The sequence below is a fragment of the Deferrivibrio sp. genome (assembly GCF_055117995.1).
Window position 1 is genome coordinate 1 of record NZ_JBSQOT010000001.1, and the last position, 57,671, is coordinate 57,671.

The 57,671-nt window shown below is 34.2% G+C and carries 49 protein-coding genes, 1 tRNA gene, 1 other RNA gene and 1 pseudogene (1 of these 52 running past the window's edge); 20 read left to right on the plus strand and 32 right to left on the minus strand.

From position 1 onward, the window contains the following. The 3 genes from dctP to ACTCAF_RS00015 form a co-directional block, all read left to right on the plus strand. The coding region (dctP, locus tag ACTCAF_RS00005; protein WP_463061245.1) for a TRAP transporter substrate-binding protein DctP at positions 1-429 on the plus strand (429 nt) is incomplete at its 5' end. 66 nt (positions 430-495) lie between these two features. Further along, positions 496-1,020, plus strand: a complete 525-nt coding sequence (locus ACTCAF_RS00010; protein WP_463061246.1) for a TRAP transporter small permease — start codon at positions 496-498, stop codon at positions 1,018-1,020. Beyond that, complete coding sequence (locus ACTCAF_RS00015; protein WP_463061247.1) at positions 1,020-2,303, plus strand: TRAP transporter large permease; 1,284 nt, start codon at positions 1,020-1,022, stop codon at positions 2,301-2,303. Before ACTCAF_RS00010 ends, ACTCAF_RS00015 begins: the two co-directional genes overlap by 1 nt. Before the next feature lie 26 nt (positions 2,304-2,329). On the opposite strand, the gene ACTCAF_RS00020 is transcribed toward ACTCAF_RS00015, so the two are convergent. Continuing rightward, positions 2,330-3,202, minus strand: a complete 873-nt coding sequence (locus ACTCAF_RS00020) for a hypothetical protein (protein WP_463061248.1) — start codon at positions 3,200-3,202, stop codon at positions 2,330-2,332. A gap of 52 nt (positions 3,203-3,254) precedes the next feature. Here ACTCAF_RS00020 and ACTCAF_RS00025 point away from each other — a divergent pair, with 52 nt between their 5' ends. Then, on the plus strand, positions 3,255-3,434 hold the full coding sequence (locus ACTCAF_RS00025) for a hypothetical protein (RefSeq protein WP_463061249.1): 180 nt from the start codon (positions 3,255-3,257) through the stop codon (positions 3,432-3,434). A gap of 371 nt (positions 3,435-3,805) precedes the next feature. On the opposite strand, the gene ACTCAF_RS00030 is transcribed toward ACTCAF_RS00025, so the two are convergent. The 19 genes from ACTCAF_RS00030 to ACTCAF_RS00120 all read right to left on the minus strand — a co-directional run bounded on the left by ACTCAF_RS00030 (position 3,806) and on the right by ACTCAF_RS00120 (position 24,040). Continuing rightward, positions 3,806-4,780 carry a DctP family TRAP transporter solute-binding subunit gene (locus tag ACTCAF_RS00030; RefSeq protein ID WP_463061250.1) on the minus strand — a complete coding sequence of 325 codons (975 nt, stop codon included), beginning with the start codon at positions 4,778-4,780 and terminating at the stop codon, positions 3,806-3,808. Then, the gene (locus ACTCAF_RS00035) at positions 4,777-6,135 is read right to left on the minus strand and encodes a sigma-54-dependent transcriptional regulator (RefSeq protein ID WP_463061251.1); all 1,359 of its coding nucleotides are present in this window, start codon (positions 6,133-6,135) and stop codon (positions 4,777-4,779) included. The genes ACTCAF_RS00030 and ACTCAF_RS00035 overlap by 4 nt, the downstream gene beginning before the upstream one ends. Beyond that, positions 6,122-8,311: a PAS domain-containing sensor histidine kinase gene (locus tag ACTCAF_RS00040; RefSeq protein ID WP_463061252.1), complete on the minus strand. Its 2,190-nt coding sequence runs from the start codon at positions 8,309-8,311 to the stop codon at positions 6,122-6,124. The genes ACTCAF_RS00035 and ACTCAF_RS00040 overlap by 14 nt, the downstream gene beginning before the upstream one ends. Beyond that, positions 8,304-8,792 carry a tRNA (cytidine(34)-2'-O)-methyltransferase gene (locus ACTCAF_RS00045; protein ID WP_463061253.1) on the minus strand — a complete coding sequence of 163 codons (489 nt, stop codon included), beginning with the start codon at positions 8,790-8,792 and terminating at the stop codon, positions 8,304-8,306. Before ACTCAF_RS00045 ends, ACTCAF_RS00040 begins: the two co-directional genes overlap by 8 nt. Continuing rightward, a complete protein-coding gene (gene rsfS, locus ACTCAF_RS00050; protein WP_463061254.1) occupies positions 8,793-9,149 on the minus strand; it encodes a ribosome silencing factor in 357 nt (118 codons plus the stop codon). It lies immediately after the preceding gene. Positions 9,150-9,155: 6 nt separating this feature from the next. Beyond that, positions 9,156-9,794, minus strand: coding sequence for a nicotinate-nucleotide adenylyltransferase (nadD, locus tag ACTCAF_RS00055; protein ID WP_463061255.1), 639 nt, complete (start codon positions 9,792-9,794; stop codon positions 9,156-9,158). Positions 9,795-9,806: 12 nt separating this feature from the next. After that, positions 9,807-11,042, minus strand: coding sequence for a glutamate-5-semialdehyde dehydrogenase (locus ACTCAF_RS00060; protein WP_463061256.1), 1,236 nt, complete (start codon positions 11,040-11,042; stop codon positions 9,807-9,809). Positions 11,043-11,053: 11 nt separating this feature from the next. Beyond that, positions 11,054-12,184, minus strand: a complete 1,131-nt coding sequence (gene proB / locus ACTCAF_RS00065; RefSeq protein ID WP_463061257.1) for a glutamate 5-kinase — start codon at positions 12,182-12,184, stop codon at positions 11,054-11,056. Between the two features lie 14 nt (positions 12,185-12,198). Then, a tRNA-Gln gene (locus ACTCAF_RS00070) sits at positions 12,199-12,274 on the minus strand. 62 nt (positions 12,275-12,336) lie between these two features. Further along, complete coding sequence (locus ACTCAF_RS00075; RefSeq protein ID WP_463061258.1) at positions 12,337-13,029, minus strand: CBS domain-containing protein; 693 nt, start codon at positions 13,027-13,029, stop codon at positions 12,337-12,339. 3 nt (positions 13,030-13,032) lie between these two features. Then, positions 13,033-14,181, minus strand: coding sequence for a phenylacetate--CoA ligase family protein (locus tag ACTCAF_RS00080; RefSeq protein ID WP_463061259.1), 1,149 nt, complete (start codon positions 14,179-14,181; stop codon positions 13,033-13,035). Further along, positions 14,178-14,963 carry an ABC transporter ATP-binding protein gene (locus ACTCAF_RS00085; RefSeq protein ID WP_463061260.1) on the minus strand — a complete coding sequence of 262 codons (786 nt, stop codon included), beginning with the start codon at positions 14,961-14,963 and terminating at the stop codon, positions 14,178-14,180. Before ACTCAF_RS00085 ends, ACTCAF_RS00080 begins: the two co-directional genes overlap by 4 nt. Beyond that, positions 14,963-16,069: an ABC transporter substrate-binding protein gene (locus ACTCAF_RS00090; protein WP_463061261.1), complete on the minus strand. Its 1,107-nt coding sequence runs from the start codon at positions 16,067-16,069 to the stop codon at positions 14,963-14,965. The genes ACTCAF_RS00085 and ACTCAF_RS00090 overlap by 1 nt, the downstream gene beginning before the upstream one ends. Positions 16,070-16,146: 77 nt before the next feature. Continuing rightward, positions 16,147-17,199, minus strand: a complete 1,053-nt coding sequence (locus ACTCAF_RS00095; protein ID WP_463061262.1) for a branched-chain amino acid ABC transporter permease — start codon at positions 17,197-17,199, stop codon at positions 16,147-16,149. Then, a complete protein-coding gene (locus ACTCAF_RS00100) occupies positions 17,196-18,080 on the minus strand; it encodes a branched-chain amino acid ABC transporter permease (protein ID WP_463061263.1) in 885 nt (294 codons plus the stop codon). Before ACTCAF_RS00100 ends, ACTCAF_RS00095 begins: the two co-directional genes overlap by 4 nt. Next, on the minus strand, positions 18,081-19,979 hold the full coding sequence (locus tag ACTCAF_RS00105) for an AMP-binding protein (RefSeq protein WP_463061264.1): 1,899 nt from the start codon (positions 19,977-19,979) through the stop codon (positions 18,081-18,083). Next, positions 19,970-20,752: an ABC transporter ATP-binding protein gene (locus ACTCAF_RS00110; RefSeq protein ID WP_463061265.1), complete on the minus strand. Its 783-nt coding sequence runs from the start codon at positions 20,750-20,752 to the stop codon at positions 19,970-19,972. Before ACTCAF_RS00110 ends, ACTCAF_RS00105 begins: the two co-directional genes overlap by 10 nt. A gap of 137 nt (positions 20,753-20,889) precedes the next feature. Continuing rightward, a complete protein-coding gene (locus tag ACTCAF_RS00115; protein WP_463061266.1) occupies positions 20,890-23,283 on the minus strand; it encodes a DUF4388 domain-containing protein in 2,394 nt (797 codons plus the stop codon). After that, complete coding sequence (locus tag ACTCAF_RS00120; protein ID WP_463061267.1) at positions 23,273-24,040, minus strand: inositol monophosphatase family protein; 768 nt, start codon at positions 24,038-24,040, stop codon at positions 23,273-23,275. The genes ACTCAF_RS00115 and ACTCAF_RS00120 overlap by 11 nt, the downstream gene beginning before the upstream one ends. A 211-nt stretch (positions 24,041-24,251) precedes the next feature. Here ACTCAF_RS00120 and pyrR point away from each other — a divergent pair, with 211 nt between their 5' ends. From pyrR to ACTCAF_RS00135, 3 genes are read left to right on the plus strand one after another with little or no spacing between them, the layout of a single operon-like run. Further along, positions 24,252-24,788 carry a bifunctional pyr operon transcriptional regulator/uracil phosphoribosyltransferase PyrR gene (gene pyrR / locus ACTCAF_RS00125; RefSeq protein WP_463061268.1) on the plus strand — a complete coding sequence of 179 codons (537 nt, stop codon included), beginning with the start codon at positions 24,252-24,254 and terminating at the stop codon, positions 24,786-24,788. A gap of 9 nt (positions 24,789-24,797) precedes the next feature. After that, entirely contained in the window at positions 24,798-25,718 is a 921-nt protein-coding gene (locus ACTCAF_RS00130; protein WP_463061269.1) for an aspartate carbamoyltransferase catalytic subunit, read from the plus strand. An 11-nt stretch (positions 25,719-25,729) separates the two neighbouring features. Further along, complete coding sequence (locus ACTCAF_RS00135) at positions 25,730-26,998, plus strand: dihydroorotase (protein WP_463061270.1); 1,269 nt, start codon at positions 25,730-25,732, stop codon at positions 26,996-26,998. Positions 26,999-27,205: 207 nt separating this feature from the next. On the opposite strand, the gene cimA is transcribed toward ACTCAF_RS00135, so the two are convergent. Genes cimA through ACTCAF_RS00155 form a run of 4 tightly spaced genes read right to left on the minus strand, consistent with a single transcriptional unit; the run spans position 27,206 to position 32,454 of the window. Next, the gene (gene cimA, locus ACTCAF_RS00140) at positions 27,206-28,783 is read right to left on the minus strand and encodes a citramalate synthase (protein WP_463061271.1); all 1,578 of its coding nucleotides are present in this window, start codon (positions 28,781-28,783) and stop codon (positions 27,206-27,208) included. After that, positions 28,773-30,002, minus strand: coding sequence for an aspartate kinase (locus ACTCAF_RS00145; RefSeq protein ID WP_463061272.1), 1,230 nt, complete (start codon positions 30,000-30,002; stop codon positions 28,773-28,775). The genes cimA and ACTCAF_RS00145 overlap by 11 nt, the downstream gene beginning before the upstream one ends. Positions 30,003-30,017: 15 nt before the next feature. Beyond that, positions 30,018-31,184, minus strand: a complete 1,167-nt coding sequence (locus tag ACTCAF_RS00150; RefSeq protein WP_463061273.1) for a cofactor-independent phosphoglycerate mutase — start codon at positions 31,182-31,184, stop codon at positions 30,018-30,020. 1 nt (position 31,185) lies between these two features. After that, complete coding sequence (locus ACTCAF_RS00155) at positions 31,186-32,454, minus strand: homoserine dehydrogenase (protein ID WP_463061411.1); 1,269 nt, start codon at positions 32,452-32,454, stop codon at positions 31,186-31,188. A gap of 200 nt (positions 32,455-32,654) precedes the next feature. Here ACTCAF_RS00155 and ACTCAF_RS00160 point away from each other — a divergent pair, with 200 nt between their 5' ends. The 4 genes from ACTCAF_RS00160 to ACTCAF_RS00175 all read left to right on the plus strand — a co-directional run bounded on the left by ACTCAF_RS00160 (position 32,655) and on the right by ACTCAF_RS00175 (position 37,463). Continuing rightward, a complete protein-coding gene (locus ACTCAF_RS00160; RefSeq protein ID WP_463061274.1) occupies positions 32,655-33,896 on the plus strand; it encodes an EAL domain-containing protein in 1,242 nt (413 codons plus the stop codon). Beyond that, on the plus strand, positions 33,877-35,544 hold the full coding sequence (locus tag ACTCAF_RS00165; protein ID WP_463061275.1) for a thioredoxin domain-containing protein: 1,668 nt from the start codon (positions 33,877-33,879) through the stop codon (positions 35,542-35,544). Before ACTCAF_RS00160 ends, ACTCAF_RS00165 begins: the two co-directional genes overlap by 20 nt. A 64-nt stretch (positions 35,545-35,608) precedes the next feature. Beyond that, positions 35,609-36,163, plus strand: coding sequence for a c-type cytochrome (locus ACTCAF_RS00170; RefSeq protein ID WP_463061276.1), 555 nt, complete (start codon positions 35,609-35,611; stop codon positions 36,161-36,163). A gap of 13 nt (positions 36,164-36,176) precedes the next feature. Further along, positions 36,177-37,463 carry an FCSD flavin-binding domain-containing protein gene (locus tag ACTCAF_RS00175; protein WP_463061277.1) on the plus strand — a complete coding sequence of 429 codons (1,287 nt, stop codon included), beginning with the start codon at positions 36,177-36,179 and terminating at the stop codon, positions 37,461-37,463. A 21-nt stretch (positions 37,464-37,484) separates the two neighbouring features. On the opposite strand, the gene rnpB is transcribed toward ACTCAF_RS00175, so the two are convergent. Both rnpB and ACTCAF_RS00185 read right to left on the minus strand, forming a co-directional pair. Beyond that, positions 37,485-37,911: RNase P RNA component class A (gene rnpB, locus ACTCAF_RS00180), an RNA gene on the minus strand. A gap of 157 nt (positions 37,912-38,068) precedes the next feature. Further along, positions 38,069-38,560 (minus strand): annotated as a pseudogene (locus ACTCAF_RS00185) (endonuclease); the annotation flags it as partial. Positions 38,561-38,588: 28 nt separating this feature from the next. Here ACTCAF_RS00185 and ACTCAF_RS00190 point away from each other — a divergent pair. Together ACTCAF_RS00190 and ACTCAF_RS00195 are read left to right on the plus strand one after the other, a co-directional pair. Then, complete coding sequence (locus ACTCAF_RS00190; protein ID WP_463061278.1) at positions 38,589-38,942, plus strand: hypothetical protein; 354 nt, start codon at positions 38,589-38,591, stop codon at positions 38,940-38,942. A 46-nt stretch (positions 38,943-38,988) separates the two neighbouring features. After that, entirely contained in the window at positions 38,989-39,213 is a 225-nt protein-coding gene (locus ACTCAF_RS00195; RefSeq protein WP_463061279.1) for a hypothetical protein, read from the plus strand. 92 nt (positions 39,214-39,305) lie between these two features. Here the strand turns inward: ACTCAF_RS00195 and ACTCAF_RS00200 are convergent, their stop codons facing one another. Further along, on the minus strand, positions 39,306-40,145 hold the full coding sequence (locus ACTCAF_RS00200) for an EamA family transporter (protein ID WP_463061280.1): 840 nt from the start codon (positions 40,143-40,145) through the stop codon (positions 39,306-39,308). A gap of 268 nt (positions 40,146-40,413) precedes the next feature. Here ACTCAF_RS00200 and ACTCAF_RS00205 point away from each other — a divergent pair, with 268 nt between their 5' ends. Next, a complete protein-coding gene (locus ACTCAF_RS00205; protein WP_463061281.1) occupies positions 40,414-41,727 on the plus strand; it encodes a citrate (Si)-synthase in 1,314 nt (437 codons plus the stop codon). A gap of 56 nt (positions 41,728-41,783) precedes the next feature. Here the strand turns inward: ACTCAF_RS00205 and ACTCAF_RS00210 are convergent, their stop codons facing one another. Both ACTCAF_RS00210 and ACTCAF_RS00215 read right to left on the minus strand, forming a co-directional pair. Continuing rightward, complete coding sequence (locus tag ACTCAF_RS00210; protein ID WP_463061282.1) at positions 41,784-42,599, minus strand: MBL fold metallo-hydrolase; 816 nt, start codon at positions 42,597-42,599, stop codon at positions 41,784-41,786. Then, positions 42,593-43,402 carry an ATP-binding protein gene (locus ACTCAF_RS00215; RefSeq protein ID WP_463061283.1) on the minus strand — a complete coding sequence of 270 codons (810 nt, stop codon included), beginning with the start codon at positions 43,400-43,402 and terminating at the stop codon, positions 42,593-42,595. The genes ACTCAF_RS00210 and ACTCAF_RS00215 overlap by 7 nt, the downstream gene beginning before the upstream one ends. 72 nt (positions 43,403-43,474) lie before the next feature. On the opposite strand from ACTCAF_RS00215, the gene ACTCAF_RS00220 reads away from it, so the two are divergent. Continuing rightward, complete coding sequence (locus ACTCAF_RS00220; protein WP_463061284.1) at positions 43,475-44,896, plus strand: phosphomannomutase/phosphoglucomutase; 1,422 nt, start codon at positions 43,475-43,477, stop codon at positions 44,894-44,896. Between the two features lie 46 nt (positions 44,897-44,942). On the opposite strand, the gene pckA is transcribed toward ACTCAF_RS00220, so the two are convergent. Beyond that, on the minus strand, positions 44,943-46,523 hold the full coding sequence (gene pckA, locus ACTCAF_RS00225; RefSeq protein ID WP_463061285.1) for a phosphoenolpyruvate carboxykinase (ATP): 1,581 nt from the start codon (positions 46,521-46,523) through the stop codon (positions 44,943-44,945). A 56-nt stretch (positions 46,524-46,579) separates the two neighbouring features. Between pckA and ACTCAF_RS00230 the strand changes: the two genes are divergently transcribed. The 5 genes from ACTCAF_RS00230 (at position 46,580) to ACTCAF_RS00250 (ending at position 56,302) form a co-directional block, all read left to right on the plus strand. Further along, positions 46,580-46,885, plus strand: coding sequence for an HNH endonuclease (locus tag ACTCAF_RS00230; RefSeq protein WP_463061286.1), 306 nt, complete (start codon positions 46,580-46,582; stop codon positions 46,883-46,885). A gap of 15 nt (positions 46,886-46,900) precedes the next feature. Then, a complete protein-coding gene (alaS, locus tag ACTCAF_RS00235) occupies positions 46,901-49,519 on the plus strand; it encodes an alanine--tRNA ligase (protein WP_463061287.1) in 2,619 nt (872 codons plus the stop codon). A 31-nt stretch (positions 49,520-49,550) separates the two neighbouring features. Beyond that, on the plus strand, positions 49,551-50,120 hold the full coding sequence (locus ACTCAF_RS00240) for an NUDIX hydrolase (protein ID WP_463061288.1): 570 nt from the start codon (positions 49,551-49,553) through the stop codon (positions 50,118-50,120). Between the two features lie 171 nt (positions 50,121-50,291). After that, a complete protein-coding gene (locus ACTCAF_RS00245) occupies positions 50,292-54,986 on the plus strand; it encodes an NAD-glutamate dehydrogenase domain-containing protein (RefSeq protein WP_463061289.1) in 4,695 nt (1,564 codons plus the stop codon). 68 nt (positions 54,987-55,054) lie between these two features. Continuing rightward, positions 55,055-56,302 carry a M16 family metallopeptidase gene (locus ACTCAF_RS00250; protein ID WP_463061290.1) on the plus strand — a complete coding sequence of 416 codons (1,248 nt, stop codon included), beginning with the start codon at positions 55,055-55,057 and terminating at the stop codon, positions 56,300-56,302. Positions 56,303-56,349: 47 nt separating this feature from the next. Here ACTCAF_RS00250 and elbB read toward each other — a convergent pair whose 3' ends face one another. Together elbB and ACTCAF_RS00260 are read right to left on the minus strand one after the other, a co-directional pair. Continuing rightward, positions 56,350-57,015 (minus strand): isoprenoid biosynthesis glyoxalase ElbB, encoded by a 666-nt coding sequence (gene elbB / locus ACTCAF_RS00255; RefSeq protein WP_463061291.1) that lies wholly within the window; start codon positions 57,013-57,015, stop codon positions 56,350-56,352. A 95-nt stretch (positions 57,016-57,110) separates the two neighbouring features. Beyond that, on the minus strand, positions 57,111-57,671 hold the final stretch of the coding sequence (locus tag ACTCAF_RS00260; RefSeq protein WP_463061292.1) for an endonuclease MutS2. Its footprint extends 1,725 nt past the window's final position; the window shows 561 of its 2,286 coding nt (coding positions 1,726-2,286); its start codon lies beyond the right edge, outside the window — the gene reads right to left on this strand; it ends in the stop codon at positions 57,111-57,113.

Consider the following 57,671-nt stretch of genomic DNA (forward strand, 5'->3'; position numbering starts at 1 on the left):
CCTCATGTGTTGCCATTTTCAGAAGTTTATTCAGCATTGCAGCAGGGGGTAGTTGATGGCGCTGAAAATCCATGGTCAAATTTTTATACTCAAAAGTTTTATGAAGTTCAGAAATATGTGACAGTTAGTTACCATGGCTACCTTGGTTATATGCTTGTTACAAGTAAACTTTTTATGAAACAGCTTCCTGATGATTTGAAAAAGATATTTCTTGATTCTGTAAAGGAAGCAACAGAGTATGAAAGAAAATTGGCAAAAGAGCTGGATGAATATTACTATAACAAAGTTAAAGAATTGAATAAGCTTGAAATTTATGAACTTTCTGAAGCAGAAAAGAAAGTATGGCAGCAAACTATGATGAAAATATATCCTGAATTCTACGATGTAGTTGGCAAGGAATATATTGAAGCTGCACTTGCAATCAATTAATTAAATTTTAAAGCAGACCCGAATATATAGTCCGGGTCTGCATTTTTTTATCCCGGGAGAGAGATAATGAAGGATTTATTTGAAAAGCTTGATAAGTATCTTGACTATTTTAACATGACAATAATGACCATCATGATGGCAGTGGCAACTGTGCTTGCTTTCATAAACGTGGTTTTAAGATATGTTTTTGGAACATCACTTACATGGGCCGGTGAGTTGACGTCTTATCTTTTTATATGGTCGGCTCTTTTTGGCTCAGCTTATGGGTTTAAAGTTGGACTTCATATAGGGGTAACAGCCATTATCCAGGCACTAAAGCCCAAAATCTCAAAAATTGTATTAACATTTTCACTTGTAGTTATTTTCATTTATCTGTGTCTTATAGTTAAATGGGGTTATGATTTTGTAATTTTTAACTATGAGCTTGAGCAAGTTTCAATAGATCTGCAAATGCCATTCTGGATAATTTACCTGTGTGTACCGATAAGTATGTCTATTGCAGCTTATCAGGTACTTATTAAAATAATAAAAACGATAAAAATACCTTCCGATAAATTCAGCTATGATATGGTAATGAAGGAGCAGCACTGATGATAACGGCTATATTATTTTCTTTACTTTTTATATCACTTTTGCTTGGAATCCCTATTGCTGTTGCCCTGGGACTTGCCACTTCTTTTACAATGCTCGTCTTTACTGACATTCCTGCTCTGGTTATAGCCCAGAAGATGTTTACTTCTATTGATAAATTTGCCCTGATGGCAATTCCTCTTTTTGTGCTCGCCGGTAACTTTCTTTCTCAAGGTGGAGCAGCTGAAAGAATTATTCGTTTTGCAAAGGCAATGGTTGGTCATCTCCCCGGCGGACTGCCTATGAGCGCAATTTTTGCTTGTATTATTTTTGCTGCAGTAAGCGGCTCATCTCCTGCAACGGTTGCAGCAATCGGCTCAATTATGATTGGCGCTATTAAAGATGCTGGCTATAGTGAGAAATTTTCTGTTGGTTCAATTGTATCAGCAGGGTCTCTTGGGATTTTGATACCGCCTTCAATTGTATTAATTGTTTACGGTGTTACGGTTGATCAATCAATCGGAAAACTTTTTATGGCTGGTTTTATCCCCGGAATATTCCTTGGCGGGATGCTTATGCTTGTAACTTACTTCGCCGCAAGAAAAGCCGGATTTAAAAAGGAACAAAGAGCATCAAACAAAGAAATTTTTATTTCATTTAAAGAATCCATATGGGCACTACTGGTTATAGTTATTGTAATTGGCGGAATATATGGCGGTGTCTTTACACCGACCGAAGCTGCTGCCGTATCTGCTGTGTATGGATTTGTAGTAGTAAAATTTATCTACAAAGACTTGAAATGGAAAGATGTGCCTCGAATAATCATGCATTCTGCTGCAACTTCTGCAATGATTTTATTTATTATTGCTAATGCCATGCTATTTGCGTACTTTCTGACAGTTCAACAAATCCCTCAGGCACTTGCCCAGTGGATTATAGATATGAATTTCAGCAAAGTAGTATTTTTGATATTTGTAAACATACTCCTTTTAATCGGCGGAAATTTTATGGAACCCTCAAGTCTTATTATGATTCTTGCACCACTGATTTTCCCTGCAGCGATGAAGCTTGGTATTGACCCAATTCACCTTGGTATAATAATCACAGTAAATATGGAAATAGGTATGCTCACCCCTCCGGTGGGGCTCAATCTTTTTGTTGCAAGTGGTATTTCGGGGATGAGTTTACAACAGGTAATCAAAGCATCTATGCCATGGTTTTTTGCTCTTTTAATAGGACTTTTAATAATTACTTATATCCCTCAAATTTCATTGTTTTTGCCAAACCTGATTTATAAATTCTAAGACACTGGGGGCTTTTGCCCCCTTTATTAAATTATAAAATAGATTAAAAAAGAAAGTGCGCCTAACAAAATAAAGTCAAGAGATATAATATCATTTATATCAAAAGTTTTTAAGGAAAGTTTTTTCCTTAGTACACTTCCTGACAACTCTTTTATATTGCCAATCAGCCCCATGGAAACAAAACTCAAGAAAGATATTAAAAAAGCATATTTATTTATCTGATAAGTTGTTATAAGATTATTATATATTGGAAACAATAAAAGGATAATACCTAAAGGGTCAAGAAGATCCATCATCAAAAACGATATAACATATATAAAAATGATAATAAATCCACTTTCAGAGACAAGCAAAGCAAGATTTTCAATTAAAGCATCGGTAGAGCCGGAAAATATACTATAAAAATTAAAAATATTTATAAAATATATGACCGAAACAATTATTCCTGTTCTGATAAACGCATTTTTTGCAGAAATTATAGTTAATTCAACATTAAAGTTTCTGTCAAACACAATAAGTAACAGTGAATATAAAAATAATATCTGCGAAATTGTATCGATAGGAAGGGACAATATAAAAATAAGAAGATAAAGCAACAAGCAGTATATTGTAACAGATAATATATTGTAAAGTCTGATATTTTTATTAATTACCGGATTAAAATTTTTTTTGAATAACAGAAAATAGTAACATATAAGTAAAAACAAAACATAAGAAAATGATATGAGAATAGTTTTCTTCAACGACGCGCCCAGTATCGAAGTAAATATTATGAGAGGGATTGAAATAGGGGCTATGTAGCTTATTACAGAAAGGAAAAAATAACCCCTCACAAAATTTTTTTGTTCGTTAAATTCTTCCGTGTTAAAATCTCTACTTAAAACTTTGCTAAATATCACACTCGAAGATATAACGGTGCAAATTGACAGAAAATATATGACGTAACTTAATATGTTTTTTCCAAAAGCGCTAAAGACTGCATTCTTAAACTTTTTAGTATATCCAAAATTTAATAATATCTCTGAAGATAAAAGAAAAAATGGAACAGATATAATTTCCGGTGTTGTAATAAGGTTTGTAAAATTATTATTGAAAATAAAAAGTGTTTGGGAAGAATCAAACCCCAGGTAAATTGAAAGTATAATAATTGATACAAAAAACACTGAGCTTAAAGAAAAGGAAAACAAACCCAAAAACAAAAAATTTATAAATAAAACCAGATAGCTAACCATAACTAACAAACACACTTAAAATTAGTATTATCAGAAAAGAAAGATATAATAATTTGCTTAACCACTCAAAACTATATTTAAATTTTGTATCTATCATATAGAATTTATTAAAAACAAGGGGCATAAAAAGAAATATCAAAAACATTATCATAAGCAAAATATTTCTTAAAATGGGGATGTTTTGATTGGTAAGAAAAAAATCGTAGAAGATATTGAGCATGCTTATGAAAATCATAATGATAAAAAGTGATATAAAAAATATGTTTTTCATTATAGATTACCTATCTCCTCCAATATTTCACCGGAAATAACTGATTTGAAGGTATTTTCATAGTTTTTATAAAAACTTTTCCATTTGGATATAAGGTTATCGGAGAGAGTAATTATTTTCATATTTTTTGCTTCAAGCTTTATCATTTCATAACTGTATTCATTATCTTTTATGGCAAGGTTGTATTCGTATAAGGTTGCTTTTTGCATGGCATCGAGGATAATATCTCTAAAATCCTGACTTAAAGAATTCCAGAATTTTTCCGACACAATTACGGCATAACCAAGATAACCATGTTTTGAAACGGTCAAATAATCCTGTACAGTGTATAATTTCTGATAATATATATTGCTAAATGTATTTTCCTGACCATCCAGGACACCCTCCTCCATAAGATTTTTCAGGTTAGAAAATGCCTTTACGTAAGGTTTTGCTCCGGCAACCATAAATTGATAATTTAGAATATTGCTCCCCATTGTCCTGAATCTGAGTCCTCTCATATCTTCAGGCAGTCTGATTTCTTTACCATTATTAGTGATGTGTTTAAAACCATTATCCCAGAATGCCAGCACTCTTATCCCTTTTTTGAAAGCTTTTTTCTTCAGGAGCTCACCTACTTTCCCATTGTACGCACGATGTATGGTATAAATATCTGAGAATAAAAATGGTATATCAAATACCTGAAAGTCGGAAACAAAGAAACTAAGTTTTGAAAAGCTCGGGGCTGCCATCTGGACAAGATTATTTTTCAGTGCATTTACAACGGTTATATCATCAAACAGAATTCCCCGTGGGTATATATACACTTTTATTTTTCCATTGCTTTTTTCTTCGACGAGATTTTTGAAAAAAACAGCAGCCTTGCCTTTTGGACTATTTTCACTTACCACATGGCTAAATCTAATTACAGTTTCCTGACTGTAAGCATGTTGTATAATAACAAAAAATATGAATAAATATATTATGACTCTCATTTTTTTAAATATTTACTTATTTTTCTGTGGATTGTAGCTGGATTTAGTTTTGCAATCTTGCTGGCTTTAAGTATGTTGCCATCACAAGTATCAAGCAAACTTTTAAGGTATATTCTTTCAAATTCAGCACGTGCTTTATCATATTGTTTTACAAAGTCCTTTTTGTCTGCAATTAATTCACCTTCTTTCTGAAGAATTATATTATCATTGGTCAATACATCTCTATCTGAAAGGGCAACAGCCCTTTCTATGACATTTTCAAGCTCCCTCACATTCCCAGGCCAGAAATAATCATAAAATCTTTTAAAAATATCCGGCTCAATCTTTGCAATCTGCTTCCCAAATTCCTTGGAATACTTTTTTACAAAAAACTCAACCAGGTAAGGAATATCTTCTTTCCTGTCCCTTAAAGGCGGAATATGAAAATTGATTACATTTATCCTGTAGTATAAATCCTGCCTAAAAAGTTTCTGCTCCACGAGCTCTTCAAGATTTCTATTAGTAGCGCAAATAAGTCTTATATCGACATCCACAGGCTCCACTGAGCCTACTTTTGTTATCTTTTTTTCCTGAATGGCCCTCAAAAGTTTTGCCTGAAGATTTAAAGAGGTCTCACCTATTTCGTCAAGAAAAAGTGTACCTTTATTTGCTTCTTCAAAATATCCCTTTTTAGTGGTATCAGCTCCGGTAAATGTCCCTTTTACGTAACCAAAAAATAAGCTTTCCTGTAAATTTTCCGGGATTGCAGAGCAGTTTATTTCAAGAAACCTCTGATTTTTTCTGTTACTCATATTATGTATCGCTTTGGCTATCAATTCTTTTCCAGTACCAGACTCACCGGTAATCAAAACTGTACTATTTATACCTGCAATTTTTTTTACCGTATTTATGATTTCTATCATTTTTTTGCTTTTTGCTATTATGTTTGAGATGCCATATATGTCGTTTATATTTTTTTCCAAAATTTTTATACGGCTTTTAAGATTGTAGTTTTCTATCCCTTTTTGGACTCTGCTTAATATATCATCTATGTTATCGAATGGTTTTGTAATGTAATCGTAAGCTCCTTTTTTAATGGCTTCAACAGCCCTTTCTATTGTGCCGTATCCTGTAATCATAATAAAAGTTATCTCAGGCCAGTTCTTTTTAACTATATCAAGGACTTCAAAACCGCTCATCTCCGGCATAAGATGATCACATATTACAAGGCTTGGTTTTATGTCAGGTATTTTATTTAAAGCATCAGTAGCAGATAAAAACTTAAAGATTTCAATATCTTCATCCGCAAACAAAGCTTCAAAAAACTCAAGACTAAATCTTTCGTCATCAATTACCAATACTTTATCTTTCTGCATTTATAACAATCCTGAATATGGTGTATTTGTCCTTTTCAGATTCTACCTCAATATCCCAACCATGCTCTTTAATTATACCATGTGTAATAGATAATCCAAGCCCGGTACCCTTCCCTTGAGATTTTGTTGTAAAAAATGGGTCAAAAATTTTATCAATAACTTCTTTATCAATCCCTTTGCCGTCGTCTTTTATTTCAATAATATATTTATCATTCTCATACAAGGAATTTATCCAGATATTTCCACCTTTGTCCACAGCATCAATTGCGTTTGAAAGGAGATTTAAAAATATTTGGTGGACTTTACCTTTGTTTCCCTTGACTTTAATGTCTTGTAAATTGTTATGAATATTTACTTTTTCATTTCTTATCCTGCTTCCCAGTATTTTTAAGGCAAAACCAACACTTTCTGAAATTTCAAACATTTCATCCTTATTAATATTTTGCCTTGCATAAGAAAGCAGATTTTCTACAATTCTTTTTGTTTCCATGCCTGCATCAATAATTACTTCAACAATCTTTCTGGAAGCGTTGTCTTTAAGATTCTTTGACAGCACCTGTGCCATATTGAGTATTCCCACAAGAGGGTTATTAATTTCATGTGCAACCCCTCCTGCAAGAAGCCCCAATGCTGACAACTTTTCAGATTGAATCACCTGAGCCTCTAACTCTTTAATCTTACTCATGTCTTTTATTACACATATATATTCCACATTGTTTTCAATCATAAGTTTTGATACGGAAATCTGAACAGGGACAGGCTTCAATTCATTTACAATAAGCTGACAATTAAAGTTTTTAATGCTTTCATTTCTGCTTATTTCATCTATTGTTTTGCTATCAAATATTTTTCTTAAATTTACAGGTTTTAAATCAGATTTTATTAACTTTAAGGCCTCATTGTTGATGGTTTTTATTTCATAATCCATATCGAAAGTAAATATTGCTTCAGGAGAATTATATACAATGTTTTTAAGGTATGTTTCACTTTTAATAATCTCGTTCTGGATTCTCACTGAATCGGTAATATCTTTTATAACTGCAACTGTGGCAATAGTTTGCCCGTAATCATTCAAAATAGGTGACCATACAATCTCATAATTGCCATTTGTGCCTTTAAGAAAATTATCTACTCTTACACTTTCAGATTTTCCTTCGTTACGTACCAATTTAAGTCTGCAGAATTTGCATGTCTCATTTACACCGTGAAGGATTTTGAAGCATTTGTCCTGTTTGAAACTACCTATTCTTTCTTCAAGAAACTTATTGTACCACAATAAATTGTAATCATTATCAATAAGACATACCCCTTCGGTAATTGATTCAACAATTTTTTGAAATTTTTCGTGCTCAAACTTAAAAAGTTTCTCATACTTTTCTTTTTCAAAAAGATATCTGCTTAAAAATGATTTCAGAAAAAACAAAACTATTACAAACATAAGCCCAAAGAAAAAAGACACTATTGTAAATTTTTCACCTTTTTTGGCTAACGCTGCCAGATAATCACTTTTCTGCGAGTAGATAAACAAATAAAAATTATTGTTGTGTATTTTTTTGAGAGAAAATATGTTGTTTTTATCTTTTAGAATAGTAGTGCCGTTATTTTCGTCAAAAATTACTTTATTTATTACTCTTCTTAAATCTATGTATTCACCGGAGTATATTAAGCCTTTATCTTTATCATATATCCCAACCTTTTCCCCATACAGAGAATAATTTCCATTTAAAAAATTCATTTCCTGAAAAATCAATATTTTTTTTGTTCCATCAATTTTGATGATACCAAAAATATTTCTGTCATCCAGTTTTGAAAAAAATATTCCTGTATTTTGTAGCCTATTGATAGTTGTCAAAACAAAATCTTCTCCAAATCCAATATTGGAGCCTATTATATTTCCATTATCCATCACAATAAATTTTGTTTTGGCATCGTATTCAACAACATAAGGGATGTTTTCATAGTCATCGGCAAGTTTGCTCATATTGATTATTCTAAAATCGATATCTGATAAAATCTTATCAATTATCTTTTCGTGTACCGTAAATATAAATGTTTCAAGTTTTTTATTACTTTTTGTGTCTATAAATATTGCAAATGAGGCGGTAAACAAAAGAAGTATTAGCAAAAAAACAATAAACTCAAAATAATTAAAATCCTTTGCTATTTTTTTAAACATTTATGCCTCTGAAATCCATCTGCCTTAAATAATCATAAATTACAAGGGCAACAGAGTTTGATAGGTTTAGGCTTCTTATATGTTTATCATTCATAGGTATAAAATATCTTTGAGATTTAAACATTGAATGCAGCGAATCCGGCAAACCTTCGGTTTCATTACCAAAAACAAATAATACCTCTTTCTTATTGTTCAAAGCATCTTCATATATTTTATCATACCTTTTATTTCCAAATTTGGTTACCATGGCATAATAATATTCATCGGGAGGATATTTATCTAAGAAAAATTGAATCGAATCAATTGTTTCAAGGTCAACATATTCCCAGTAGTCAAGACCTGCTCTCTTTAAATATTTGTCATCAAGACTAAAACCAAGCTTGCCAACCAATATAAGTCTTCCATTAATTCCAGCGGCAAGTCTAGCAATATTGCCTGTATTTTGGGGTATTTGTGGGTTAATTAAGGCTATTTTTAGCATTTAACCGATTTGATCTTCAAGAGTGTATTTCGGACATCCCCCCCAGATATTTTCAAGGCTATAATAAACTCTTTCCTGCTCACCTATAATATTCACCAGAATCTGCCCATAATCGATACATACCCATTTTGAGCTTCCGTAACCATCAATATTAAGAGGGATTATACCGAAATCTTTTTTAAACGTTTCCGTCACATAATCGCAAAGAGCTTTAATGTGTATATCAGAATTACCGGAACATATTAAAATAAAATCTGCAAGTGATGACACTTTTGATATATCAAAGGCAATTATATCTTCCCCTTTTTTGTCATCCAACAGCTCAAACGCCTTTTTTAACATATCTTTACTTTCCATCAAAAATTACACCTCCTTATATAGATTCTTTTTCCTTATATATTCAACAACAGATTTCGGCAAAAATGAGGAAATTTCGCCTGAATTTAATAGGTTTCTGATTTGCGTACTTGAAATATCAATCTCCTTTGCTTTAAAAATGACAACTCTACCGTAAAGGGTATTTTCAAAATTATCAAGATTTCTTATTATTGACAATATATTTTCAGGTAATTTCGTAAAAAGCTCCACAAAAGAAAGCTCTTTTCTGTTTATTACAATAAAGTTTGCAAGTTCAAAAAGTTTGGTCCAATTATTCCAAGTTTGAATTGTAGCAAAAATATCTGTACCGGTAACAAAAAATAATTGGGCATCCGGATAATTTTTTCTGAAATGTTTTAATGTCAAATATGTATATGATACCCCTTTTTTTCTTATTTCAAAATCAGATACAAAGAAATTTCCTTTCATATTCTCTATTGCAAGTTTTACCATTTCATATCTATCTCTTGCCGGAGTAAGTCCCAAATTTTTATGGGGTGGTATTTTCGATGGAATAAAATGAAGCTCATCAAGTTTAAAATTATCGTAAACAGCTTGCGCTATATTCAGATGTCCAATATGTATCGGATTAAAAGTACCTCCCAAAAGCCCAATTTTCTTCAATTTAACCTCTTATTAATTCCTGACCTGTCCGTTTCCATATATCAAATACTTTGTGGTAGTAAGGTCAAAAGCACCCATAGGACCGCGACAATGAAGTTTCTGAGTACTGATACCGATTTCGGCCCCCAGCCCAAATTCTGCGCCATCAGTAAATCTTGTTGAAGCATTTACATAAACAGCTGCAGCATCTACTTTATTCAAGAATTCCTGCGCATTTGAATAGTTTTCGGTAACTATTGCCTCTGAATGTCCTGAGCCATACTTGTTTATATGCTCAATTGCAGACTTAACACTATCAACTACTTTAATCGAGATTTTAAGCGCAAGATATTCTGTCTGCCAATCCTCTTCTGTTGCCAATTTTGTATTGTATGTTTTTGAAACGACATCACAACCCACAATTTCCACGCCGGCACTTTTGTATTTTTCAATAAGCGTATCAAGCACATTTCTATATACATTTTTGTGTACAAGAAGCGTCTCAATGGCGTTGCATACACCTGGTCTTTGCACTTTAGCATTGTATGCTATATCAATCCCCTTTTTTATATCAGCAAATTCATCGATATATACATGACAAAGCCCTTTATCATGTTTTACAAGAGGGATAAGTGAGTTTTCAGTACAATACTTTATAAGCCCTTCACCACCTCTTGGTACAATTATGTCAATATACTGTTTTGCCTTTAACATTTTTTCCATCAAAACTCTATCAGGGTCATTCAAAACAATACAGACATTTTCTTGAATTTTCTCACTTAAAAGCGCTTCTTTTATTATGTTTCCCAGAGCCAGATTTGAATTTATAGCCTCTTTTCCCCCCCTCAATATGCAAACATTTCCTGATTTTATGCAAAGGGCAGCCGCATCAATAGTTACATTTGGCCTTGATTCATATATTATCCCAACGACTCCTATTGGAACTCTTACCTTGTAAATATTCAGTCCGTTAGGACGTCTGTATCCGCTGACTATTGACCCCACAGGGTCATCCTGTGCTATTATTTCTTTGACACCTGAAATCATTGAGTCAATTCTTTTATCATCGAGCTTTAGCCTGTCTATCAAGGCATCGCTTAGCCCATTTTTGACGCCGTTTTCAAGGTCTTTTTTATTTTCAGAAACAATATAATCTCTTTTTTCATCCAGAAAGTGAACAATCTTTTCTAAGATTGCATTTTTCTTTGCCGTTGTTTCCCCCATAAAACTGTATGAAGCGTTTTTTGCTTTAGCGAAAATTTCAGTCATAATATCCACCCTCACTTATAAGTTATTACCATATCATCTATATGGATAACCTCATCTGCCAATTTGTAGCCTAAAATTTCTGCAATTTGAGACGACTTTTTGCCCATTATTTTCTTCAAATCTTCAAAAGAGTACCTTACTTTGCCCCTTGCAATCTCAACTCTTTCAAGATTTACAACCCTTACAATATCACCTATATTAAACCTGCCGGTAATATCAACTATACCTGATGGCAAAAGAGATTTGTTGTTGTAAAGCGCATTCACTGCACCATCATCAATAATTATTTCCCCTTTTGCAATTGTTGCATATGCAAGCCAATGTTGTTTTTTACTTTTTCTATCGGAAACCATCCCAAAGAAAGTGCCAACTTCTTCATTGTTTAAAAATCTTTCAATATTTTTTGTGTCTTTACCGGAAACAATACCCACAAGGCAACCTGCATCAAGCGCCTTCTTTGCAGCAAGCAATTTTGAGCGCATCCCCCCGGTGCCAAGACCGCTTACAGAATCTCCTCCAAGATTTAACAGCTCTTCGTTAAAATACTTTACTTCGCTTATAAGTTTTGCATTTTTATCAACAGCAGGATTTTTGTCGTATAACCCTTCAACATCAGAGAGGATTAGAAGCAAATCAGCAGAAAGCAGACCTGAAACAAGCGCCGATAAGTTATCATTATCACCAAAAGTTTCATAATATTTGAGTTCATCTATTACCACTGAATCGTTTTCATTAATTATTGGTATTACTCCAAAATCAAAAAGTCTACGAATGGTATATCTGGCATTTAAATATCTTCTTCTGTTTGAAAAATCATCTTTGGTTATCAAAACCTGGCCAACATTTATTCCGTGTTTCATAAAACAGCTTTCATAACACTGAATAAGTCTTGTCTGCCCCACCGCTGCACAGGCTTGTTTATCAATAATATCTTTAGGTTTTCTTTCAAAACCTAAAACTTTAAATCCACATGCAACCGCTCCTGAAGAAACGATTACGATATTTTTTACTCTTTGTTTTATTTTGATTATTGTATCTGAAAGATTCTGGATAAATTCAAGATTTACTTCACCAGTAGAACCGGTAAGGATGCTGCTTCCTATCTTTATTACCAGTGTGTTAATTTCAGGCAAATTTCTCATAATAATATTAAAAATGGCAGGGGCGGCAGGACTCGAACCTACGAATGGCGGAACCAAAATCCGCTGCCTTACCAACTTGGCTACGCCCCTGCGAGGGAACATCTATATATTTAAAAACGATTAATATGTCAAGCATTTTTAAAAAATATTTTTTATTTATCCATTTTATAGATGGAAGTAATTCTGCCTTCCATCTCAAGTACATTTGTTACATTGTAACCACTGTCTTTCAACTCATTTATTGCATTATCAACATTATTTTTATCACCGCTTAACCTTATGACAATATCCCTTTTTTTATCATCCCTTTCTTTGGTGAAAAAAGTAGCAAGACTTATTATATTTAAATTATGTATTTTCAGAATTTTGGCAATTTCTGCTATGGCTCCAGGTTTATCTTCCACAGTAATATTCACCCTTGCTCCAGGCTTTCTCATCCCCATTGCTTCGACAAAAACATCAAACACATCAACGGCTGTTATGATACCAACGAGATTATCATTTTTTTCAACTACCGGCAACCCTCCAAATCGCATATCTCTCAATATCAATGCTGCCCTTTCAATAGGATCATCGGGGGAAACTGTTATGACATCCTTGGTCATTGCCTCTTTAACTTCAGTCTTTGCCAAAACATTGTGCATTTCATAAATATCAAGCGTGCTTGCCCTTGAAGGTGAAAATTCTTTAATATCTTTTTCAGTAATTATTCCTACCAATTTACCTCTTCTTAATACGGGTAGCCTCCTTATTTTGTGCTCCCTCATAAGATGTAAGGCATCCAGTACTGTATCGTCATATTCAACAGTCACCAAATTTGTTTTCATCCAGTCTTTTATAAACATATATTACCTCTTTTTGAAATAAGTTCTTTTTTCTATAATCTCTGACTTGTCAATTTTATCATCCAATATAATATCGTTCAAAGTCAATTTTAAAAAATCCTTAAATTTTTCCTTAAAATTTTCCACATCCTTATTCAGATAAGCTATCAGAAAATCTTTGTTATTTTCATCATTTACTATTTCAAGTCTGCAATTGACCCCCATCTTTTTGCAAAAATCCTCAAAATTCCAGCCATGAATAAAAACGCCTCTGACTTTTACTGATGAGTCTGTCCTGCCAAAAACCCCCAATATCCTTAAACTTTCCTTTTCACATCTGCACTTTTCACCTGTATAGGATACAAGATCACCGGTAGAATACCTCAACAAAGGATAATTTTTATTCAATAATGTAACTACAGCTTCACCGATTTCATTATCCTTCACATTTTTACCCGTATTGGGGTCTATTACTTCTAAAAATATTTCATTATCCAGATGCATTCCATCTTTGTATTCACACTCTGTTGCTATAAGGCCAACTTCGGCAGTCCCATACCCCTGGTATATTTCAATATTGTATTTCTGGCCAAGCTCTTTTCTCTCTTCATTTGTAATCTTTTCTGCAATAAGATATGCCTTAAGAAGGCTATTTTTGCTTCCAAGCTCATTTAAGACATTTTTTAAATAAGATTTAGTGCCTATAAAAGCAGTTGCTCCTGTATTTTTAATAACTTCGGCACATTTTGAAGATGGACATGGGCCTAAAGGGATAACTGTAGCTCCGATATTTCTAACAGCTTCATCAAACATTTCCCCTGCAGGGGTCAAATGATATGAGAAAGTATTGATAACTATATCGCAGTGCCCAAAGCTTGAATACTCAAGCGCCTTATAAAATCTATATTGAAAGTAGTTTTCCATAAAAAAATTATAAATAGGTCCTGGAGATTCAAATATTTTCAACGGACATTTATCAAAAAATTTGGCAAAATTTCCCACATCTCTGGAAAGCTCACTTAATTCTTTTCTGGTAATAGGTTTTATTTTTTTAAAATCATCATATTTTTTAATCTGCTCTATTTTTAAGCCTGATTCTTTAAGTCTGAAATTTATAAATTTATTTTCCCTATTTTGGGCAAGAAACCGAAGCACTTCTTCAAAGTTTGTCATGAAAGCCACCTTTTACGCCTTCTGTAATGCTTTACATTTCTGAATGATTTGTTTTCAGATGCCATGCCAAGATAAAACTCTTTAACATCTTCATTTTCAATTAATTCTTTACTTTCTCCTTCCATAACCACTCTTCCGTTTTCCATTATATAACCATAATCGGAGACTGAAAGCGCCATATTTGCATTTTGCTCCACAAGAAGTATAGTTGTATTTTCCTCTTTATTGAGCTTTTTGATAATATTGAATATTTCTTTTACAAGAAGAGGGCTCAGTCCAAGAGAAGGTTCATCCATTAAAATCATTTTGGGCTTGGCCATTAATGCCCTTCCTATTGCAAGCATCTGTTGCTCGCCACCACTCATATATCCTGCCAACTGATTCCTTCTTTCTTTTAATCTTGGGAAATAAGAATATACCTTATCTATATTTAAGTTTATGTCGGATTTGGATGAAGTATACCCGCCTGCAATCAGGTTTTCCTCTACCGTTAAATCTTTAAAAACCCTTCTGCCTTCCATTACCTGAAATATCCCCATTTTGACAATTTCGGCAGCATCTTTTTTATCTATTTTAGTCCCTTCAAATATAATATCGCCATCCGTTATTTCGCCGTTGTCTGGCCTAAGAAGACCGGAAACTGCCTTAAGAGTGGTAGTTTTGCCTGCACCATTTGAGCCAAGCAAGCACACAATACTACCTTTCTTGACCTCAAGGGATAACCCCTTGAGGACAAGAATTACATCATTGTAAACAACTTCAATATTGTTTATCTGTAACATTATTCCGCCGAAATATAGTCAGTTACAGGCACCATTTTGCCATTTTGAATCTGATATATCTTAAGGGCATTGACACCTTTGTGACTATCTTTAGTAAATGTGACAGGTGCAGTCAGCCCCATTGTATCAAAATCTTTAAAGCTTTCCAATGTCTTCTTAATATTTTCACCTGTCAACTCGCCTTTGGTCTGATTAAGCGCTGAAAGAAGCACATACATTGAAGAAAACCCCTGAATATAATTAATTTTTCTGTATGTTATATCGGGATTATATTTTTTGTTCAAGTCATGCAAAAACTGAATACCTTTTACATCTGTTTGCTCCCATAAGGCAAATGGGTTTGTACCGTAAAAGCCTTCTGCAGCATCTTTGGCAAGTTCAATTAAGGTTTTGCCAAATGTCCAGTTAAGCCCGATGAATTTTGTATCAACACCTAATTTTTTTGCGTCTTTCAAAATTGTTGAGGTAGCCATGTATGTTTCCTGCACAAGTGCATATTCCGCACCTGCCTTTGACAAATTTAAAAGCTGACTGGTAGCATCAAGGGCTTTGAGGTCAACTACCTGTTTATCAACCAATTCAACCCCTATTTTCTTTGCATACTCCTCTCCATCCGGAAAAAATGGAGATCTTCCAAATCCGGTATCATTATACACAAAAGCAACAGTCTTTTTCTTGCCATTTTCTTTGATAAATTTAAGCGCAATTCTTGCCTGGTCTGAGTAAGTCACACCCACAAGAAAGTTATAAGGATTGTTAGCAGGATTTGTTATATGTTCGGAATAAGATGCAGAAAAATATGGTATTTTGTCTTTTGTGATAAACTTTGATAAAGCCTCAGTATCACCGGTCCCCCAACCGTGAATAGCTACTACCTTTTTTCTCAAAAAATCTTTATAGGCGGCAATTGCCTGAGGAATTTTATATTGATAGTCCACCATAAGAAGATCAATCTCTTTACCATTCACTCCGCCATTTTCATTAAAGTATCTTACACAGTCCCTTATCCCATCTGCATATGGTTTTCCGACATCACCGGTCGGTCCGGTTAAATCTACAAGGGCACCGATAGTTACCTTATCTGCGGCATACACAATTTGAAACATAAAAAGTCCCAACAGTAAACAAAAAGCTTTTTCATAAGACATCCTCTTTTTTTATTTTAACTTATAAGTTAAAATATTTAATATGAAAAAGGCCACAATTTAAAATAGGCCTTTATCAAATTCCACCTTCTCACAATCCCTTCTGGCTCAAACAACAAAAACAAAATTATCACAATTCCAAAAGCAGCTTCCCTTATTGAGGCAAATGCCTGAGTTAAAAAAGGAAAATTTGATGTAAATTGATCTGCTACAAATCTTAATATTTCAGGTAAAATGGTAATAAAAATGGCACCAAAAATACTTCCAAGAATTTTGCCCAATCCTCCGATAATAATCATAGAAAGATACTGTATAGAAACTCCAATTGTAAAATGCTCGGGAGTAATAATTGTAACGTAATAAGCCCACATTGCCCCTGCAACGCCAGCATAAAAAGAGCTTATTCCAAATGATAATATTTTGTATTGGAAAATATTTATCCCCATTGCCTCAGCGGCAATATAATTATCCCTTATGCTTAAAAAAGCTCTGCCTATTTTTGTCCTGACGATATTTTTGGCAGCAGTTACAAGAATAATCGTCAATAAAAGTGCAAAAAAGTAGAATTTAAAATCGTTGTCAAGATGTATATTGAAAAAATTGGCATAATCAAGTGAAAGACCTGTAACCCCCCCAGTTATACTTTCTGCCCTTATGAAGACAAATTCCAGAATAAACTGCGCTGCAAGAGTTGCAATTGACAGATAAAGCCCTTTTAATCTCAACGAAGGTATTCCAAAAACCATACCTACCAAAGCAGTAATAAACCCTGCAATGGGGATAACAAGAATAAAATTTAGTCCAAACTTATTGGAAATATACCCGGCGGCATAAGCACCTACACCTACAAAAGCACCCTGACCAAGGGAAATAAGCCCAGTTATCCCTGTGAGAATGTTAAGGCCTACTGCACCAATAATTGCTATCATAATAATATTTAAAAGGTACAAAAAGTAATCGTCTATAAAAAACGGCAGTATAAAAAGAAATACTAAAAAAGAGTATATCGATATTTTTGAAAACAGAGACTGATATATTTCAGTATCTTTTTTATAGCTGGTCTTAAAATCGCCGCAATTTGTATAATTCATACTTTTTCCACCTCAACAGTACCAAAAAGACCGTATGGCTTTATCATCAAAATAACAATCATAAAAATAAACGGGAAAACATCTTTTGCTCCTCCGCCGATAATCGGGTCAATATAACCGCCTGCAATGTTTTCCAGTATACCTATTATAAGACCTCCCACAATAGCGCCTAATATACTGTCAAGCCCCCCCAGGATTACCACGGGGAAAACTTTGAGTCCAAATTGTGAAAGGCTGGTGTTGATCCCATTTATATTACCTATAAGAATACCGCCCACACTTGATACAACAGCAGCTATTGCCCAGGAAAGTGCAAATATCCTTTTGACATCTATACCCATTGAAAGAGCAGCCTGCTGATCACTTGCTACGGCTCTCATAGCAATCCCAACTTTTGTCTTTTTAAAAAAAACAGAAAATATAATGAGAAAAACTGCAACAGAAATAATTGAAAAAATATAAACATAACTAATAGTTATGTTTCCAATCTCAACTGGTTCTTCCGAAAAAATCTGCGGAAATGTTTTTGTGTCAGTTCCCCATATAAGCTGAACCAATGATTTAAAAACAGACGATAAACCTATGGTAAGCATAATAATAGAAATAATCGGCTCACCAATCATTTTTCTCAAAAATATTTTTTCAACCAAAAATCCGAATATAAACATAAATAACAGCGTAACAAAAAACGAAATAACGAAATTTAATTTGTACTCAACAGTAAGTTGCAAACATATATATGCCCCTACCAACAATAGCTCCCCCTGGGCAAAATTCACCACACCTGTTGATTTGTATATTAATGTAAAGCCGAGAGCTACAATGGCATAGATACTTCCTATAACAACTCCTGCAACCAAAATCTGTATAAAAAATTCCATTTACAGCTCCATCTTATAAATTTTCATATCTGTATTGATTGTCTTTTCTCTACCATCCTGCAATTTTATTGATGCAGTGATATTTTTAACGCTGACATCCTCATACATAGCATCGATAAGTTCTTTATATTTTTCATTGATAAAACTGCGTCTAACTTTCCTTGTTCTTGTAAGTTCTCCATCGTCCGGATCAAGTTCTTTGTAAAGAAGCAAAAATTTATTTATCTTATGCTCCTTTTTTAAAGTGTCGTTTACCCTTTTTACCTCAGCTGCTATGAGGGAATATACCTCATCTTTGGATGATAAATCGGTGTATGTGGAATAGGCTATTTTATTTTCCTCAGCCCATTTCCCCACTATACCCATATCTATATTTAGTATTGCAGTTATGTAATCCCTCTTATCTCCAATAACTACCGCCTCCTTGACATAGGGGCTAAATTTGAGTTTGTTTTCAATAAATTGAGGTGAAAACATAGAGTCATCAGAAAGATACATTAAATCTTTTTTCCTGTCTATCACCACAAGTTTACCATTTTCATCAAAATAACCTGCATCACCTGAGTATAGCCACCCATCTTTCAATGTCTCAAGAGTCACTTTTTCGTCTCCATAGTACCCCATAAAAACGGCATCACTTTTGGAAATAATCTCATTATCTTCAGTAATCTTTATCTCTGTACCTTCAATTGGAATCCCTACCGATGTAAAATCAATATCATCACTTCTATGAATACATGAAATCCCTGAAATTTCAGTTTGTCCGTAAATTTGTTTTAAATTTACTCCAAGGGCATGGAAAAATTTAAAAGTATCAGGCCCAAGAGCTGCACCACCTGTGATTGCACTCCTGATATTGGAAAACCCAAGACGCTCTTTTAGCTTTCTGAAAACAGCATAATAAGCAAGTTTATATTTTATCTTCTGTAATAAAGTTAGATTCCTCTTTTCAAATTTGCTTTCGGCAAACATGTAGCCAACTGGTAAGCATTTATTGTAAATCCATTTTTTAAATTTACTTGCATCCATTATTTTCATCTGAACAGTTGCTGCCAAATTTTCCCATACCCTTGGCGGCGAAAAAATAAGATTTGGACCAATCTCTTTCATATCATTTTGAACTGTATCGTGGCTTTCAGGAAAATTTACTTTAAAGCCATACATCAGTGCACTTGCAACAGACATCATTTGCTCACCAATCCATGGTAAAGGCAAAAAAGATACAAATTCATCATCCGAATATTTAGGGTCCGCTTTCCCAAGGCTTCTGGACATGAAAGATAGATTTTTATGGCTAAGCATCGCAATTTTAGGGAATCCTGTTGTGCCGGAAGTAGTGCACATTACAGCCACGTCATTTAAATCAATATTTTCCATCATGCCTTTGTAAAATTCTTCAATTGACTTAACTGAGATATCTTTTTCAACAATATCTTTAAAGTATACAAGTCTATCATCACTATATTGATACATCCCCTTTTTATCATAGTAGATGATTTTTTTTACTGAAGGGACGTTTTCAACTACTTCAAGTATTTTATCCACCTGCTCCTGGTCTTCTGCAATAACGACCCTGGCATTTGTTTTTTCTAAAATATATTTAACTTCACTGACAACAGAATCCTGATAAATCCCTACGGGATAAGCTCTTAAAAGTTGAGTAGCCAGTTCAGATACAACCCATTCAGGTTTATTGTCACCGACTATAGCAACAGTATCCTGGGCTTTGACACCTATATCTGTAAAATAAATTGCTACTTTTGAAACAAAATAAAGGTAATCTTGCCATGTATATTCATTCCAGATTCCATAGTCTTTTTCACGAAATGCAACTTTTTCAGGGTGCTTTTTGAAATTTTCATAAAGATAGACGGGCAATGGCTTTAATTTTATATCCATTTTTCCTCTCCAAGATATGCAGAGATTACCCTTTTGTCTTTTGCAACCTCTTCAGGTAACCCTTCACATACCTTTTCCCCAAAATCAAGAGCCATCACTCTACTTGATAAATCCATAACCACATTCATATCGTGTTCGATAAGGATAACAGTAACCCCCATCTCTTCATTAATATCTATAATATATCTTGCCATATCTTCGGTTTCTTCGCTATTCATGCCTGCCATAGGCTCATCAAGCAATATAAGCTCTGGCTCAAGGCAGAGAGCCCTTGCAAGCTCTACCCTTTTCTGAATACCATAAGATAACTCAAAAACATGTTTTTTTCTGTAACTTGAAAGATTTAGAAAATCTATAACCTCTTCAACCCGTTTTCTGTGAATAACTTCCTGTTTGAGGGTTTTACCAAAATAAAAAATCGAAGAAATGAGGCCATAATTTAAAAAATTATGCCTTGACAACATAAGGTTATCAAGCACGGTCATTCCTTTGAAAAGTTCCAAATTTTGAAAAGTCCTGACCAATCCCATTGTAGACCTTTTATGAACAGGCATTTTTGTAATATCTTTGCCCTTGTATAATATCTTCCCTTTGCTGGGAAAATATATACCGGTTATTGTGTTTAAAATACTGGTTTTTCCTGCACCATTAGGGCCTATAATTGAAAAAATTTCACCTTTATAAACCTTGAATGAAACTCCTGCGATTGCAAGTATCCCACCGAAGTTTAAATATACTTTATTGACGTCAAGAATAATGTCGCGATTTGCCATTAATTAATCCCTTAAAGCAATTATTATCTGTTACCTATCATTACTATACCGTTGATTATTATTAATGACTTTATATCTGATTAGTTAAGTTTAGTTAACCAGAATTTAAGTTTAATTAAATTTTGTTTAATTTTGCTTTATTTTAAATTTTTTAACTTTTGCTGATAATATGATATTTTTTTTACTTGCTCCGGAAAAAGTGTAAACGCCTTACCAATCACCCTGTTTGCTTCGGTTTCATATTTTAATTTTATTGCTGCTTCAATATATGCAAAGTAAATCTCACTATCTTTAAAATCATCCAGATTAATTTCTTTAAATATTTTAAAACCTTCTTTTGTTTGTCCGGATTTAACAAGAGCAAATGCATAGTAAGCCTTTATCTCATCATCATAGGGGAAATTTTCATAAGCCTTTTTGAATGCATCAATACTGTCGTAAAGTTTACCCATATTGAGGTATACTTTACCGCTGCTTAAATACTGCTCTGCCGCAAAAATTTTCTTTGCATCAATCCTTGAACCCGAACTATTCTTATCTTCAGGGTTTGATATCAAAATATCGTAAGCAAATTTTATTGTTTCAAAAATTTCGTTTGCGATCTTTTTGGCATTTTCATTTTGAAAAAGATCAGGATGATACTGTTTTGAAAATTTGAGATACTTTTGTTTGATATCTTCTATATCAAGTTTATTATTGGTAACCCCAAAAAGCTCATGAGGTGTTTTTTTCTTAATATTATCAAGAAACATTTTCAAATCTTCTATCTTCACCTCTTCCCTTTCAACTTCTCTTACATATCCAAGTTTAAGCAATATGTTCAACAAGGCCACAAAACCGGTATCAAGACCTTTCAACTTGTTATGAGGAAAAATTCCATCAACAAATTCTTCAATCAGCAATTTTACACAATTTATACCGCCAAATTCCTCAAGAATCTTTTTTGAATCTTTGACAAGCTCGTAGTTTTTTGAAAAATCAAGCTCGTTTTCAAAGTAAGCTTCATTGTTAAAAACGGCAAATGCTACCATATAAAGCAGATTAAGCTCTATTGAGACATCATAAGGGAAGGTTTTTCCATGAATAAATATGGCAGAAATCGGTTTGTGCTTAACGACTTCATAAAATATCATACTTGAGTATACTTCAAAAATACCATTTAGATCACTACTAATAATAGCTTTTTCATCAATAAGATATTGAATTATTTCACCTACATCTTTTCCGCCTGAAAACTCCATGTTCAATTTTCCTGACTCCACAAGATAGCTTTCCAGAGAATATTTATCGGTGGATGAGTATATAAATTTAAGCTTCCCTCCTGAAAAATATGCTCTTGCTGAAATATTTGTGGTTATTATCTCCATTTCACCGGTAAGTTCTCTTGAATATGCGTTAAGAAATGAGTTTAATACGTTTAGAGTCAAAAGCTCGGTTTTATTCTCTTCCCTTTCTTTAAGCAATAACAATCCAAATTTGTGCAATTTATCTATTATAAGATACAGTTCATACCTTTCAATACTTACAACCTTTTCCAGCTGAACCACACAAGGATACTCATCGATTCTTGACAAAACAAATCCTTCAGTGGGTGTAATATATATTTTATCGTCCAGAAATTTTAACCTGTTTAATGCAAAACAAGAATTATCACCGCCAAACTTTTTGTAAAAATATTTTGTAATGAAAATCTTCAGATTGTCATAAAATTTTGTTACCTGCTCCCCTTTATACCCTTTTGAGATTATACCTTTAATTTTCTTATAAGATTCATATATTTTTCCTTTGTTAAAAAGTTCAAGTGCCACAAGAAATTCGAGTATAGGGTCATTGATTGTACTTAGGGTTTCATCATCCTTTTCAGTAATTATCCTGTAAACCTTATTTTTAAGCCCTTCATAAATTAGTTTGTATGTGGAAAAATAATCTCCCCCTTTCAAATAAACAACTTCTTTTACAGTTTTTTCACCGTCAAAAAGTCCTATCTTATCTTCATCTTCATTAATTACCGTTATTACAGAATTGTCATTGAAATAACGAAGCATGTTTTTCATTTCGTCACTTCTTCTAAGTCCTTCCATTAGCAGTGCATCAACAGAAATTTCTGTGGAAGTATTCAACTGCACTTCTCTCTCTCTAAAATTAAAGTATCCGTTTTTCCAGGTCAAAAGATAATATGTTATCTCCTCAATCTGATATGAGATTGCCTTTTCGAGCTGTTTTTTATCAATAAATTTGTTTTCAAGAAAAATTTGTCCCAGAGGTTTTCTATTTTTTTTCTGAATACTCAAAGCCTTAATAAGTTGAGCCTTAGTTATCATCCTATATCTAAGTAATATTTGACCCAATAAAAAACTTGGGTTATTGGAGCTTGCATAAACTATTTTCCCTTTTCTGAAAATCAGATTAACATCTTCGCTTTCGTGTTGAATAAACAATTCCCCCGACTTATTTGCCATGGAAATCCATTGAAAGACATCAGAAAGAGGCATAGATACAAGATCCCCTACAAGCCCTTTCTTAGAAACCATTTAGCACCTCAATCAATTCATTGTGTATATTTTTGTTTGTTGCCAAAATATATTCACTATCAAATAAATAATCATCCCCTTTTAAATCTGTAACCAGTCCGCCTGCCTCCTTGACAATCAAAACACCTGCTGCCACATCCCAGGGCTTTAGTCCACCTTCATAGTAGCCATCAAAACTCCCCTTTGCCACATAACATAAATCAAGAGAGGCTGCACCTGCTCTTCTTATTCCATGAGAATTTATAAGTATATTTTCAAGCTTGCCCAAAATGTCTTTTCTGTTTTTTTTCACAAATTCATAGGGGAAACCTGTAGCTATGAGGCTGCTTACAAGTTTTTTCTCCTTTGAAACCTTTATAGGAATATTATTTAAGAATGCGCCGCCACCTCTTTTGGCATAAAACATCTCCCCCAATATTGGATTATACACAACCCCTTCAATAGGAACCATATCTTCATAAACGCCGATAGAAATTGCAACAAAAGGGAAACCATGAACAAAATTCGTTGTGCCATCTATGGGGTCAACAATCAGACATTTGCCATCAAGATCAAGACTGTCAGAACTTTCCTCTCCAATAAACTTAAATATTGGCAGATGCTTATGAAAGTATTTCTTAAGAAATACTTCAATTTTTACATCTGTCTCAGTTACAAGGTCTGCAATCCCCTTATTGGAAACGTTTTTGGATTTAAAAAAATCCTCTTTCAAAATTTCACCGGCCTTTTTTGCACCGTTTATCAGTATATCTTTCACTTAACACCTTTTTTCTGTAATATTATATGTTAACAATTAGATATAAAGTTGTAAACTTTTATTTATAAAATTTTCAGTATTTTTATTGACACAATGAAATTATCTATTTAATATTGCCGAGGGTTGAAGATGAAAAAAAACTGTGAAAATAAAAATATGAGCCTTCCAACGAACTGTTGGGAGGCTTTTTTTTTAAATTCAAGGAGGTAAAATGAGAGAAAAAGAAATTTTAAATGCTCACGAAATTGATGGTATTGTAACAAGATTGTCATTTCAGATTATAGAAAAATGTCAAGATTTGTCCAATATGAAATTGGTTGGCATTAAAAGAAGAGGTGCAACTCTTGCTGACAGAATTGCGAAAAAAATAAACGAGTTTAAAAAAACAGAAGTAGATGTCGGTTATCTGGATATTACACTTTACAGAGATGACCTCTCTGAAATATCCGATTTTCCTCAAATACTTGGCACAGAAATAAATTTTGATGTAAAAAATAAAAACATTATTCTTGTAGATGATGTTATTTATACAGGCAGGACAGTAAGAGCCGCAATGGATGCAATCACCGACCTTGGAAGACCTAAAAAAATTATTTTTACTGCACTTATCGACAGAGGTCACAGAGAGCTTCCAATTCAACCAGACTTTACCGGGAAATATGTGCCTACAAGCCTTGATGAAAAAATAAATGTATATCTTAAAGAGTTAGACTTAAAAGATTCAGTATCAATAGAAAAAATGAAGTAGGAGCAAATTATGGCATATGTCAGAAAAGATTTGGTGGGATTGAAAGATTTATCCAAAGATGAAATACTGTTTATTCTTGACCAGGCTGAAAAGTTTAAAGAGATTAATCAACGTGATGTAAAAAAAGTCCCTACATTGAAAGGAAAAACAATTGTCAACCTATTTTTTGAACCTTCAACAAGGACACGAACTTCATTTGAAATTGCAGGTAAAAGGCTTTCGGCTGACACCATCAACTTTACATCATCTTCAAGCAGCACTACTAAAGGTGAAACCCTTATAGATACTGTAAAAAATATCGAATCTATGAACTCTGATATTTTTGTGGTAAGACACGCCTTTTCCGGGTCAGTAAAATTTATCGCAGAAAATACGAAAGCCGCTGTTGTAAATGCAGGGGATGGTACAAATGAACACCCCACCCAGGCTTTACTTGACCTTCTTACAATCAAGGAGCATAAGAAAAAACTTGAAGGGCTTAATGTTGCGATAATTGGAGATATAACACATAGCCGTGTGGCAAGGTCAAATATATGGGCAATGAAAAAAATTGGGATAAACATAAAACTTTTTGGGCCAAAAACGATGTTACCAAAAGAAACTGCTCCATTTGACAGCTATATTGCAAAAAATCTGGAAGACGCCGTGGAAGATTGTGATGTTATAATGATGCTGAGAATACAAAAGGAGAGAATGTCGAGTGTACTCTTGCCATCGGATAGGGAATATGCAAAGTTTTTTGGGCTGAATAAAAATAAATTAAAAAAAGCCAAAAAAGATGCCATTATTATGCACCCTGGACCAATAAACAGAGGTGTAGAACTTAGCAGTGAACTGGCCGATTGTACTCAGTCTGTGATTTTAGACCAGGTTGAAAATGGTGTTGCCGCAAGAATGGCTGTCTTATACATATTATCAAACAATATTTAAGGAGGGTATGAATGAGCTTGTTACTTAAAAATCTTAAAATCGTAAATCATGATAAAATACTTGAAAATACAAACATTTTAATAGAAAAATCCCATATAAAAGCAGTAACCGGAGAATCGCCAGAAGCAAAAGAGATTATTGATCTTAGTGGATTTTACGCTGTACCAGGCCTCATTGATATGCACGTTCATTTCAGAGACCCCGGGCTTGAATATAAGGAGGATATTTTTTCAGGAAGCAAGGCTGCCGTTGCTGGTGGTGTTACAACCTGCCTGCCAATGGCAAATACAAAGCCTGTAAATGATAACTCTGCCATTACGAAGTACATGATAGACAAATCTAAACAATGTGGTTTAATCGACCTTTATCCTGTAGGTGCTATTACCAAAGGGATGAAAGGTGAAGAGCTGACAGAGATGGGGGATATGTTGGAGGCAGGAGCCATTGCATTCTCTGATGATGGGCTGCCTGTCATGAACAGCGAGGTGATGAGAAGAGCTCTGGAGTATATCAAAACATTTGATAGCTTTATTATAAGCCACTCTGAAGACAAACACCTTGCAGGAAAAGGTGTTATCCATGACGGTAAAGTAGCTACCATAACAGGTCTTAAAGGGATTCCTGCTGAAGCTGAAGAAATAATGATAATCAGAGATATTTTACTTGCAAAATTAACCAAAAGCCGTATCCACATTGCCCATGTAAGCACCAGAGGTTCACTCAAGCTTATAAAATGGGCAAAAGAAGAAGGAATAAATGTCACCTGTGAAGCTGCTCCACATCATTTTACATTTGATGAAAACTCACTGCTTGAATACAACACAAATTATAAAATGAACCCGCCATTAAGAGAGCCAGAAGATGTCAAAGCAATTATTGATGGTCTCAAAAGCGGACTTATCGATACAATCGCTACAGACCATGCTCCCCACCACATTGATGAAAAGTTTGTGGAGTTTGATTTAGCAGCTTTTGGTATTACAGGTCTTCAAACACTTATCCCTCTTACATTAAAACTTGTAAAAGAAAATAAACTGACATGGCAGGATTTTGTAAGGCTTACCTCCTATACCCCTTCAAAAATTTTAAACCTTTCAGACAGGGGTGAAATTAAAGAAGGTAAACTTGCCGATATTACAATTATAGACCCTGTTTATACTTACATATTTGATGAAAAAACAAATAAATCAAAATCTGTTAACAATCCTCTTTTTGGAAAAGAGCTTACAGGAATCGCAAAACTCACAATAAAGAATGGTAAAATAGTCCACAAAATATAAGAAGCCATCCATTTGGCTTCTTATATTTATTAATACTAAAAGATTACCCTCTCAATAATTCTTGTTTTTCAGATATAAAAAATCCCGGCCATGCGCTTCAAGAGGGGAGGAGGGAAGAAGCATAGGATGACCGGGCCAATTGGAATTCTTTTTTATAATATCCTGTGTAAATTTGCAAGTATTTTTACATAAAAATTTAAAAATACCCTATTTGTAAGCATCCTTAAAAAGCTTGTACTCGATAGAATCTACCAGTGCCTGATAACTGGCATCAATAATATTGTGAGCAACCCCAACAGTGCCCCAAGTATCCACATCATCTTTAGATTCTATCAAAACTCTTGTTAAAGCCTTTGTACCATCCTTGCCGGTAAGAATTCTTACCTTAAAGTCCACAAGACTCATATTTTTCAAGTTTGGGTAAAATTTTTCAAGAGCCTTTCTCAAAGCCTGGTCAAGGGCATTTACAGGACCATTTCCGATTGCAGCGGTGTGTTCTATTTCACCCCCTACTCTGAGCATAACGGTCGCTTCTGCAAAAGGAGGCTCCAGTGCACTCCTTTTTTCATCTATAACCCTGAAGCTGAGAAGGTCGAAAAATTTTGTAAGACTACCCATGTGTTTTCTGACAAGAAGCTCAAAAGAAGCTTCAGCACCTTCGTACTGAAATCCTTTATTTTCAAGCTCCTTCAATCTTTCAAGTAATACATTCAATTGAGGATCATTACTGTCGATATCAAGTCCAAAATCTTTTGCTTTATAAATAAGATTACTTTTGCCTGACAAATCAGATACCAACACTCTCTGTCTATTTCCCACTAGTTCAGGTTCAATATGCTCATATGTTCTTGCATTTTTCAGAATCGCACTTACATGCACACCGCCTTTGTGTGCAAATGCTGACCTGCCAACATATGGCTGATGTATATTGTGCTTCAGGTTTCCAAGTTCATTTATAAGTCTTGATACAGACCACAACTTTTTTAAACTTTCTGATTTTACGCAATCATACCCGTATTTAAGCTGCAGGTTCGGTATTACGGAGCAAAGGTTGGCATTACCACACCTTTCCCCATAACCATTAATTGTCCCCTGAACATGGACAATGCCATTTCTCACAGCAAGTACAGAATTTGCAACCGCACATTCACTATCATTATGGCAATGGATTCCAAGTGGATAATCTCCGGTTTCTTTCTTTACAGCTGTAATAATTTCAACCAGCTCATCAGGCATCGTTCCGCCGTTTGTATCACAAAGTACAAGGCAATCCGCCTTCGCATCCATTGCCGCTTTCAGCGTTTTTAATGCATATTCAGGGTTTGCTTTATATCCGTCAAAAAAATGCTCCGCATCATAAAAAACTGTGTCAACTTTTGACTTGAGATAAGCAACAGAATCATTAATTATCTCAAGGTTATTATCAAGCGTTATCTTCAACGCCTCAGTTACATGCAAATCCCATGTCTTGCCAAATATGGTAACATTGGGAGCACCGCTTTTCAAAAGAGCCTGGATATTTTCATCATTGCTGCACTTTCTTTTTGCTCTTCTTGTACTTCCAAAGGCTGCAATATGCTTCAGGTCAACCTTTGACTTTTTTATCTCTTCAAAAAACTCAATATCTCGAGGATTAGACCCGGGCCATCCCCCTTCAATATAGTCTATCCCAAAATCCACAAGGACTTCAGCTATTCTTACCTTGTCCTTGACAGTAAAATTGACATCCTCAGCCTGTGTACCATCTCGAAGAGTGGTATCATATAAAAATATTTTACGAGACACTATCTCCCTCCGTTACAAAAGCTTCATGCAGCACTCTTACTGCAAGCTCTGAAAATTTTTCATCTATAAGACAGGAAATTTTAATTTCACTTGTAGATATCATCTGAATGTTGATATTATTTTCAGCTAAAATTTTAAACATTTTTGAAGCAACCCCGGCATGACTTTTCATACCAACACCAACAATAGATACTTTAGCGATATTTTCATCGCTAACAACCCTCTCAGCACCAATTTTATCACTTACAACCTTACAAACATCCATAGCTCTCAAAAGATCAGTCTTTTGTACTGTAAAAGATAGGTCTGTTCTGTCCTGTAGACCAACATTCTGAATTATCATATCCACATTTATATTCTGCTTAGCAAGCTCTCCGAAAATCTCGGCTGCAATCCCCGGCCTGTCAGGTACACCTACAATTGTTATCTTAGCTTGATTTTTATCGGATGTTACTCCTGAAACAATAACTTTTTCCATATCTTTATCCTCCTTAGTAACCAAAGTACCTGGTTTTTCTTCCAATGATGATAACACCATTATATCTACGTTATATTTCATTCCAAATTCGACACTTCTTGACTGCAAAACTTTTGCTCCAAGTGAAGCAAGCTCAAGCATCTCTTCATAAGATATTTTATCAAGTTTTTTTGCATTTTTGACAACTCTTGGATCAGCAGTATATACTCCATCAACATCGGTATAAATTTCACACACTTTTGCATCAAGGGCTGCAGCAATAGCAACTGCTGTTGTGTCAGAGCCACCTCTTCCAAGGGTAGTAATGTCACCAGTTTCTGGAAAAATCCCCTGAAAACCTGCAACAACACAAATTTTACCTTCTGCAAGAGCCTTCCTAAGTCTTTCAGCTGTAATTTTGACAATCCTTGCAGCAGAATGTGCACCGTCAGTTATCATTCCAATCTGAAAACCTGTAAATGAAATTGCATCATAGCCCATCGTTTTTAATGTCTGAGCAACAAGTGCGATACTTACCTGCTCACCTGTGGATACAAGCTGATCATACTCCCTCAAGTCATACTTCGTTGTTATTGATTTTAGCAAATTTATCAGTCTATCCGTTTCGCCTGCCATTGCAGAAACGGTTACTACCACATCATGCCCCTGCTCTTTTTTCTTGGCAATAATTTCAGCTACATTTCTAATTCTTTCCAGGCTTCCAACACTTGTACCACCAAACTTCATTACAACAATGCTCATCTAAGCCTCCTAAGTCTAATTGATATTTTCAGTTTTTATAAAATATTCAGCTACCTTATAGCCTTCTTTAAAAACAAAGCTTGGTACTATTTTTTCACTGTAAAATTTATTCGAATCAGGTTCAACCCCTTTACCATAGATTATTGCAGGTACAGGTTCAGCAACATGCGTCCTTAAAGAAATAGGGGTCGGATGATCAGGCGTTACCAGTAAACGAACGTCCTGATCCTTTATAGCATCAATAATTATTGGTAATACGATATTGTTGATATTTTCAACAGCTTTTATCTTTTCTTCAACACTCCCCATATGGCCTGCTTCATCCGGTGCCTCAATATGTACAAATACATAGTCATACTTACTTAATGCCTTTATGGCATATTCTGCCTTCCCTTTAAAATTGGTATCAATAAACCCTGTTGCACCGGGTACATTTATAATATCAAGGCCAGCATACACTCCAATCCCTTTTATAAGATCGACTGCCGCCACAACAGCACCATTTAATCCGTATAAATTTTTAAATCTCTCAATTGAAGGCTTTTTACCCTGCCCCCATAGCCACACCGAATTGGCATTATCAATATTGAGCTTTTTTATAACATCTCTCGATTTATTCATAATCTCAGTTATAAAATCTGCACCTTCACCGCTCGGCAAAAAAGTATCTATATATTTTCCCATTATATCGTGAGGAGGGGTGGTTTTTAAATTGAAATCCTTATTCCTGACTATCATTATATTCCTATAACCAACTCCAGGGTAAAACTCCACACCGGAATTGGCAAACTCCTTATTCAATGCATCAATAATTTGCCTTGCATCATCATTTTTTATATGATGAGCGCTAAAATCTTCCATTTTCTCAAAATCATCACTTAATTTAACAATATTACATCGAAATGCATAATCATCACCAGAAATATTTATACCTATGCTTGCAGCTTCTATAGGGCTTCTGCCAGTATATACATCCTTTGGATTGTATCCAAAAACGCTCAAGTTACAAATATCACTTCCCGGATACATCCCCTCAGGAGTAGTATGGATAACTCCGCACCTTCCGTTTTCAGCAAGGTAGTCAAAGTTTGAAGTGTCAGCAAATTCAAGAATTGTTTTATTGCCAAGCTCGGGAATTTCAAAATCTGTCATCCCATCACAAAGCAGTACAATATATTTCATTCTACCTACTCCCTTCCACTCTCAGGACAACTGTTTTATCCCTGACATATTCAAGGGAGTCTATTTCTGCAACCGCATCATTTACATTTCTCCCTTTTGTTTCATGGGTCATAAACACAAGTGGCACAACATCATTTGGAGCTCTGTCGCCGGGCTGAATTGCTGACTTTATACTTATCCCGTATTTTCCAAGTACCCCTGCTATTTTTGATAAAACACCAGGTTTGTCAAGCGCGGAAAATCTCAGATAAAAAGATGAATTTATCTCATTTATATCCCTTACAGGATATTGGGGTTCATAATCTGTTTGAAATCCCAAAGTAGGAACTCTCTTTTTGCCGCAAGAAACAATATCCCTTGCAATATTGATTATATCCCCTGCTACAGCGCTGCCTGTAGGCAGACTGCCAGCACCTCTGCCATAATGTATTGTTCTGTCAACCTTATCAGAAACAATATATATGGCATTAAAAACATCGTTGACTTTTGATAAAATATATCTTTCCGGTATAATCGTAGGGTGAACCCTGACTTCAATATCGTCAGCATGCTTTTTGGCGATAGCAAGCAGTTTTATCTTGCAATTTAATTTTTTGGCAAAATCTATATCCACCTGTTTGATATTTGATACCCCTTCCACAAAGACTTCTTCAAAAGGGACAATAGTCTGAAAAGCAATAGAAGAAAGTATGGCTATTTTATGAGCAGTATCAATCCCTTCTACATCAAAAGTAGGATCAGCTTCGGCATATCCGAGCCTTTGTGCCTCTTTCAATACCTCATCAAACTCCTTCCCTTCACTTTCCATTTTCGACAATATATAGTTAGCCGTGCCATTTATAATTCCATATATCTCGTTGACATTGTTGGCAGCCAGGTCTTCTTTAATCACCCTTATAATTGGAATACCGCCACCAACACTCCCTTCAAATCCAAGGTAAAGCCCTTTTTCCTCAGATTTTTTAAAAATATCTTTTCCATCAACGGCAAGTAGAGCCTTATTGGCTGTAACAACATGTTTGCCGTTATCAAATGCACTCATAATTATGCTTTTTGCTACGGTATATCCGCCTATAAGCTCCACTACGATATCGATTTCACTATCATTCAATATTTCATTCATATCTGCAGTTTTTACCTGGACACCTTTCAAAAGCTCAGAGCTAATATTGTTAATTTTTAGATCACAAACTGATTTTACATTTATATTAAGTCCTGTTTTGTTTATTATAGTTTCTCTGTTTTCCAGCAAAACATTTAGCGTGCCCATCCCAACAGTACCAAGTCCAATTATTCCTACATTAACATTCTTACGATGCACAACTACCTCCGGTCTTTTATAAAATTTCGTGGATATTACTACTAACTATTTTTGTTGTCAAGAAATGCTAAAAAATTTTAATATAATTATTTACTTATTACAAATATTTCATTATTTATATAAAACAATACACAAACTGGATGGCTATAATGCAATTATACAACCTTTTAACTCATTTTCAACCTATTGTCAGTCTTAAAGATAATAAGATTATTGGATTAGAAGCCCTTAGTCGAGGGATAACAGAAACAGGTGATTTGATATCTCCTTCAATCCTTTTTAAAAATGCAGATTTAAAAAATGAAACCCTCACTCTTGATAGAAATTGCAGATACAATGCTTTAAAAAATTTTTCGAAAATCAATAAATCTTGTTGTGATGAAATACTTCTGTTTTTGAATGTGGATATATCCATTATGGATAAATTCAAAATAGACTTTGGATGGACAAATACAAAAGTAAATGAAATGGGTTTAAAACCTTCAAATATTGTGCTTGAAATTATTGAAGACAAATGTGAAAATTCCGAGAAACTCATTGAGTTTGTTGAAAAATACAGAAGCCAGGGTTTCTTAATTGCCATAGATGATTTTGGAACTGATAATTCAAATTTTAACCGAATTGTCCAGATAAAACCGGACATTATCAAAATTTCAGGAAACCTTGTAACAGGCATAAGTAAAAATTTCATAAAGAAATCTATTGTCAAATCAATTGTTTCGCTCTCAAAAAAAATAGGTACGGTTATTATAGCCGAATGGGTTGAAAATGCAGAAGATGCGGTAAAGTGTTTTGAACTTGGAATAGACATGTTTCAGGGATTTTATTTTGGAATGCCTCAACCAATTGATGATCTGGATATTCTGCCAGAAAAAATGAAAAATAAATTTGAAAATATAAATGAAATGATAGAAAGTAAAGTTGAAATTCGAAACAACATCGTAAATTACTTTGGTGAAGTTTCTGTTTCCATAATAAACATTCTAAGAAGATACGAAGAAAATATGTTTGACAATATACTTGGAGAATTAAAAAAAGAGCTCACAGAGGTAGAGAGCATCTATATTTTGAATATTAATGGAATTCAAATAAGCTCCATATATTGCAGAGATTGTTCCCATATTTTGAAAAAAAATATAATTTTCAGATACGGTGATATAAATTCTGACCATTCACAAAAAGATTACTATTTAAACACTTCATGTTCACTCAACAATAGATATATAACCGATAAATATATTTCCCCGATTACCGGAAATCTGATTGTCACCGTTGCATCAAAGTTTAAAAATATTGATGACAAACAATTTATCCTTTGTATCAATTTTGATATTGCATCCATCGAGGACAAAGCTTATAATTTGAATAGTTATGAACAGACTATCATCTGAGCCTTCACTTTATCTTAGACAACACGCCGAAAATCCTGTCAATTGGATAACATTGCGTGACAGACCTTTTGAAATAGCAAAAAATGAAGACAAACCTGTATTTATAAGTATTGGCTATTCTTCCTGTCATTGGTGTCATGTTATGTCAAGGGAGGCATTTAATGATAAGAAGATAGCAGATTTTCTCAATAAAAATTTCATACCGGTTAAGGTTGACCGTGAAGAATATCCTGATATCGACAAAAAATATCAATTTTACATCCAAATTTTAGGGAAAAATGGTGGATGGCCATTGTCGGTGTTTGCAGATACAGATGGAGTCCCCTTTTTTGCAGGGACATATTTCCCCCAAAATGAAAAGTATGGAATCCCCGGCTTTATGGATGTCCTTGAACAGATAGTTGACTTTTACACCAATAATAAGAAAAAATTTTTAAAAATAAAAGAAGGTTACATCGATATTCTTAGTGAACGTAAAAAAATAGATTCTTTTAAGGGAATTTCAAGAGAGGATTTCAAAATAGGTATATTAAAAATAATTGATTCTGAAAACGGTGGACTAAAGGGTATCAATAAGTTTCCAAATATACCGGTGCTTCAAATACTAACAGACAGTTTTTTCTATAATGATGAAAACATAAAAAAATTTTTAGATAAAACAGCAATCAAACTTTGTACTTCTGGTATTTATGACCATATTAACGGTGGTTTTTTCAGATATTGTGTAAATGAGCAATGGAGTTTCCCACATTTTGAAAAGATGTTATACGACAATGCGTTAAATGTATCTTTCTTATGCAGAATGTATGACATCACTGACAACAAGCTTTTTAAATACACTGCCGAAAAAACTCTTGATTTTCTTATGGAAGAATTTTTCACCGAACATGGGTTTATTTCCTCAATGAATGCCGAATCTATTGATTTTATGGGTGAAATGTCGGAAGGCTTTTACTACAAAGTTTTTGAAAACGATTTTGAAGTTTTATCAGAAAAAGAAATCCATCTGATTAGCAATAAAATTTTTCTGAAAGAAAATTTTATCAATCTTGGCACCGAAAATTACGAAGAAGTAATCAAGTTACACACGATACTTTCTAAACTGAACAAAAACAAAGAAAAGCCAGAAAAGGATAATAAAATAATTATAAGCTGGAATAGCTTATTGGTCCTGGCAATGATTGATTATTTTGAAATCTCATCGGACGATTTTTATTTTAACGCTGCACTTAATCTTTTTGGCAAACTAAAGCAATATTTTAACGGCGATAGCTTGCCAAGAATCAGATATCCTGATTCACTTTTTGACCATAGTTGTCTCGAAGATTATTCTTTTTTTCTTGAAGCGGTCAGAAAAGTTTTTGAATTAACAAGGGATAAAAATCTTCTCAAACTTGCCTGCCAAATAATGGAGGCAGTCAATAGACACTTTATAAATAACAATATTGTTTATTTTGACAAAGCCAATTCAGTTTTTGATACATATGATGATGCCGTCTATTCAGCATTTGGTCTTTTTGTAAAAAACCTAATCTTTTTTAAGCAGTATACTGAAGTTGCAATAGATTTAGATGTTTTGATAAACATTTCAAAAGACAGGTTCAACAAATTTCCTCTGGCACACCCCACTCTTCTGAATTTTTTATAAAATTATTTTTTTATCTAAAAAAATTCAAAATATGGTATAATTAAAAAAAATTAAGGAGGTGCTTATGAAAAAATATCTATTATTTTTAATGGTTTTTGTTTTCTTTAATTTAAGCTTTGCCGCTGATGGTGAAAAGCGAATTGCTGCTGTTTGTGCAGGATGTCACGGAACAAATGGTGCATCGGTTGGCGACTCAATACCAATAATTGGTGGGCAAAGTGAAGATTATTTGAAAAAAGTTATGAAAGAATATAGTGAAGACAAAAGAGTCGGGTCTGTGATGCTAAAAGTTGCAAAAGGATACGATGACAAAAGAATAGAATATATTGCTAAGTATTTTTCCAAACAAAAATGGGTTAGTTCAAATAAGCCATTTGATAAGAAATTGGCAGAAGAAGGGGAAAAGATTGCTGTTATATGTTTTGACTGCCATGGTAAAAATGGCAAAGGTATGGATGAATATCCAAGAATTGCAGGTCAGCATGCATTTTACCTCAAGCAAGTTTTAAAAGAATACAAGGACGGAATAAATAAAAATGACGAAATGTCACTGTTAAAAGAATATTCAGATGAACAGATAGAAGCACTTGCCAATTATTTTTCTTCAATCAGGCAGTAGCAGGAGGATGAGTATGAAACTAAATAGAAGAAATTTTGTAAAAAATTCTGCGATATTGACTGCAGGATTTGGAGTATATGGAATTGCCAGAAATGCAACTGCTTCGATAATGCCTAAAAAAGGGAAAAGAGTTGTCGTTTTGGGTGGTGGATTTGGCGGATGTACTGCTGCAAAATATATCAAGCTTAATGATCCTTCAATTGAGGTAATTCTTGTAGAAAAAAACGATAAATTCATCTCATGCCCCATTTCAAACCTTGTAATTGTAGGCTTGAGGGGCATGGATTTTATAACATTCAAGTACGACCAGCTGCAAAAAAACTACGGAATTAAATTTTTGCAGGCAGAAGCTGTCCAGATTATCCCAGAAAAAAATCAGCTTGTAACATCAAAAGGTTCAATCGAATATGACAGGCTCGTTGTTTCACCGGGGATAGGCTTTATTGAAAATAAAGAGATAGGATATCAGTTATCGCTTGCAAACAAAATTCCTCATGCATGGAAAGCAGGCAAACAGACGGAAATACTGAAAGCACAACTTCAAAATTTACCAAAAGGTGGAAGCGTAATTTTGAGAGTTCCTAAGTCACCTTACAGATGTCCGCCCGGGCCATATGAAAGAGCATCTCTAATTGCAAACTATATAAAAAGAAATAATCTTGGTGGCAAAATTTTTGTTCTTGACCCAAATGACGATGTAACATCAAAAGGTAAACTTTTCAAGGCCGCCTGGGGTGATTTATACAAAGATATACTGGAATATTATAATCAGGTTGATGTAACAAATATCAATGCGGAAAAGATGAATATTGAAACAAATAAAGGGAATTTTACTGGAAATGTCATAAATTTTATACCTGACCAGAAAGCTTCTGACACTGCATTTAAACTTGGGCTTATCCCGGAAGGTAAATTGTGGGCTTTTGTGGACTCTTACACATTTGAGTCAGAAGCAATAAAAAACGTATATGTTATAGGTGATTCAACAAATACCGGAAGTGTAGGTACAGTGCCCAAATCAGGGTATATTGCAAACTCAATGGGTAAAGTTGTTGCTGAATCTGTTGTGGCATCTCTAAAAGGGGAAAAACCGCCAAAACCTTTTATGGCAAACGCCTGCTACAGCATGGTTAGTGATAGTGAAGCTATATGGGTAACAGCCGTGTATGAGTTTGATGACAACGTTAAAAGAACTATAACAATAAAAAATGCTTCAGGCACACCTCATGAAAGATCAAAAATTGATGCATTCCATCAAATTAGCTGGGCAGAAAATATATGGAATGACGTTTTAATGTAAAAAAAGGCAGCCATAGCTGCCTTTTTTTGCTGGTCTATAAGCCGGATTCTGTACCTGATTTACAGGCGGTGATCATTTATCTTGGACAAACATTGCTGTTTGCCTCCAGCAGCCTACCCGCAAGCATCGGACGAGCAGCCCTCAAGCGCTTGCCTATTTGGCCTTGCACCGGGTAGGGTTTGCCATGCCCTAACTGTCACCAGTCAGGCGGTGAGCTCTTACCTCCCCTTTTCACCCTTACCGAGCACCTCACTGTGTCTATTTGGCAAACAATAAAACTCATATTATTGAGTACTATTTTTAAGCCAAATACTATCAATGAGGTGCTCGGCGGTATATTTTCTGTGGCACTTTCCACGCCTCACGGCGTATCGGCGTTACCGATTACCCTGCTCTGCGGTGTCCGGACTTTCCTCCCGAATATTCGGGCGATCACCCGACCAGCAATGACTATTATAATAGTTACATTCAATTTTTAAAGGGCAAAATTCACATTTTGGTTTTTTACGACAGAAATCTTTACAAACATTAACAATCAAAGCATGATATTCTTTATAAATCTCCACATCATAGGTTATATGTTTATGAAACATATTTTGTAAGTCATCATAATCTTCGGATAAGTTTATACCAAGTCTTTTAAACAACCTTTTTGTATAAGCATCAACAACAAAAACCGGAAAATCAAGTGCATAAAGTAAAATAGAATCCGCCGTTTCCTTACCAATCCCATTTATTTCAAGTAAAGTCTTCCTTAAGTTTTGAAAATTCATATTTTTCAGTCTTTCAATATTACCATTACAAATTTTATTGATAGTATTTACAAAATTTTTCAGTCTTTTGGTTTTAAGATTATAAAAGCCTGATGGTTTTATAAGCTCTTTTAAAGCAAAATCATCAATGCCGCAAATTTTATTAAAATCAAGCAGACCAGCATTTTTCAAGTTATAGAGACTTTTTTCCACATTTCTCCAGTTTGTATTTTGAGTAAGAATTGCACCTACCATAACTTCAAAAGATGACTCAGCAGGCCACCAAAAAGTCTTGCCGTAAAATTTTTCAAGAAGGCTATAAATTTGAATCAATCTCTCTTGCATTTTGCCACCAATTTAATATTAATATGATATGTTTGACTTAACACAACTGAACAATCAAATCAATATGATGAAATCCGAAACCCTTTCAAGATATGGCAAAAGAGTTGATATAATAATTAAAATGATTGATAAAGAGCTTAATTTTTTAAACAGAAATAAGATGATATTGGATAAAATTGCCGTAAAAGTTAAAACTTCCAGACGAAAAAAGAAAAAAATTTATGAAAAGTTAGCTGAAAGGATACAAATAAAAATAAATAGCTCTTCAATAAAGCTGGAAAAGATGTATATTTTAAAGAAAAAATATATAGATGAATATAAACTGCAAAGAGAAATACTTGGCATATATGACCATACTTTCATTGATGATTTTTATGAATAATTAAAGTTTTGCCATTTTTAGCCGAATTATTTTAGAGAGGTTAAATATGGATAATATACTTTTTCCAACTATTACCACAATAAAGAGTGCCAATAACAACTATTTGAAAAATGAACCGAGAAAAAAATTCCGCTTTAAGGGGAAAGTTATTCATATGAGGCAGGCAAGAAATGATGAAAATGGTAATACAGTAATTTTAATATCTACTGATTTAAGCATAAAAGAGCTTGATTCTTTGAAAAATAAAGAGATTACAATCCTTTCAGAATAAAAAGAAGCCGGCATCCAGCCGGCAATGGACGATCCTTCTAACAGCGTGGTTGTTCCACTACTGCTACAAATTTTATAGCATTTTTTATGCCATTACAAGTTTATTTTTATCAATACTGCTCCCGAAAGAATCAAAAACGCCCCTACAAATCTTGTCACAGAAATTTTTTCTTTCAAAAAATAATATCCTATCAAAAGGCCAAAAAGTGAATTTACCTGTCTTAATGCTGTTGCATACGATACATTCATATAGGTAAGACCAATTCTATACGATAAAAACGAAAGAAATATTATTCCACCACCCAATAAAACATACTTTTTATTTTTTGAAAATTCCATAATATGGTTTCCATACTTAATATTAGCTTGGACAAATAAAAACAGCGTCATAAAAAATACGACTGAGTAAATGTAAAGCATAAAGCTGTTTGTTGTGACACCAAATTTATCTATAATAGCCCCAAATGAATAAAACAGTGAAGCAAGAAGAGCAAAAAATATCCCTTTGTTGTCTATCTTCCCTTTTAATCGGGACATATGCATCGTAAAAATACCTATAAATATTATTAATATTCCCAATAGGCCACTAACAGTAAATTGTTCACCAAGTAAAAGTCTTGCCCAGATAGCTACAAGAATGGGGGAAGATGTTGATACAGGATAGGCAAGCGAGACATCTGTGAAAACGTAACTATTTGATAAACTAAGATGATATAAAGCAAAAAAGACTGCAGCAAAGAAGCCTAAAAATATAGGCAAAAACTCAAAATTTATCATATCTCTACCAAAAAATACCATGAATATGGTAAAAATAATCAAGTTGATTATATGCATCTGGTAGTTAAATACAAACTTATTATTAGATTTTTTCAATAATATATTCCACAAAGAATGTGTAAAAGCACTAAATATAACTAAAGCCAATCCTGTCATAATTATTTTTAATAATTATAATCTTATTTTAAATCAAGCAGTATATTCAAAAGATGTTTATTTATATCACGATAGTTACGGATGTGATGATTTCAATTGATAAAATATATAAATACCCTTTATTTATTAAATAAATCATAAAAAATTTATATGTATTTATAATACATATTGTATACAATATACAACAAAAAGATTGACAATAGAAAAGTATAATGCTAAAAAATAAACAGCGGTTTAAAAACAGAGACACTAATTTAAGGAGGTTTATATGTCATTAAAAGAAGTATTAGCTAAGAAGATTGAAGCTCACAGACCAAGAACAACTAGGCTTGTCAAAGAATATGGTGACGTTAAAGTTTGTGATGTGACAATTTCTCAGGTAATTGGTGGAATGAGAGGGATAAAGTCATTGGTGACAGATATTTCTTACCTCGACCCAATGGAAGGGATCAGATTTAGAGGGATGACAATTGATGAAACTTTTGCTGCTCTCCCTAAAGTTCCTGGTTCAGAATATCCATATGTTGAGGGTTTTTGGTGGCTTCTTCTTACAGGCGATGTTCCAACCATGGAGCAAACTCTTGAAGTAGTTGCTGACTGGAAAGCCCGTGCACAGGTACCTGAGTACGTTTGGGATATTTTAAGAACTATGCCAAGAGATACACATCCTATGACTATGTTCTCAGCAGCTATCCTTGCAATGCAAAGAGAATCTATTTTTGCCAAAAACTATGCCGCAGGGAAATTTAATAAAATGACTTGCTGGGAAGATATGTATGAAGACTGTAACAACCTGCTTGCAAAATTGCCTACAATAGCTGCCTATATTTACAGGATGAAATATAAAGGTGATACACCTATCGCTCCAAATCCTGAGCTTGATTGGGGTGGAAACTTTGCTCACATGATGGGCATCGGCAAACCATATGATGATGTGGCAAGGATGTATTTTATCCTTCACTCTGACCACGAATCAGGAAACGTTTCAGCTCACACTACCCACCTTGTTGCATCAGCTCTTTCTGATGCTTACTACTCACTTTCAGCTGGTATCAATGGTCTTGCAGGCCCACTTCACGGTCTTGCTAACCAGGAAGTACTTGCCTGGACTCAAAACTTTATGCAAAAACTTGGTGGGAAACTTCCTACTAAAGAAGAATTGGAAAAAGCTCTCTGGGATACACTTAATTCAGGTCAAGTTATTCCTGGGTATGGTCATGCTGTTCTTAGAAAAACTGACCCAAGATATACTGCTCAAAGAGAATTCTGTCTTAAAACACCAGGTCTTAAAGATTATCCATTGTTCCAGCTTGTCAGCATGATTTATGAAGTAGCTCCAAAAGTTCTCATGGAGCATGGCAAAGCTAAAAACCCATGGCCAAATGTTGATGCTCAGTCTGGTGTTATTCAGTGGTACTATGGTGTTACTGAATACGATTTTTATACTGTATTGTTTGGTGTTGGCCGTGCACTTGGTGTTCTTGCTAACATTACCTGGGACAGAGCTCTTGGTTATGCAATCGAAAGACCTAAGTCTGTTACTACAGATATGCTTGAAGAAATCGCAGGAATTAAAAAATAAAAAACAAAATGGCCCCGAAAGGGGCCTCTTCTTTTATCTTAGAAATAACATAAAAATCAAATTATCATTGAATCCCTGGCAATAATAGAGTTAGGGCATTTTTTTAGAGACATTAAATGCATTTTTTCCAAGATATTGTCATCATATTCGGGATTATGATGAAACAGAACAAAATTTTTTACATTTGCTTTTTTGGCAATTTCACAACCTTTAACATATGTTGAATGCCCCCAGCCTCTTTTGGATACACCATCCATTTTCCCCTCATAATCTTCAGGCAAATATGTAGTATCATAAATCAAAAAATCAGCACCTTTTGCAAATGCAATCAGCTCTTCATCAGAAGATGGGGAATGTTCATAATCGGTAGCATAAATATATGTAATCCCATTGATATTTAACTTGTATATCTTTGATGTATTGGGATGATTACCATCAATATAGGTTAATTCAGAGCCGTTAAATATGTATTTTTTTCTTTCCTCAAGAATGTTAAAAGAAAGTTTGGCTTTAAAAACCTCCACACTGACAGGAAAAAATGGTGGCTTATAAATATTGCCAAGAAACTCTTCAAGAGTAGAAAAATTATAATTTTTGCTGAGGTAAAAATTCAGTTTAACATTATTATGAAAAATCGGTTTAAATCCGAGAATGCCAATCAAATGATCCCAATGAATGTGTGAAAAAAAAATATTATATTCTCTGATATTATTGATTTCTTCACTGCTTAGGCTTTGTACACCTGTACCCATATCAAGCAAAATTGCAGTATCATTGTGTACGCTGATAAGTGAAGAAGTGTAACTGCCATACTTGTTGAAACCTTTTCCATAAACGCTGTTTGTCCCTCGACATCCAAGAATTTTCAGCATTTAAACCTCTTGTAAAGAGTCACTGAATTACCCTTATCATTATACTGAACCCTGTCAAAATACATCCTCGTAATCATTATACCTCTACCGTGAAGTTTTAGCAGGTTATCGTCATTTATTTCCTGCACATTCTTCACATCAAAACCATTACCCATATCGGTTACTTTAGCCTCGAAATATTCACTGTTATAAAAGATTTTTACGGTTACATAACGTTTTGAATATTTTTCATTATTCAACCTTTCATTAAGTAAATCCATGTATATCCCTTTTTCAGTATTCTCAAACTTTTCATCACCGGTAATCTCAAGATTTCCGTGCTCGATACTGTTTGTAATGATTTCCGAAAGGCCAATCCTTAACTTTTGAATATCTGAAATATTGCAAAAATAAGCAAGCTCCCTTGTAATGTTATAAACTATTTTATCAACCTCAAAAATATTATTTTTTACAACAAATTCCTTACTGATAAAATTAGGGTAAAACTTTTCAGAAAAAAAACCTGCCTTACCACCATGATACACAGTATCAACAAGCGTTCTTAATTGAACAATATCAAAAGATTCGCTAAGCTCATAAATATATTTTCTCCCCTTATTCTGTCCTATAAAAACTAAAGGTAAATCACCCAAATCAAAATTTTTATCAGAATCAGCCACATCAGTTACATACAAAATAAATCCGTAATCAAGTTCACATGGTTGCTTAATAAAATCGACGCACTCAATCTCTTCGATTTTACTGAACTCTGAAATTTTTCCAAGAATGTTGTAATTTTTAATAAAACATGCTATTTTTTTCATAATTAGATTATAACATAATTTTTCGTAAAATAAACTTTTTTTTGAACTCAATCAAAGATATCAGGAGGGTTTATGCTACCAAAAGAAATTTTTAGACAGTATGACATTAGAGGGACGGTGCCTGATACATTCAATAAAAATATTGCCTGCAATATTGCAAATGTATTTGGATATCAGATTAAAGAAAAAACTAAAAAAGATACTCCTATCGTAACCGTTGGCAGAGATGTAAGACTCTCATCGGATGAGATTTTTCAAGGAGTATTAAAGGGGCTTACCGATTCAGGTTGTGAAGTGATAGAACTTGGTCATTGCCCTACCCCTGTCACTTATTTTAGTGCTTTTCACCTAAATCCTGACGCATATCTTATGATAACAGGAAGTCATAATCCAGCCAACTACAATGGAATGAAACTTGGTATAGGAAAATCTACATATCACTCCGAATTAATTACATCACTTTTTGATGATTTTCAGAAGTACGGCTACAGGACAGAAACCAATAAAGGCAAACATTCCACATTTGATATTAAAAAAGAATATATAAAATGGAACTTGAACCATTTTAGTGAACTTAAAAATAAGATAAAAAACCTTAAAAGAAGAATTACAGTAGTTATAGATGCTGGCAATGGTGTTGCTTCAGATGTGGCGCCTGAGATATTCAAAGGGCTTGGAGTAAATGTAATTGAACTGTTTTGCCAGTTTGACGGAAACTTTCCAAATCATCATCCTGACCCTACAGTAGAAGAAAACCTGATTGATGCAAAAAATAAACTAAATGAAACAGGTGCAGACTTTGCTGTTGCCTATGACGGTGATGCAGACAGAATTGGTGTGGTAGATGAAACGCAAAATGTAATCTGGGGGGATATGCTGATATTGATTTTTGCTAAAGAAATAGCAAAAACAAAGAAAAATCCTACTGTAATAGCTGACGTCAAGGCTTCTCAGGTGCTGTTTGATGAACTTTCCAAAAACAAAATAAGCGGGATTATGTGGAAAACAGGCCACTCTCTTATCAAGTCAAAACTTAAAGAAACCAACGCTGAGCTTGCCGGTGAGATGAGTGGACACATATTCTTTGCTGATAAATACTTCGGCTACGATGATGCAATTTATTCTTCAGTAAGATTTCTTGAAGCTTATGTAAATGAACTTATTGAAGGTAAAGTTACAAAGGTAAGTGATTTATTAAAAAATGTTCCTAAGGTTTATAACACACCCGAAATAAGATTTGATTGTGAAGAATCCAAAAAATTTCAAATAGTAGAACAACTTTCAGAAATTTTCAGAAACTACAAGGAAAATGGCCAATATGGAATAAAAAATATAATTACCACTGACGGAATAAGGGTTGTTTTTGAAAATGGCTGGGGGCTTTTAAGGGCAAGCAATACCCAACCTGTCCTTGTCATGAGATTTGAGGCCACTGATGAAAAGTCTATGAACAGTTATAAAGAACTTTTCGAAAATGAATTGCAAAAATTATAAAAAGAGGCAGGTTATCTGCCTCTTTTTTACATAAACTAATTGGTGTTTAAATTGTAGGTGCACCTTTCAAAACTTCTGTACTGTTTTCAACTTTAAACTTACTGAAATTGTCGATGAAGTTTTTTGCAAGATTTTTTAGATTTTCACGGTATTTACTTTTATCTTCCCAAGCAAGCTCAGGATGCACGACATTTTCAGGTATTCCAGGAATCTCTTTTGGGATTTCAAAGCCAAATATATCGTTTCTGATGTATTCGGCCTTTTCAAGACTCCCATCAAGAATCGACCTGATAATTGCTCTTGTATGCTTTATTTTAAACCTTTGCCCAACGCCATATGGGCCACCTGTAAGCCCAGTATTTACAAGCCAGCAGGTTACATTATGTTTGTCAATCTTGCCTCCTAAAAGTTCAGCATACTTAAATGGATGATGAACCATAAAAGGAGCTCCAAAACAAGCGCTAAAAACAGCCTTAGGCTCAGTCACACCTTTTTCGGTGCCAGCAACTTTTGCCGTATAGCCTGATACGAAATGATACATCGCCTGTTCTTTATTTAATTTTGCTACTGGCGGCAATACACCAAATGCATCATAAGTTAAAAATATAATATTTTTAGGGTGATCTCCTTTACCATTTTCTACTATCTTAGGAAGATGCGTTATAGGGTATGATGCCCTGGTATTTTCCGTTAAGGAATCATCATCAAGGTCTATCCTGCGTGTTTCAACATCTATTGTAACATTTTCTAATATTGTGCCAAACCTTCTTGTAGTTTCATAAATATCAGGCTCTGCTTCTTTTGACAAATTTATTACCTTGGCATAGCAACCACCTTCAATATTAAATACGCCACTATCATTCCAGCCATGCTCGTCATCACCGATAAGGTATCTTTCCGGGTCTGTCGAAAGAGTGGTTTTCCCTGTTCCTGATAAACCAAAAAACAAAGCCACATCCCCTTTTTCTCCAACATTGGCAGAGCAGTGCATAGACATAACCTTTTTTTTAGGCAATAAATAATTCATTACTGTAAAAATTGATTTTTTTATTTCCCCTGCGTAACTGGTACCACCTATTAAAACTAACCTTTTATCAAAATTAACTATAATAAAGGTTTCTGAGTTTGTTCCATCTTCTTCTGGATTTGCATGAAACCTTGGCAAGTCTATTACCGTAAAGTCAGGTTTAAAAGTTTCAAGCTTGGTACTGTCAAGTTCTCTTATAAACATATTTCTTGCAAACAATGAATGCCAGGCATATTCGGAAATAACTCTTACATTAATCCTTGTCTTTTCATCACTACCTGCATAACAATCCTGTATAAATATCTCTTTGGTTTGCAGATAAGCCTTTATTTTGCTGTAAATTTTCTCAAAAGATTCTTCGCTAATTGGCTTATTGTCCTTTGACCAATAGACATCCTCCGCACTTTTTGTCTCCACAATGTATTTGTCATTAGCAGACCTTCCGGTATGATGCCCTGTCCTTACCACCACCGGACCAAGATGCGCTATAATCCCTTCACTGCGCTTAATTATCGCCTCATAAAGGGCAGGTGTGGACAAATTTCTATGAACTTGTGCCACATTTTTGAACCCATACATACTTAAAATGCTCTCTTTCATCTTTCCCCCTTTAAAAAAACTGTTGAAAAAGCGAGTCATTTTAATATAATTCCTGAATGTTTGTAAACCACTTTTTTACTTCAGATATTTCTGAAGCGGAAATAAAAAAAGAAAAAGAAAAAGCAAGACAGCTTAGAAAAAAACAATGGTGGAAAAACCAGGTTGCAAATGGTGTATGTTATTATTGCAACAATAAATTTCCTCCATCTGAGCTAACAATGGACCATATTGTTCCACTTGTCAGAGGAGGAAAAACCACAAAAGGGAATGTTGTACCTGCTTGCAAAGACTGTAACAATAAGAAAAAGTACATGCTCCCTATTGAATGGGCTGAATATCTTGAAAAATTAAAATCTAAATAAACATCAGGAGAATATATGACTGGTAAAGAAATCAGAGAATTATTTTTAAAATTTTTTGAAGAAAAAGGGCACAAAAGGGTTTCATCCTCATCGCTCGTCCCTGAAAATGACCCTACACTTCTTTTTACCAACGCCGGTATGAATCAGTTTAAAGATTTATTCCTTGGAAATGAGAAGAGGGATTACACAAGGGCTGTAACCTGCCAAAAGGTTGTAAGAGCAGGAGGCAAGCATAATGACCTTGAGAATGTTGGAAGAACTGCAAGGCATCACACTTTTTTTGAAATGTTAGGTAATTTTTCTTTCGGTGACTATTTTAAGGAAGAAGCGATAGAGTACGCTTGGGAGTTTTTGACAAAACGGCTTGGATTGCCTGAAGATAAGCTGTTTGTGTCAATATACCACGACGATGATGAAGCATTTAAGATTTGGAATAAAAAAATAGGTATTCCTGCTAACAAGATAGAAAGACGCGGAGAAAAAGACAATTTCTGGTCAATGGGGGACACAGGGCCATGCGGACCATGCTCAGAAATTCATATTGACCAGGGACCTGAAGTAGGTTGCAAAAGGCCTGACTGTAACCCGGATTGTGATTGCGACAGACATCTTGAGCTTTGGAACCTTGTATTTATGCAGTTTAACAGAGATGAAAACGGTAATTTAACACCTCTTCCCAAACCAAGCATAGATACCGGAATGGGGCTTGAAAGGATAACTACCGTTGTTCAGAAGGTTTCAAGTAATTACGATACAGACCTTTTTAGGCCAATACTGGAATATATTGCAAAACTGGCAAATAAAACTTACGGCCAGAATGAAAAAGACGATGTAAGTATAAGGGTAATTGCAGACCATAGCAGGTCAACCACCTTTCTCATATCAGATGGGGTGATACCATCAAACGAAGGAAGAGGATATGTGCTTAGAAGGATTATGAGAAGAGCTATGCGACATGGAAAAATGCTTGGCTTCAATGAAGTATTTTTCCATAAAATATGTGAATTCGTTGTAGACTTTATGGGTGACCACTATATCGAACTTATTGATAAAAAATCATATATGTCAAAAGTGGTGCTAAATGAAGAATTGAGGTTTAAAAACACACTTGAAACCGGGCTTAAAATAATTAATGAGCTTTTGGAAAAATATAAAAACAAAAAAGAATTACCAGGCAATGAGATTTTCAGGCTTTACGACACATACGGATTTCCTACGGATTTATTGCAGGACATTGCTGAGGATAATGGCTTTACTCTCGATATACATGGATTTAATGAAGAAATGCTAAAACAACAGGAAAAGGCAAAAAAATCCTGGGCAGGAAGCGGCGAAGAAAAAATCAATCCTGTATATCTCAACCTGGCCTCAAAATACGCTTGCGAATTTGAAGGGTACGACAAATTGACCATAAACTCCAAAATAATCTCTATTTTAACTAACAATAAAGAGGTACAAAACTTAAATAATTCTGAAAAAGGGATTATTGTTCTTGAAAAAACTACATTTTACCCTGAAGGCGGCGGACAGGTTGGCGACAAAGGGGTTATAAAAACTGAAAACGGCATTTTTAGGGTAGAAAATACAAAAAAAATCGCCGATAAGCTCATAATTCACGAAGGAGCTGTTATCAAAGGAGTTTTAAATACAGGTGAGCTGGCTGAAGCAGCTGTTGATAACAGCCTGAGAAAAGCAACTGAAAAAAATCATACGGCCACACATCTTTTGCACAAAGCACTTCAGATGGTATTGGGTGATCATGTAAGACAGGCAGGTTCACTTGTTACACCTGAAAGGTTAAGATTTGACTTTGCCCACTTTTCGCCACTTTCAAAAGATGAAATAGCACGAGTAGAAGAAATTGTTAATTCAGAAATACAACAAAACAGCGCCGTCAATAAGACTTACAAATCTCTTGATGAAGCAATAAAATCAGGAGCCATGGCGCTTTTTGGAGAAAAATACGGTCAAACGGTAAGGGTAGTAAAAGTAGATAATTTCTCAACAGAATTATGCGGTGGCTGTCATGTTAATTATACAGGGGAAATTGGCCTATTTAAAATAGTTGGCGAATCAAGTGTTGCTGCTGGGGTTCGAAGAATAGAAGCAGTCACCGGGCTTGAAGCATTTAGATATTTATCAGAATGTAGCAATATACTAAATGACCTTGAACTTAAACTGAAAGTAAAAAAAGACGAACTTATTTCAAAAATTGATGATTTATCTATTACTATAAAACAATTAAATAAAGAGCTTGACAGACTCAAATCAAAAGAAGAGGCAAACAGGCTCGATGACATCCTTAACAATACAAAAAACATTAACGGGACAAATGCCCTTGTAATTGAGCTTGGGGAAACAGACATATCCCATTTAAGAAATACAATGGATATTGCAAAAGCCAAGCTAAAAACCGGTGTAATACTTATTATCAGCAAAGGCGATAACAAAGTTACTTTTCTATGCGGTGTAACTGATGACCTTTTAAATAAATATAATGCCGGTGATATTGTAAAAGAGGTATCAAAAATTACTGGCGGAGGTGGAGGCGGTAAAAAAGACCTTGCCCAGGCAGGTGGAAAGGATATAACAAAGGTTAAACAGGCTATAGATAGATTTTATCAATTAATTTAAAAGGCTGGTGATTGCCAGCCTCTTTTTTACAATGATTATTAATAACCTAAAAGAAGAATTAAAATATAGAAAAATCAAAATAATTAATCAAAAAAGCAATTTAGCTGCTGTCCTTATTCCTATTATAAAAAACAATGATACATACGAACTGATTTTTACCAAAAGACTCAACACTCTGCCAACACACGCTGGTGAAGTCTCTTTCCCCGGCGGACTTATGGATTTAAATGACACTTCCCCTGAATACACAGCCATTAGAGAGGCTGAAGAAGAGATAGGTATTTCAGGTAAAAATGTAGAAATTTTAGGAAGACTTGATGATGAACTGTCGATACACAAATTCAAAGTGTTTACCTATGTGGGATATGTAAACTCCAACTCAAAAATCAGTGATCTAAAATTTCAAGAAAATGAGGTTGAGAAAGTATTCACAGTGCCAATCAGTTACTTTTACAATTGCAACTGCTGGACAGAAAACTGGGTCAGAAGAAATGAAAAAGTAAAAGTCTATTTTTATCCTTATGACGATGTCATTATCTGGGGACTAACCGGAAGAATTTTGTCAAAGTTTTTAAAAATTTTTTCAAAATACTTAAAATAAAAAAAATCATTCAGTTTTTATGATATAATTATGGAAGAGGTAACAAAAATCTTACAAGATTATGTTTTAATGGATAATTAAATAATTTTTTAATTGTTTAATTAATTGCTTGTCATTAAATAGTTTTTGATATAAAAGGGATTAACAAAAAAAAAATAAAAGAGGTGTAAAATGTATAACATTACATTCTCACGAGATTCAGAGGCTGAATACAAAAAGAACGAATTGTACTATGAAAACAAAATAGCTGAAGTATTTTCACAGTTTAAAAAGATCAATGAGCCTTTTTACAATTTTTCCAGAATTTTTGTAAAAAATATCCCATTTAATCTCATTGAAATTATCAGCAACAAAGACCTTCTAAACTTAATGCAGACTATGTACGAAGTGCTCAATAACAGAAAAAAGAAAAAATATCTGCAAACAATAATTGAGCCTTACTCCAACGATTTTTTCATCGGAAATTTTGCAATATTGATTATGAATACAGATGACAGGCCATTTCTTGTAGACAGTATCAGGGAATATTTCTATGAAATTAATCTTAATCAGCAGTTTATACTTCACCCTATTTTCAGTGTCAAAAGAAATGCCAAAGGGGAAGTAATTGAACTTGATAAGCCTCAAATTGGTACAAGAAATGAATCTTTTGTTGCTATTTTTATTGAAGGTATTGAGTCAGATACACTGAAAGAGGTAGCTGATGAGTTAAACAAAATATATGACGAGGTTTGCCTTACTGTTGATGACTATTCCGAAATGAGCAGCATGCTTAATAACCTCTCATTATACTACAAAAACAAGTCCGCAGAAGTATCAGAATTTCTCAAATGGATTGGTGAAGGGAATTTTATATTACAGGGGATAAGAGTTCTTAATGACATAAACCTTAGTGATGAAACATATAAATTGGAGCAATACGGTGTTTACAAACTAAACAGAACAATCGGTCTAATTCCAAATATGATAAAAGCCCTTAAAAACAAATCATTTAGATTTATAAACGGTTATCCTGTAATTTTTGACAAAGCCCTTTACAGATCAAAAGTTAAAAAAAGAAAAAATTATGACAGAATTATTATTGTAGACGACAAAGGTGAGCAAAGCACACTGGTATCCATGATAGGTATTCTTTCAAAAGATGCCTTGAAAATCCCACCTTACAACATTTCCCTGGTAAGACATAAAATTGATGAAATTATCGACCATTTTGGCTTTGTAAACGGCTCTCACGACCACAAATGGCTTCTTGATATGATAGAATCATTTCCCAAAACTGAAATCATATCCCTTGACAAAGAAACCCTTATAAACATTTTCAAAACCGTTTTCTCAATGCAGGGGAAAAACCAGATAGTTTTTTATACAAAAAATTTCAAACCTCTAAAAAATTATTATGTGTTTATGGCATTCCCTCAAGAAAAGTTTTCAAATGAAATCTTGCAGGATATAAAGAAAATTTTCCAAAAAGAACTTAATGCACATACCCTTGATATTTCAGTAAGAAATGACGAGCATGGATATGTATTTGCCCATTTCCACTTTTACCTTAAAGACCTTGAAATATTGAAAAAGCTTGACTTCAATAAAATTGAGCTGCAAATAGCTGAGCTTATAAAAGATTGGAAAGATGAGCTTTATGAAGAGTTAAAAATCAGATTTTCCGGCGTAAAAAGTGACCAACTGTTTCAAAAATTTGCAGACAGTTTTTCTGAAACCTATAAGACCAAGTGTACCCCTCATGAGGCTGCCGAAGATATCTCTTATCTGGACAAACTTATTGATGTATCTGCAAACCTCTATGCTGACAGTACAAAAGTTACACTAAAGCTCTACACAAGAAACAAAATATTACTGACTGACATTATGCCGATTATTGACAATATCGGTATAAAGGTAAATGAGGAATTTACTTACAAAGTGAATACAGAAAGTGGCAAATATTTTATAAATTCTATACACCTTGCAGAAATTGATGATGCAGCCACCTTTAAGGAAAAATATTCAAAGCTTTTACCTGAGCTGGTTCTCAAAGTAATAAAAGAAAAAGTTGAAAATGATAATTTAAATAAGCTTTTGATTCTGGAAAATCTTAACTACAAAGAGATAGATTTTTTAAGGGGAGTCAGAAACTATATTGAGCAAATAAACCCTCTTTACAGAAGGGCAAGTCTCAATGAAGCCATTATAAACAACAGCAGCATAGGTAAATATTTTATCGATTTCTTGTATGAAAAATTTGAACCTGGCAAAAAAAGCAGAAATTTTGAAAAAATAGAAAAAAATATACTTGAAGCGATTGATAAAGTTGTTTCTGTTCAGGAAGACGGCATTCTACGCCACTTCTACAAGGTAATTACCGCAATCATCAGGACAAATTATTTTATACCTGGCAAAGATTACATCTCATTCAAAATAAAATCAAAAGAGCTTGATATTCTTCCTGACCCAAAGCCAATGTTTGAAATCTATGTTCATTCGGCACAGATGGAAGGGATTCACTTAAGAGGCGGAAAAGTTGCAAGGGGTGGATTAAGATTCAGCGACAGGCCGGATGATTTCAGAACAGAAATTTTAGGTCTTGTCAAAACCCAGATGGTCAAAAATACAGTTATTGTTCCTGTTGGTTCAAAAGGCGGATTTATTGTAAAAAAACGTTATGAAGACAGGGAGCTTGACAAAGAGCACGTAATAAATCAGTACAAAACGCTTATCAAAGGTCTTCTTGATATTACTGATAATTACAAAGGGAAAAAAATAGTTCACCCGGAAAATGTAGTCATTTATGATGAAAAAGACCCATACCTTGTTGTGGCAGCAGATAAAGGAACGGCCACATTCAGCGACATTGCAAACAGCGTATCTATTGAATATGGGTTTTGGTTGGGTGATGCCTTTGCTTCTGGTGGCAGCGCCGGATATGATCATAAAAAGGTGGGAATTACTGCTAAAGGTGCTTGGGAATCTGTAAAAAGGCATTTCAGAGAATTGGGCAAAGATACACAAAGCGAACCTTTTACAGTCATCGGCATAGGGGATATGTCAGGAGACGTATTTGGAAATGGGATGCTTCTTTCCGATAAAATAAAGCTCCTTGCTGCTTTTAATCATATCCATATTTTTGTGGACCCAGACCCTGATCCTGAAACAAGCTTTGTCGAAAGACTCAGAATGTTCAAGCTCCCAAGGTCTACATGGAAGGATTACAACCATGAATTAATCTCAAAAGGTGGCGGAATTTTTGAAAGAAGTGCCAAAAAAATAGAATTATCCCCTGAGATAAAAGAAGTATTTGATATTGATAAGGATGTCGTTACAGGGGAAGAACTTATAAAATATATTCTCAAATCCCGTGCCGAGCTTCTGTGGAATGGTGGGATAGGAACTTATATCAAAGATGACTCAGAAACAAATGAAGAAGTTGGAGACAAAGCAAATGATAATGTAAGGATAAATGCTTCAGAACTCAGAGTAAAGGTTATAGGTGAAGGTGGTAATCTGGGGCTTACTCAAAAAGCAAGGATAAGATTTGCTCTAAATGGTGGTTTAATAAATACCGATGCCATAGATAACTCAGCTGGAGTTGATATGTCAGACCATGAGGTAAATTTGAAAATTCTATTTGATGTCCTCATGAAAAATAAAGAACTCAAAGATATAAAAGAAAGAAATGCTCTAATTGCAAAGCTGACCCCTGAAGTTACAGACCTTGTTTTAAGAGACAATTATCTTCAGACTCAAATCATAAGTTGTGATCTTTTAAAAGCAAAAGAAAACCTCATTTCTTATATAGATACCGCTGAATATTTGAAAAATATAGGACTGTTAAACTTTAAAATTGAAAAAATAAACTTCATCAATGAAAAAAGAAATATTACCAGACCTGAGCTAAGTGTTCTTCTTGCATACACAAAGATAATGCTTTTTGATAACACCGTAAACGAATTTAATCATAACTCGGAGCTGTTGAAAGAGGAATATATCAAATATTATCCTAAAACTGTAATCAAGAAATATTCCAAATATTTTGATGAACACAAGCTAAAAAATGAAATAACCGCTACAGTGGCTGTAAACAAGGCAGTAAATCAGGCAGGCATACCATTTTTTATTGAGTTGCACAAAACAACTGGGCAGCCTTACGCAAAATTAATAGAAAGATACCTTTATGCTGACAAGTTGCTTGGTACTTCTGAAGTAAGGGAAAAGGTAGAAGCCCTTGACCTCAAAGTTGAGGCAAATTTACAGTATCAAATGCTGATTGAGCTTGAAAAGACATTGAGGGTGGCCACCAACTGGCTTATAAACGACAATAATTTTGCAATGATTAATGAAAATATGGATACTTTCAAGAAAGTATGCAATTCAATTACGACAAATCTTAAAGGTATTTTTAAGGACAACTACGATAATTTGCTTTGCCACTTGAATAATTCTGGCTGCAAATCAGGTATCTCAAAAAGCGTCTGTGATATAAAATTTGTAAAGCCTGCATTTGATCTTTTTGAAGTTATTATTAAAAACAACCTGGATATAACCAAAACTGTTAAAAATTATTTTACAATTGGCTTAAACCTCAATCTCCCATTGTTTATAAACGGCGTAAAGCAGACTGAAATAAAAACCACCTGGGATAAAACAAACAGAGAAAACCTGCTGAACAGAATCAAAATATTCCAGAAGGAATTCTGCGCAAAATACACCCAGAACGGTGAAGGATGGCTTAAAGAACTGCAAAAAACGGAACAAATATTTTTTATGAACTATAATAAGTTTCTTGAGTCTATAAGTGCAGGAGAGTTTGAAAGCCTGGTGCCTTATAACGTAATGCTTGACTCTCTGTTTAATATGTTGAATACAAAATAAATAGAGGTTTTGAAGTGGTAAAAAAGTTTTTGCTTGTATTGCTGCTAATAACAATAATGGAGGTCAGTTTGCTTGCACAGGTTAAAGAGACAAAACTTCCTAATGGGATTGATTTCGTATATAAAAATATCCCTGGAGTTAAAGTAACTTCTGTCCAAGTATGGATGAAAACCGGCTCTGTAAATGAAGATTCCAAAATAAATGGGATTTCACACTTTTTGGAGCATCTTGTATTTAAAGGTACAAGCAAATTCAAACCTGATGAAATAGACAGCATTGTTGAAGCAAATGGCGGCCAGATGAACGCTGCAACAAGCAAAGACTACACATTTTATTATATCACTATCCCCACTTATAACAGTAAGGTTGCATTTGAAGTCCTCAGTGAAATGGTCTTCAATGCAACCTTTATTGAAGAAGAGATAGATAAGGAAAGACCCGTTGTAATCCAGGAAATAAAAAGGAAATATGATAATCCCACATACGATATGTGGAAATATGTTTCTGATACCCTATATAAAGATTTGCCATATTCTATGGAAATCATTGGCACAGAAGATAACATCAAAAACTTTACCCGCAAACAGATAGTGGATTATTATAACAAGTATTATCATCCGCAAAATATGACACTCGTTGTTGTCGGTGATATATCTTATGATGAGGCAAAAAAGTTTGCAGAAACGTATTTTAACAAAACAAAAAGTGTTTCTGCCGGCAAAGCCTATTCTACCGATACACAAATAAAGCTGTCTGACGACCAATTCAAAATTTTCAAGAAAAAGCTTTCACAAACGTATGCTGCGATTGTATATCCATCTTTCAGCATCCTTGATAAAAGAAACTCCTCTCTTGACGTATTGACTGAAATTTTGAGCAGCGGAGAAAATTCAATACTAACTTCAATTCTAAAAAACAGGCTAAATCTTGTAACATCGATATATGCCGGCTCTATGGGGCAAAAATATGTGGGCAGCTTTGTAATATATTTTACTTCTGAGGACAAAGACTTTAAAAAAGTTATAGCCGAAACGGATAAAATAATTTCCGATATTCTTGAAGGAAAAATTGATGAAGATATGATAACAAGGGCAAAAAACAGGCTTAAAAGTCAGGTTATTTTCCAGAGGGAAAAAACATCTTCAGAGGCAAACGACATTGGATACTCTTTTACTCTCGGCATAAGGGACTACTACTTTAAGTACACTGAAATGATTGATAAGGTTACAAAAGAGGATATTGTTAGTGTGGCAAAAGATATATTTAACAATCACAGATTAATCGTTGCAACATCGAAATCAGACTTATCACTTTAATATAAAATACCTCCTTTAGTTAGGCGGGAGACTTTCTCCCGCATTTTTTACAACAACTTAAACAACTCGTCGATTGTTTTTTCAATACCTGCAGCCACTTCAGATATACGTTGCCCGAGCATATACGCCGGCGTGGTCACTATCTTATTTTCTTTATCAACAACGGCCTCTTTCACTGGGCAGGAAACATGATTTGCACCAAGAGAGTTAATAGCACCTGCCACCCCTTCATCTGTACCTATTGTAAGAGAAGTTTTTATATTTGTGCCTTCAAGAGCTTTCGCAACAAGGACAGGGGCAATACAGATTGCAACAAGCGGCTTTTTCGCCTTGATTACATCCTTGACCAATCTTTTTACATCTTCATTGATCTGGCAATTAGCACCATCAACTGCAAATGTAGTTAAATTTTTTGCAGCACCAAAACCACCCGGAAAAACCAGAGCGTCAATATCATTAACAGAAACATCTTTAATATCCTTAATATTGCCTCTTGCAATCCTCGCAGATTCTACAAGAACATTTCTCCTTTCACCTTCGCTTACTTCCCCTTTAAGATGGTTGATTACATGCATCTGTTCAATGTTAGGGGCCATCATAACGACTTCTGCACCCTTTTTATCGAGGTACAATAATGTCAATACCGCTTCGTGAATCTCACTTCCATCAAATACACCACACCCGCTTAAAACCACTCCAATCTTTTTACCCATCTAACACCTCCTAAAAAGTTGTTTTAAAAAAGCAGTATACTTTAATTTTATAATGAAAAAGGATAAATTCAATAAAAAATATCAATTATTCTTAATCACAATTCTACAATGGTTATTGCTTGCCCACCCTCATTGTTTTCAGCAATACGGTAAGACTTTATTATCCGATTTGTTCTCAAATACTCATGAATCCCTTTCCTTAATGCTCCTGACCCTCTGCCATGGACAATATAAAGATAAGATAAATTTCCTATAAGTGCCCGGTCTATAGCCTTTTCAATTTCATCTACAGCTTCCTCAACGGTTTTACCGATAACAATTAATTCAGTCTTTGCAGCTGATTTTATCTCTTTTTTTACCCGTACACTTTTTTCTTTATCGTCATTTATCTTTTTTCCTATAAGCTCATTTCTCTTCAGATTGACTTTTATCCCTTCAAGGTCAACCAAAACATTATCTTTTTTAATTTCAATGAGTTTTGCAATCTTATTGTATTTTTCAAGAAAAATACAATCCCCTTCCTTCAGCTCATCTTTTAATGCCTTTTTATCCTTAATAGATTCAAGTCTCTTTTTTACGTGTGCAATATTATCGTCAACGTATTTTTTTTCAGATTCTGCTACCTTTGCGTTTTCAGCCATATTTTTGGCCTTGTT

Excerpts from the sequence above, each read along its gene's own strand:
- ACTCAF_RS00010 (WP_463061246.1), top strand. The coding sequence starts at position 496 with ATGAAGGATTTATTTGAAAAGCTTGATAAGTATCTTGACTATTTTAAC.
- ACTCAF_RS00015 (WP_463061247.1), top strand. The coding sequence starts at position 1,020 with ATGATAACGGCTATATTATTTTCTTTACTTTTTATATCACTTTTGCTT.
- ACTCAF_RS00025 (WP_463061249.1), top strand. The coding sequence starts at position 3,255 with ATGTTTTTTCCAAAAGCGCTAAAGACTGCATTCTTAAACTTTTTAGTA.
- ACTCAF_RS00030 (WP_463061250.1), bottom strand. The coding sequence starts at position 4,780 with ATGAGAGTCATAATATATTTATTCATATTTTTTGTTATTATACAACAT.
- ACTCAF_RS00035 (WP_463061251.1), bottom strand. The coding sequence starts at position 6,135 with ATGCAGAAAGATAAAGTATTGGTAATTGATGACGAAAGATTTAGTCTT.
- ACTCAF_RS00040 (WP_463061252.1), bottom strand. The coding sequence starts at position 8,311 with ATGTTTAAAAAAATAGCAAAGGATTTTAATTATTTTGAGTTTATTGTT.
- ACTCAF_RS00045 (WP_463061253.1), bottom strand. The coding sequence starts at position 8,792 with ATGCTAAAAATAGCCTTAATTAACCCACAAATACCCCAAAATACAGGC.
- rsfS (WP_463061254.1), bottom strand. The coding sequence starts at position 9,149 with ATGGAAAGTAAAGATATGTTAAAAAAGGCGTTTGAGCTGTTGGATGAC.
- ACTCAF_RS00060 (WP_463061256.1), bottom strand. The coding sequence starts at position 11,042 with ATGACTGAAATTTTCGCTAAAGCAAAAAACGCTTCATACAGTTTTATG.
- proB (WP_463061257.1), bottom strand. The coding sequence starts at position 12,184 with ATGAGAAATTTGCCTGAAATTAACACACTGGTAATAAAGATAGGAAGC.
- ACTCAF_RS00075 (WP_463061258.1), bottom strand. The coding sequence starts at position 13,029 with ATGTTTATAAAAGACTGGATGAAAACAAATTTGGTGACTGTTGAATAT.
- ACTCAF_RS00080 (WP_463061259.1), bottom strand. The coding sequence starts at position 14,181 with ATGACAAACTTTGAAGAAGTGCTTCGGTTTCTTGCCCAAAATAGGGAA.
- ACTCAF_RS00085 (WP_463061260.1), bottom strand. The coding sequence starts at position 14,963 with ATGTTACAGATAAACAATATTGAAGTTGTTTACAATGATGTAATTCTT.
- ACTCAF_RS00090 (WP_463061261.1), bottom strand. The coding sequence starts at position 16,069 with ATGTTTCAAATTGTGTATGCCGCAGATAAGGTAACTATCGGTGCCCTT.
- ACTCAF_RS00095 (WP_463061262.1), bottom strand. The coding sequence starts at position 17,199 with ATGAATTATACAAATTGCGGCGATTTTAAGACCAGCTATAAAAAAGAT.
- ACTCAF_RS00100 (WP_463061263.1), bottom strand. The coding sequence starts at position 18,080 with ATGGAATTTTTTATACAGATTTTGGTTGCAGGAGTTGTTATAGGAAGT.
- ACTCAF_RS00105 (WP_463061264.1), bottom strand. The coding sequence starts at position 19,979 with ATGGATATAAAATTAAAGCCATTGCCCGTCTATCTTTATGAAAATTTC.
- ACTCAF_RS00110 (WP_463061265.1), bottom strand. The coding sequence starts at position 20,752 with ATGGCAAATCGCGACATTATTCTTGACGTCAATAAAGTATATTTAAAC.
- ACTCAF_RS00115 (WP_463061266.1), bottom strand. The coding sequence starts at position 23,283 with ATGGTTTCTAAGAAAGGGCTTGTAGGGGATCTTGTATCTATGCCTCTT.
- pyrR (WP_463061268.1), top strand. The coding sequence starts at position 24,252 with ATGAGAGAAAAAGAAATTTTAAATGCTCACGAAATTGATGGTATTGTA.
- ACTCAF_RS00130 (WP_463061269.1), top strand. The coding sequence starts at position 24,798 with ATGGCATATGTCAGAAAAGATTTGGTGGGATTGAAAGATTTATCCAAA.
- ACTCAF_RS00135 (WP_463061270.1), top strand. The coding sequence starts at position 25,730 with ATGAGCTTGTTACTTAAAAATCTTAAAATCGTAAATCATGATAAAATA.
- ACTCAF_RS00145 (WP_463061272.1), bottom strand. The coding sequence starts at position 30,002 with ATGAGCATTGTTGTAATGAAGTTTGGTGGTACAAGTGTTGGAAGCCTG.
- ACTCAF_RS00150 (WP_463061273.1), bottom strand. The coding sequence starts at position 31,184 with ATGAAATATATTGTACTGCTTTGTGATGGGATGACAGATTTTGAAATT.
- ACTCAF_RS00155 (WP_463061411.1), bottom strand. The coding sequence starts at position 32,454 with ATGGGCACGCTAAATGTTTTGCTGGAAAACAGAGAAACTATAATAAAC.
- ACTCAF_RS00160 (WP_463061274.1), top strand. The coding sequence starts at position 32,655 with ATGCAATTATACAACCTTTTAACTCATTTTCAACCTATTGTCAGTCTT.
- ACTCAF_RS00165 (WP_463061275.1), top strand. The coding sequence starts at position 33,877 with ATGAACAGACTATCATCTGAGCCTTCACTTTATCTTAGACAACACGCC.
- ACTCAF_RS00170 (WP_463061276.1), top strand. The coding sequence starts at position 35,609 with ATGAAAAAATATCTATTATTTTTAATGGTTTTTGTTTTCTTTAATTTA.
- ACTCAF_RS00175 (WP_463061277.1), top strand. The coding sequence starts at position 36,177 with ATGAAACTAAATAGAAGAAATTTTGTAAAAAATTCTGCGATATTGACT.
- ACTCAF_RS00190 (WP_463061278.1), top strand. The coding sequence starts at position 38,589 with ATGTTTGACTTAACACAACTGAACAATCAAATCAATATGATGAAATCC.
- ACTCAF_RS00195 (WP_463061279.1), top strand. The coding sequence starts at position 38,989 with ATGGATAATATACTTTTTCCAACTATTACCACAATAAAGAGTGCCAAT.
- ACTCAF_RS00200 (WP_463061280.1), bottom strand. The coding sequence starts at position 40,145 with ATGACAGGATTGGCTTTAGTTATATTTAGTGCTTTTACACATTCTTTG.
- ACTCAF_RS00205 (WP_463061281.1), top strand. The coding sequence starts at position 40,414 with ATGTCATTAAAAGAAGTATTAGCTAAGAAGATTGAAGCTCACAGACCA.
- ACTCAF_RS00210 (WP_463061282.1), bottom strand. The coding sequence starts at position 42,599 with ATGCTGAAAATTCTTGGATGTCGAGGGACAAACAGCGTTTATGGAAAA.
- ACTCAF_RS00215 (WP_463061283.1), bottom strand. The coding sequence starts at position 43,402 with ATGAAAAAAATAGCATGTTTTATTAAAAATTACAACATTCTTGGAAAA.
- ACTCAF_RS00220 (WP_463061284.1), top strand. The coding sequence starts at position 43,475 with ATGCTACCAAAAGAAATTTTTAGACAGTATGACATTAGAGGGACGGTG.
- pckA (WP_463061285.1), bottom strand. The coding sequence starts at position 46,523 with ATGAAAGAGAGCATTTTAAGTATGTATGGGTTCAAAAATGTGGCACAA.
- ACTCAF_RS00230 (WP_463061286.1), top strand. The coding sequence starts at position 46,580 with ATGTTTGTAAACCACTTTTTTACTTCAGATATTTCTGAAGCGGAAATA.
- alaS (WP_463061287.1), top strand. The coding sequence starts at position 46,901 with ATGACTGGTAAAGAAATCAGAGAATTATTTTTAAAATTTTTTGAAGAA.
- ACTCAF_RS00240 (WP_463061288.1), top strand. The coding sequence starts at position 49,551 with ATGATTATTAATAACCTAAAAGAAGAATTAAAATATAGAAAAATCAAA.
- ACTCAF_RS00245 (WP_463061289.1), top strand. The coding sequence starts at position 50,292 with ATGTATAACATTACATTCTCACGAGATTCAGAGGCTGAATACAAAAAG.
- elbB (WP_463061291.1), bottom strand. The coding sequence starts at position 57,015 with ATGGGTAAAAAGATTGGAGTGGTTTTAAGCGGGTGTGGTGTATTTGAT.